General features: G+C 64.2%; 47 protein-coding genes and 4 tRNA genes (2 of these 51 only partly in view). 31 read left to right on the forward strand and 20 right to left on the reverse strand.

Annotated features, from left to right (window positions below; translation table 11 throughout):
• Nucleotides 1-404: the 5' portion of a hypothetical protein gene (locus HV796_RS02705; RefSeq protein WP_175224914.1), read on the reverse strand. 4 nt of this gene lie to the left of the window's left edge; 404 of the gene's 408 nt are visible here — the first part of the coding sequence; its start codon is at nucleotides 402-404; its stop codon lies off the left edge, out of view.
• Nucleotides 405-886: 482 nt separating this feature from the next.
• On the opposite strand from HV796_RS02705, the gene HV796_RS02710 reads away from it, so the two are divergent.
• From HV796_RS02710 to HV796_RS02730, 5 genes are all read left to right on the forward strand, one after another.
• Nucleotides 887-962: transfer RNA gene (locus HV796_RS02710), tRNA-Glu, on the forward strand.
• Nucleotides 963-1,064: 102 nt separating this feature from the next.
• Nucleotides 1,065-1,141, forward strand: a tRNA-Asp gene (locus tag HV796_RS02715).
• Between the two features lie 87 nt (nucleotides 1,142-1,228).
• Nucleotides 1,229-1,304, forward strand: a tRNA-Glu gene (locus HV796_RS02720).
• Nucleotides 1,305-1,354: 50 nt separating this feature from the next.
• Nucleotides 1,355-1,431: transfer RNA gene (locus tag HV796_RS02725), tRNA-Asp, on the forward strand.
• A gap of 171 nt (nucleotides 1,432-1,602) precedes the next feature.
• Nucleotides 1,603-2,067 carry a GNAT family N-acetyltransferase gene (locus HV796_RS02730; RefSeq protein WP_175224915.1) on the forward strand — a complete coding sequence of 155 codons (465 nt, stop codon included), beginning with the start codon at nucleotides 1,603-1,605 and terminating at the stop codon, nucleotides 2,065-2,067.
• A gap of 40 nt (nucleotides 2,068-2,107) precedes the next feature.
• Here the strand turns inward: HV796_RS02730 and HV796_RS02735 are convergent, their stop codons facing one another.
• Complete coding sequence (locus tag HV796_RS02735; protein WP_175224916.1) at nucleotides 2,108-3,001, reverse strand: AraC family transcriptional regulator; 894 nt, start codon at nucleotides 2,999-3,001, stop codon at nucleotides 2,108-2,110.
• A gap of 201 nt (nucleotides 3,002-3,202) precedes the next feature.
• Here HV796_RS02735 and HV796_RS02740 point away from each other — a divergent pair, with 201 nt between their 5' ends.
• The gene (locus HV796_RS02740) at nucleotides 3,203-3,607 is read left to right on the forward strand and encodes a gamma-glutamylcyclotransferase family protein (protein ID WP_175225018.1); all 405 of its coding nucleotides are present in this window, start codon (nucleotides 3,203-3,205) and stop codon (nucleotides 3,605-3,607) included.
• Between the two features lie 64 nt (nucleotides 3,608-3,671).
• On the opposite strand, the gene aceB is transcribed toward HV796_RS02740, so the two are convergent.
• Nucleotides 3,672-5,264 (reverse strand): malate synthase A, encoded by a 1,593-nt coding sequence (aceB, locus tag HV796_RS02745; RefSeq protein WP_175224917.1) that lies wholly within the window; start codon nucleotides 5,262-5,264, stop codon nucleotides 3,672-3,674.
• A gap of 250 nt (nucleotides 5,265-5,514) precedes the next feature.
• Between aceB and HV796_RS02750 the strand changes: the two genes are divergently transcribed.
• Nucleotides 5,515-6,423 (forward strand): LysR family transcriptional regulator, encoded by a 909-nt coding sequence (locus HV796_RS02750; protein ID WP_175224918.1) that lies wholly within the window; start codon nucleotides 5,515-5,517, stop codon nucleotides 6,421-6,423.
• Nucleotides 6,424-6,636: 213 nt separating this feature from the next.
• On the forward strand, nucleotides 6,637-7,071 hold the full coding sequence (locus HV796_RS02755) for a universal stress protein (RefSeq protein ID WP_175224919.1): 435 nt from the start codon (nucleotides 6,637-6,639) through the stop codon (nucleotides 7,069-7,071).
• 140 nt (nucleotides 7,072-7,211) lie between these two features.
• Here HV796_RS02755 and aceA read toward each other — a convergent pair whose 3' ends face one another.
• The 3 genes from aceA to HV796_RS02770 all read right to left on the reverse strand — a co-directional run bounded on the left by aceA (nucleotide 7,212) and on the right by HV796_RS02770 (nucleotide 11,295).
• Nucleotides 7,212-8,534, reverse strand: coding sequence for an isocitrate lyase (aceA, locus tag HV796_RS02760; RefSeq protein WP_175224920.1), 1,323 nt, complete (start codon nucleotides 8,532-8,534; stop codon nucleotides 7,212-7,214).
• A gap of 392 nt (nucleotides 8,535-8,926) precedes the next feature.
• Nucleotides 8,927-10,567 carry a DEAD/DEAH box helicase gene (locus tag HV796_RS02765; RefSeq protein ID WP_175224921.1) on the reverse strand — a complete coding sequence of 547 codons (1,641 nt, stop codon included), beginning with the start codon at nucleotides 10,565-10,567 and terminating at the stop codon, nucleotides 8,927-8,929.
• Between the two features lie 458 nt (nucleotides 10,568-11,025).
• Nucleotides 11,026-11,295, reverse strand: a complete 270-nt coding sequence (locus tag HV796_RS02770) for an acyl-CoA-binding protein (protein ID WP_175224922.1) — start codon at nucleotides 11,293-11,295, stop codon at nucleotides 11,026-11,028.
• A gap of 195 nt (nucleotides 11,296-11,490) precedes the next feature.
• On the opposite strand from HV796_RS02770, the gene tsaB reads away from it, so the two are divergent.
• From tsaB to HV796_RS02790, 4 genes are read left to right on the forward strand one after another with little or no spacing between them, the layout of a single operon-like run.
• A complete protein-coding gene (gene tsaB, locus HV796_RS02775; protein ID WP_175224923.1) occupies nucleotides 11,491-12,381 on the forward strand; it encodes a tRNA (adenosine(37)-N6)-threonylcarbamoyltransferase complex dimerization subunit type 1 TsaB in 891 nt (296 codons plus the stop codon).
• Nucleotides 12,378-12,872: a ribosomal protein S18-alanine N-acetyltransferase gene (gene rimI / locus HV796_RS02780; protein ID WP_175224924.1), complete on the forward strand. Its 495-nt coding sequence runs from the start codon at nucleotides 12,378-12,380 to the stop codon at nucleotides 12,870-12,872. Before tsaB ends, rimI begins: the two co-directional genes overlap by 4 nt.
• Complete coding sequence (locus tag HV796_RS02785) at nucleotides 12,859-13,884, forward strand: uracil-DNA glycosylase (RefSeq protein ID WP_175224925.1); 1,026 nt, start codon at nucleotides 12,859-12,861, stop codon at nucleotides 13,882-13,884. The genes rimI and HV796_RS02785 overlap by 14 nt, the downstream gene beginning before the upstream one ends.
• Nucleotides 13,884-14,855, forward strand: a complete 972-nt coding sequence (locus HV796_RS02790; protein WP_175224926.1) for a DUF1853 family protein — start codon at nucleotides 13,884-13,886, stop codon at nucleotides 14,853-14,855. Before HV796_RS02785 ends, HV796_RS02790 begins: the two co-directional genes overlap by 1 nt.
• Before the next feature lie 34 nt (nucleotides 14,856-14,889).
• On the opposite strand, the gene thiD is transcribed toward HV796_RS02790, so the two are convergent.
• Both thiD and lplT read right to left on the reverse strand, forming a co-directional pair.
• Nucleotides 14,890-15,696: a bifunctional hydroxymethylpyrimidine kinase/phosphomethylpyrimidine kinase gene (gene thiD, locus HV796_RS02795; RefSeq protein WP_175224927.1), complete on the reverse strand. Its 807-nt coding sequence runs from the start codon at nucleotides 15,694-15,696 to the stop codon at nucleotides 14,890-14,892.
• A 28-nt stretch (nucleotides 15,697-15,724) separates the two neighbouring features.
• Nucleotides 15,725-17,032, reverse strand: a complete 1,308-nt coding sequence (gene lplT / locus HV796_RS02800; protein WP_175224928.1) for a lysophospholipid transporter LplT — start codon at nucleotides 17,030-17,032, stop codon at nucleotides 15,725-15,727.
• Between the two features lie 218 nt (nucleotides 17,033-17,250).
• Here lplT and alr point away from each other — a divergent pair, with 218 nt between their 5' ends.
• The 3 genes from alr (at nucleotide 17,251) to HV796_RS02815 (ending at nucleotide 20,251) form a co-directional block, all read left to right on the forward strand.
• Complete coding sequence (gene alr, locus HV796_RS02805; RefSeq protein ID WP_175224929.1) at nucleotides 17,251-18,321, forward strand: alanine racemase; 1,071 nt, start codon at nucleotides 17,251-17,253, stop codon at nucleotides 18,319-18,321.
• Nucleotides 18,322-18,415: 94 nt separating this feature from the next.
• On the forward strand, nucleotides 18,416-19,792 hold the full coding sequence (radA, locus tag HV796_RS02810; protein WP_175224930.1) for a DNA repair protein RadA: 1,377 nt from the start codon (nucleotides 18,416-18,418) through the stop codon (nucleotides 19,790-19,792).
• Nucleotides 19,793-19,987: 195 nt separating this feature from the next.
• Nucleotides 19,988-20,251, forward strand: a complete 264-nt coding sequence (locus tag HV796_RS02815) for a DUF2866 domain-containing protein (RefSeq protein ID WP_175224931.1) — start codon at nucleotides 19,988-19,990, stop codon at nucleotides 20,249-20,251.
• 102 nt (nucleotides 20,252-20,353) lie between these two features.
• Here the strand turns inward: HV796_RS02815 and HV796_RS02820 are convergent, their stop codons facing one another.
• Nucleotides 20,354-21,466: a CaiB/BaiF CoA transferase family protein gene (locus HV796_RS02820; protein ID WP_377692447.1), complete on the reverse strand. Its 1,113-nt coding sequence runs from the start codon at nucleotides 21,464-21,466 to the stop codon at nucleotides 20,354-20,356.
• A gap of 52 nt (nucleotides 21,467-21,518) precedes the next feature.
• Nucleotides 21,519-23,486, reverse strand: a complete 1,968-nt coding sequence (locus HV796_RS02825) for an ATP-binding cassette domain-containing protein (protein WP_175224932.1) — start codon at nucleotides 23,484-23,486, stop codon at nucleotides 21,519-21,521.
• Between the two features lie 125 nt (nucleotides 23,487-23,611).
• On the opposite strand from HV796_RS02825, the gene HV796_RS02830 reads away from it, so the two are divergent.
• Nucleotides 23,612-24,106 (forward strand): glutathione peroxidase, encoded by a 495-nt coding sequence (locus HV796_RS02830; protein ID WP_175224933.1) that lies wholly within the window; start codon nucleotides 23,612-23,614, stop codon nucleotides 24,104-24,106.
• Between the two features lie 93 nt (nucleotides 24,107-24,199).
• Here HV796_RS02830 and HV796_RS02835 read toward each other — a convergent pair whose 3' ends face one another.
• From HV796_RS02835 to dapC, 6 genes are all read right to left on the reverse strand, one after another.
• On the reverse strand, nucleotides 24,200-25,861 hold the full coding sequence (locus tag HV796_RS02835) for a cardiolipin synthase (RefSeq protein ID WP_175224934.1): 1,662 nt from the start codon (nucleotides 25,859-25,861) through the stop codon (nucleotides 24,200-24,202).
• A gap of 419 nt (nucleotides 25,862-26,280) precedes the next feature.
• Nucleotides 26,281-27,186: a 50S ribosomal protein L3 N(5)-glutamine methyltransferase gene (gene prmB, locus HV796_RS02840; protein ID WP_175224935.1), complete on the reverse strand. Its 906-nt coding sequence runs from the start codon at nucleotides 27,184-27,186 to the stop codon at nucleotides 26,281-26,283.
• Nucleotides 27,187-27,202: 16 nt separating this feature from the next.
• Nucleotides 27,203-28,342 carry a succinyl-diaminopimelate desuccinylase gene (gene dapE / locus HV796_RS02845; protein ID WP_175224936.1) on the reverse strand — a complete coding sequence of 380 codons (1,140 nt, stop codon included), beginning with the start codon at nucleotides 28,340-28,342 and terminating at the stop codon, nucleotides 27,203-27,205.
• Between the two features lie 132 nt (nucleotides 28,343-28,474).
• The gene (locus HV796_RS02850) at nucleotides 28,475-28,849 is read right to left on the reverse strand and encodes an ArsC family reductase (protein ID WP_175224937.1); all 375 of its coding nucleotides are present in this window, start codon (nucleotides 28,847-28,849) and stop codon (nucleotides 28,475-28,477) included.
• Nucleotides 28,849-29,676 carry a 2,3,4,5-tetrahydropyridine-2,6-dicarboxylate N-succinyltransferase gene (dapD, locus tag HV796_RS02855; protein WP_175224938.1) on the reverse strand — a complete coding sequence of 276 codons (828 nt, stop codon included), beginning with the start codon at nucleotides 29,674-29,676 and terminating at the stop codon, nucleotides 28,849-28,851. Before dapD ends, HV796_RS02850 begins: the two co-directional genes overlap by 1 nt.
• Before the next feature lie 73 nt (nucleotides 29,677-29,749).
• Complete coding sequence (gene dapC / locus HV796_RS02860; RefSeq protein WP_175224939.1) at nucleotides 29,750-30,967, reverse strand: succinyldiaminopimelate transaminase; 1,218 nt, start codon at nucleotides 30,965-30,967, stop codon at nucleotides 29,750-29,752.
• Between the two features lie 290 nt (nucleotides 30,968-31,257).
• Here dapC and HV796_RS02865 point away from each other — a divergent pair, with 290 nt between their 5' ends.
• From HV796_RS02865 to HV796_RS02875, 3 genes are all read left to right on the forward strand, one after another.
• Complete coding sequence (locus HV796_RS02865; RefSeq protein ID WP_175224940.1) at nucleotides 31,258-32,256, forward strand: DMT family transporter; 999 nt, start codon at nucleotides 31,258-31,260, stop codon at nucleotides 32,254-32,256.
• Nucleotides 32,257-32,427: 171 nt separating this feature from the next.
• A complete protein-coding gene (gene smc, locus HV796_RS02870; protein ID WP_175224941.1) occupies nucleotides 32,428-35,946 on the forward strand; it encodes a chromosome segregation protein SMC in 3,519 nt (1,172 codons plus the stop codon).
• A 170-nt stretch (nucleotides 35,947-36,116) separates the two neighbouring features.
• The gene (locus tag HV796_RS02875; RefSeq protein WP_175224942.1) at nucleotides 36,117-37,382 is read left to right on the forward strand and encodes a cell division protein ZipA C-terminal FtsZ-binding domain-containing protein; all 1,266 of its coding nucleotides are present in this window, start codon (nucleotides 36,117-36,119) and stop codon (nucleotides 37,380-37,382) included.
• Nucleotides 37,383-37,448: 66 nt separating this feature from the next.
• On the opposite strand, the gene HV796_RS02880 is transcribed toward HV796_RS02875, so the two are convergent.
• Complete coding sequence (locus HV796_RS02880) at nucleotides 37,449-38,318, reverse strand: alpha/beta fold hydrolase (protein WP_246355651.1); 870 nt, start codon at nucleotides 38,316-38,318, stop codon at nucleotides 37,449-37,451.
• A gap of 290 nt (nucleotides 38,319-38,608) precedes the next feature.
• Between HV796_RS02880 and ligA the strand changes: the two genes are divergently transcribed.
• Together ligA and def are read left to right on the forward strand one after the other, a co-directional pair.
• Nucleotides 38,609-40,672: an NAD-dependent DNA ligase LigA gene (ligA, locus tag HV796_RS02885; RefSeq protein WP_175224943.1), complete on the forward strand. Its 2,064-nt coding sequence runs from the start codon at nucleotides 38,609-38,611 to the stop codon at nucleotides 40,670-40,672.
• Entirely contained in the window at nucleotides 40,669-41,202 is a 534-nt protein-coding gene (def, locus tag HV796_RS02890) for a peptide deformylase (RefSeq protein ID WP_175224944.1), read from the forward strand. Before ligA ends, def begins: the two co-directional genes overlap by 4 nt.
• A 149-nt stretch (nucleotides 41,203-41,351) precedes the next feature.
• On the opposite strand, the gene HV796_RS45630 is transcribed toward def, so the two are convergent.
• From HV796_RS45630 to map, 3 genes are all read right to left on the reverse strand, one after another.
• A complete protein-coding gene (locus HV796_RS45630; RefSeq protein ID WP_343052849.1) occupies nucleotides 41,352-42,335 on the reverse strand; it encodes a pseudouridine synthase in 984 nt (327 codons plus the stop codon).
• Between the two features lie 917 nt (nucleotides 42,336-43,252).
• Nucleotides 43,253-45,826 carry a [protein-PII] uridylyltransferase gene (locus HV796_RS02900; protein WP_175224946.1) on the reverse strand — a complete coding sequence of 858 codons (2,574 nt, stop codon included), beginning with the start codon at nucleotides 45,824-45,826 and terminating at the stop codon, nucleotides 43,253-43,255.
• A 28-nt stretch (nucleotides 45,827-45,854) separates the two neighbouring features.
• A complete protein-coding gene (map, locus tag HV796_RS02905; protein WP_175224947.1) occupies nucleotides 45,855-46,670 on the reverse strand; it encodes a type I methionyl aminopeptidase in 816 nt (271 codons plus the stop codon).
• A gap of 607 nt (nucleotides 46,671-47,277) precedes the next feature.
• Between map and rpsB the strand changes: the two genes are divergently transcribed.
• The 10 genes from rpsB to HV796_RS02955 all read left to right on the forward strand — a co-directional run.
• The gene (rpsB, locus tag HV796_RS02910) at nucleotides 47,278-48,033 is read left to right on the forward strand and encodes a 30S ribosomal protein S2 (protein ID WP_175224948.1); all 756 of its coding nucleotides are present in this window, start codon (nucleotides 47,278-47,280) and stop codon (nucleotides 48,031-48,033) included.
• Nucleotides 48,034-48,319: 286 nt separating this feature from the next.
• On the forward strand, nucleotides 48,320-49,201 hold the full coding sequence (tsf, locus tag HV796_RS02915; RefSeq protein ID WP_175225021.1) for a translation elongation factor Ts: 882 nt from the start codon (nucleotides 48,320-48,322) through the stop codon (nucleotides 49,199-49,201).
• 284 nt (nucleotides 49,202-49,485) lie between these two features.
• Nucleotides 49,486-50,199, forward strand: a complete 714-nt coding sequence (pyrH, locus tag HV796_RS02920; protein WP_175224949.1) for a UMP kinase — start codon at nucleotides 49,486-49,488, stop codon at nucleotides 50,197-50,199.
• A 98-nt stretch (nucleotides 50,200-50,297) separates the two neighbouring features.
• The gene (gene frr, locus HV796_RS02925) at nucleotides 50,298-50,858 is read left to right on the forward strand and encodes a ribosome recycling factor (protein ID WP_175224950.1); all 561 of its coding nucleotides are present in this window, start codon (nucleotides 50,298-50,300) and stop codon (nucleotides 50,856-50,858) included.
• 65 nt (nucleotides 50,859-50,923) lie between these two features.
• Nucleotides 50,924-51,715 carry a polyprenyl diphosphate synthase gene (uppS, locus tag HV796_RS02930; protein ID WP_175224951.1) on the forward strand — a complete coding sequence of 264 codons (792 nt, stop codon included), beginning with the start codon at nucleotides 50,924-50,926 and terminating at the stop codon, nucleotides 51,713-51,715.
• Nucleotides 51,709-52,530 (forward strand): phosphatidate cytidylyltransferase, encoded by an 822-nt coding sequence (locus tag HV796_RS02935; protein ID WP_175224952.1) that lies wholly within the window; start codon nucleotides 51,709-51,711, stop codon nucleotides 52,528-52,530. The genes uppS and HV796_RS02935 overlap by 7 nt, the downstream gene beginning before the upstream one ends.
• 10 nt (nucleotides 52,531-52,540) lie before the next feature.
• A complete protein-coding gene (locus HV796_RS02940; RefSeq protein WP_175224953.1) occupies nucleotides 52,541-53,722 on the forward strand; it encodes a 1-deoxy-D-xylulose-5-phosphate reductoisomerase in 1,182 nt (393 codons plus the stop codon).
• Nucleotides 53,723-53,753: 31 nt separating this feature from the next.
• Nucleotides 53,754-55,154, forward strand: a complete 1,401-nt coding sequence (gene rseP / locus HV796_RS02945; protein ID WP_175224954.1) for an RIP metalloprotease RseP — start codon at nucleotides 53,754-53,756, stop codon at nucleotides 55,152-55,154.
• A gap of 64 nt (nucleotides 55,155-55,218) precedes the next feature.
• Nucleotides 55,219-57,531, forward strand: a complete 2,313-nt coding sequence (bamA, locus tag HV796_RS02950; RefSeq protein WP_175224955.1) for an outer membrane protein assembly factor BamA — start codon at nucleotides 55,219-55,221, stop codon at nucleotides 57,529-57,531.
• A gap of 34 nt (nucleotides 57,532-57,565) precedes the next feature.
• Nucleotides 57,566-57,671: the beginning of an OmpH/Skp family outer membrane protein gene (locus HV796_RS02955; protein ID WP_175224956.1), read on the forward strand. 437 nt of this gene lie beyond the right edge of the window; only the first 106 of its 543 coding nucleotides appear in the window; its start codon is at nucleotides 57,566-57,568; its stop codon lies off the right edge, out of view.

Consider the following 57,671-nt stretch of genomic DNA (forward strand, 5'->3'; position numbering starts at 1 on the left):
GAGGGCCGGCCCAGCTCATTCGATATCAATTTGGCGAGGCGCGGGCTGTCGCCGACCGTTTCGCACTGTTCAGCGGAAAGTCCGAATGACACGTGGAATCCGTCTTCCGTCCGTAGCGTCAGGATAAAGGTCCGCTGGTCGCTGGCCAGTTCGACCGCGATCGAGTGTGCCGGGTAGACAATGCGCAGCGTGTCATCGTGGTGCTGCACGCGCATCGCTTTGAGCGCCAGGTTCGGCAGGGTAAGGATCAGGTGCTGCAGGCACGCGGTCGGCAGATGCAGCGACCACTCGGCATGGTTGCAGTCGACGCCTTGCAGCGCAAAGCACGATCCGTCCTGCGCGAGCTCGAGCCCGGTCAGGTGGCGCGCATCGATCCGGTTGATGATCGGAGCGGGGTCGGTCATAGCACTTCCGCGAAAGAGCAGCAGGAGTCGCGCTCCGGCAGCGTGACCGCTGGCGCGTATGCTGATCAGATCGAAGGGTAGCGAAGCGCGGCGGCCGGAGGTGTTTCAGGAGCACCAGATTGCTTGACTGACCGGAACAGGTTCGCTCGCGCTACGTTTGGCGCGACGGCGATGCGCTTTGATGCTTGGCGTCAAAAGGGCTTGCCTCGCGTCGAGGCGGCTGCGTATAATCGCAGGCTCTGTTGTCGCAGCAGAAGTTTGTGAAATTGCAGCGCCGCCATCTGAAGCAAGTCGAAACAATCCGCGGTAAAGATCGCTCAGGTATTGGGGGCGGGTAGTAAAAAGCACTTCACAAAGCGCTGTGAGCCAGTTAGAATGGCGTTCTTCGCTGATTTGCAGTCAGAAGTTAGCAACAGATAAGCGACGGAAGCCGGCGGTAGAAGTCAAGCCGCAGCAGTTTGCGACAGATCTGCAAAGATTTTGTCCCCTTCGTCTAGAGGCCTAGGACATCACCCTTTCACGGTGAGTACAGGGGTTCGAATCCCCTAGGGGACGCCAGGATATCAGCGTCGTTTGCGGTACGGGCGGTCAAATCGCCTATATTGCAGGCAGCGCAGCTTGTGAGACTTAACCGACGCTCGCAGGCAGGATACAAAGACTGGAGTGGTAGTTCAGTCGGTTAGAATACCGGCCTGTCACGCCGGGGGTCGCGGGTTCGAGTCCCGTCCACTCCGCCACGATTGAGCCCGTTCAGGTGCGCGTTGAAGGTGCGCCTCAACGGGCTTTTTCATTAAAGATGTAAGTGCAGTCATCAGTCGTAGCAGGTCCCCTTCGTCTAGAGGCCTAGGACATCACCCTTTCACGGTGAGTACAGGGGTTCGAATCCCCTAGGGGACGCCAGACAAAGGCTCGCGGAAGGTCCGACATCCGCGGGGCACATGAGCAGCATGGGAGCGGTAGTTCAGTTGGTTAGAATACCGGCCTGTCACGCCGGGGGTCGCGGGTTCGAGTCCCGTCCGCTCCGCCAATCAAGAGAAGCCCGCTGATTCGTCAGCGGGCTTTTTGCGTTCTGGCGTACTGTTTTGGGTCTCGGCGTATTTCGTGACGTATCGGCTGGGGCAATCAGCCATTGTCAGCGGCGGCAGCGTATCTTAACGTTGATCGCACCCTCCCGAATCCACTTTTGTTGCGCCGCGTGATGCTCGACCCGACCGAAGAACTGTCCCCATTCCAGTTGCGCGAGGCCAGTATGGACGACTTCCCGTTCGCGGAGGCGCTCACGCGTAACAACATGGGCGGCTACTACCGTCGTCACCACCTCGTCTGGCGCGGCGATCTGTTTCTCGCCAGCTGGCGAGAATCGGAAAACTTCATTCTCGAAGTCGATGGCGAGCGCATAGGCGTGCTGCGCATTACCGAAGAGGGCGACTCGCTGCATATCCGCGATGTGCAGATCGCCGAGGGGCATCGCCGGCGCGGCGCGGGGACTTATCTGCTGAATATGTCGCACCGCTGGGCCCGGGCGCGTGGGCTGCAGGAGCTGCAGCTGCGGGTGTTCGTCGACAACCCGGCGGCCCGGCTCTATCAGCGGATGGGCTATCGGCTTGCCGGGCCGCGTCTCGCGCAGCTCGGATCGATCCGGCACATGGCGCGCCGCGTCTGATCGACGCCGAAGTGGCGGCGCTTTTATTCCGGAATGGCTTTCAAGACCCCGATGAATCCGGCAACGCCGCGTCGGGGCGCTCGTCGTCGAGCAGGTCTTGCGGATCGTCGCCATCCGCGGTGCGGTGCTCGGCGCCGCGCACGATGAACGCGCGCGGGCTTTCGCCGAACTGTCGTCTGAACATCGCGGAGAAGGCGCTCTGACTCTGATAGCCGAGCACCTGCGCAACCTGCGCGAGCGGCCGTCCCTGGCTTAACAGCGGAATCGCGCGTGCCAGCACAGCCTGCTGGCGCCACTGCGAAAAGCTCACGCCGAGTTCCTGGCGGAACAGCCGCGCAATCGTGCGGGTGCTCGCCCCCACAGCCGACGCCGAACGCTCGAGCGAATCGGTCGCGGCCGGATCGGCGAGCACCGCCTCGCATAGCGCTCGCAGCCGCTTTTCGGTCGGCATCGGCACCGCGAGCGGCAACGGCTCCGAGCGAATGATTTCGTCGAGCGCGAGCGAGCCGAGCAGCCGTTCGCGCTCGGGCGCGAGATCCGGCGTGTCGAGCGCTGCGATCAGCTCACGCAGCAGCCCTGACACCTCAACCACGCGGCACGCGTCGAGCCCCGGCGGCACGGCGTCTTCGTACACGTACAGCGTGCGCAAGAACGCTTCTTCGACGATCGTCACCTCATGCAGCACGTGCGGCGGCACCCAGATCGCGCGCGACGGCGGCACCATCCAGGTCGTGCCGACGGTGGTCATGCGCAGCACGCCGCGCGACGCATACGCGACCTGCGCCCAGGCATGCGTGTGGCGCGCGATGCGCACGCCGGCCGGCATCGGCCGGGAACGCACGCGAATCGGATGCCGCGGCGTCGGCGCAAATTCGGGCGGAATATCGGCGAAGTCGACGCGGTCCGACAGAACAGGTTGGGTGGGCTCAGTCATCGTGAACGCGAGGGTCGCGGGCAGCCAACGGCGCTGTCGTTGTGTAGGGAGTGGCCCATTGTAGAGGGATGCCCGCGTCGCGGGTGCGCGTGCGCGGCCGGATGCATAATGGCACCCGGTTCGTTGCCCGCACGACCGGCGCCTTGCGCGCCGGCCGTCCTACCCTTCGGGCGACATCTGATGACGGAGGACATTCGCGCGATGCGATACGTGTTCGTGTACGGCACCTTGCGCGCCGGTGAAGTGAACGATATTGGCCAGGCAGCCGCGCGCAGCGCGCTCGCGATGCCGAAGCTGGTCGGTGAGGCGTCGGTGCGCGGTCGGCTATTCGACTTCGGCAACTATCCGGGCTTCGTGCCCGATGATGATGGCGTCCACGTGAAGGGCGACGTCTACGAGATCGACGAGCGCCTCGTGGCGGTGCTCGACCAGATCGAGCAAGTCTATCCGGGCGACGCGGGTCTTTTCATGCAGCACGAGGTGACCGTCGATATCGACGGCGCCGCGTTCGACTGTCTTTACTACCCGGTGCAGCGACATGCGGTGCAAGGGTTGCCGGAGATCGGTTCCGGCGACTGGGTCGCCTATCGGCGCGCACGCAAATAGCGGCGCGACACAAACGGCGTCGCGGGCGTGCGGACTCGCAGCTCGTGCTCGCGACGCTGTTCGATCAAAGTTCTTCGTAAAGCGGCAGCGTCAGAAACTCCGTGAAGTTCGCCGAGGTCGACATCTCGCCGAAAATCTGCGCCGCGCGATCGTAGGTCTTCGTCTCGCCGCCGACTACCTGTTTGACCTTCGCCAGTTCCTGCCCGGTCAATTCACGCACGAGTTCCGCGGTTACTTTGCGGCCATCGTCGAGCTTGCCTTTGGACGAGCGAATCCATTGCCACACCTGCGAGCGCGAAATTTCCGCGGTCGCCGCATCTTCCATCAGGTTGTGAATTGGCACGCAACCGTTTCCCGCGAGCCACGAACCGAGGTAGTGAATCCCGACATTGATGTTGTTGCGCAAGCCCGCTTCGGTGATCGGTGACTCGGGCCTGAAGTCGAGCAGGTCGGTCGCCGTCACGTTGACGTCCGGGCGCTGCTTGCCGATCTGGTTCGGCCGCTCACCGAGCACCTTGACGAACTCTTCCATCGCGATCGGCACCAGACCCGGGTGCGCGACCCAGCCACCGTCGTAGCCGTCGGTCGCATCGCGCGCCTTGTCCGAGCGTACGCCGGCCATCGCCTTGTCGTTCGCGGCCGGGTCGCCTTTGATCGGAATCAGCGCGCTCATGCCGCCGATCGCCGGCGCGTGACGGCGGTGACAGGTCTTCAGCAGTTCGAGCGCGTAAGCGCGCATGAACGGCACCGTCATCGTGATCTGCGCGCGGTCGGCAAGACAGAAGTCTTCGTCGTTCCTGAACTTCTTGATTGCCGAAAAGATGTAGTCCCAGCGGCCTGCGTTCAGCCCGGAGCTGTGCTCGCGCAGTTCGTACAGAATCTCGTCCATTTCGAACGCGGCAAGAATCGTTTCGACCAGCACGGTCGCGCGAATCGAACCGCGTGGAATGCCGACGGCTTGCTGCGCGGCGATAAAGATCTCGTTCCACAGCCGCGCTTCGAGATGACTTTCGAGCTTCGGCAGATAGAAGTACGGGCCACTGCCGCGCGCCAGCAATTCCTTCGCGTTATGAAACAGAAACAGCGCGAAGTCGAAAATGCCGCCGGACACGCGCTCGCCGTCGATCGTCACGTGCTTCTCATCGAGATGCCAGCCGCGCGGACGCACAATCAGCGTCGCGACCTTGTCGTTGAGCCTGTACGATTTGCCGTTCTGCTCGAGCGAGATCGTACGGCGCACCGCATCCTTCAGATTGAGATGGCCGGTGATCTGATTGTCCCAGCTCGGCGCGTTCGAATCTTCGAAGTCGGTCATATACGCGTCGGCGCCCGAGTTCAGCGCGTTGATCACCATCTTGCGATCGACCGGACCGGTGATTTCGACGCGGCGGCATTCGAGATCTTTCGGCAGCGGCGCGATCGTCCAGTCGCTGTCGCGGATGGACTTCGTTTGCGGCAGAAAGTCCGGGCGTTCGCCGGCGTCGAGGCGTGTCACCCGTTCGGCGCGCGCGTGGAGCAATTGCTTGCGCCGCGGTTCGAACGCGCGGTGCAGTTGCGCGACGAGTTCGAGCGCGTCACGCGTCAGAATGGTTTCGAAACCGGGCTTGATCTCGCCGGTGATCTTCATTCCCTGCGCAAGCGGCAGCGGGTTCGCCATGATGTTTCTCCTTGGTCGGTCAGGTTAATCGGCACAGGTGGCGGCGCGCTGCCGGGTCGGTCAGCCCGCCGGGGCAGCGGCGTGGGCGCAATGGCAGCGCGGCGCGCAACCCTGCCAGATTCAGAAGATAATTTTATTTATGACTATAGGTGCTTGAAAAGACCGGTTACGTCACTTGATCTTTTACTTTCATGCACATAATCTGTCGCGATTCACCAATTCCGGGCGCGCGTCGCCGGCGCATATCACGATGGACCGCTTCAAGCAGATCGAAACCTTCGCCACCGTCGCGGCCCGCGGCAGCCTGTCGGCGGCCGCGCAACTCGAGGGCGTCGCGCCTGCGATCATCGGACGCCGCATCGATGCGCTCGAGGAGCGGCTGGGCGTCAAGCTGTTCGTGCGCACCACGAGGCGCATTACGCTGACCTTTGAAGGCTCGGCGTTTCTCGAAGACTGCCAGCGCATCCTGAACGACATGCACAACGCGGAAGCGAGCGTGTCCGCAGGCGGGGTGAAGGCGAGCGGGCATCTGCGCGTGTCGGCGCCGGCGGGCTTTGGGCGGCTGCATGTCGCGCCACGGGTGGCAGCGTTCACGGCCGCGCATCCGGACGTGACGGTCACGCTCGATCTGTCCGACCGGCTCGTCGATCTGGTCAACGAAGGTTTCGACTGTGCGGTGCGTCTCGGCGAACTGCCCGATTCGTCGCTCGTGTCGCTGCGGCTTGGCGAGAATCGCCGCGTATGCGTCGCGGCGCCGCGCTATCTGATGCAACGCGGCACGCCGCGCACGCTCGCCGAACTCGCGCATCACAATTGTCTCGCGTTGGCGGCGAGCGCGAACCCGCAGCGCGGCTGGGTGTTCGAACAGGACGGCAAGATCGTCACGATCAAGGTGTCGGGCACGATGGAATGCTCGGATGGCGCGGTGCTGCACGAATGGTGTCTGGCCGGCTACGGGCTCGCCTGGCGCTCGTGGTGGGAAGTCGGCGCGGATATCGTGGCGGGGCGGCTTGCGACGGTGCTCGATGCATTCGCCGCGCCGCCGATCGGCATTCATGCGGTGTTCGCGCAGCGCCGTCACTTGCCGCTGCGTGTGCGGCTCTTTCTCGATTCCATCAAGGAGACCTACGCTGAGCCTGGCTATTGGGATCGGGCGTGAGGTTCGCTGTCCTGCTGAATCTTGCATGACGCATCGCTGCGCGCGCCGCGCGGGTTTCCGATATGCGGACTCACCCTCAAGCGCCGCGTGCACGGAATTTCGGCGCACTACAATCGTTTGAGCAGGCCTGTCGCCACCACCCCGGAGCGCTCGCCGCCGGTGTTGATGTGCCGCAGACCAATCGTGCACCTGCAGTCGACGACGGAGAGCACCATGTTCAAGCATATCCTCGTGCCGACCGATGGTTCGGAACTGTCGAAGAAAGCGATCGATGGCGCGATCGATCTCGCGCAGGCGGTCGGTGCGCGCGTGACCGCTTATGCCTGTTTGCCGCAATATCCGTATTCGCCGTTCTCCGAAGTGGTCGTTGAACCACCGGTCGATTTCCAGGATCGCAGCGAACGCGAGGCGCGCGACCACCTGCGTGAAGTCGAAGAGGCCGCGCGCGGCGCGGGTGTTACGTGCACGAGCCAGACCAGCGTGCATCCGTCGCCGTACCTCGGCATCATCGAAGCGGCCGAGAAGAGCGGCTGCGACGTGATCTTCATGGCGTCGCACGGTCGGCGCGGGCTGGGCAGCCTGCTGATCGGCAGCGAGACGCAACGCGTGCTCACGCATACGAAGATTCCGGTGATCGTCTATCGATAGATGTGTAAATCGCTGGTGACGAACGCGTACGTGTCGCCGGCTTGCACCGGCGACACGTACTGCAGTCAATCCGCAGTCAACCCGCAGTCGGCCCGAAATTGATCCACAGTCGGCTATCCGTCAGCCGACCGTTGGCCACGTCACGCGACCTTCTTGTCGAGCGACACGTGCTGATCGAAGAACTGTTCGTCTTCGGTCGAGCCGGAGAGCGCGGTGGTCGACGCTTCGCGTTCGACGGTTTGCGTGACCGCATCGAAATAGCCGGTGCCGACTTCGCGCTGGTGCTTGACCGCCGTAAAGCCCTGTTCGGCGGCGGCGAATTCCGCTTGCTGCATCTCGACGAACGCGCTCATCTGCGTGCGCGCATAGCCGTGTGCGAGATGGAACATCGAGTAGTTCAGCGAATGGAAGCCCGCCAGCGTGATGAACTGGAACTTGTAGCCCATCGCGCCAAGCTCCTTCTGGAACTTCGCGATCGTCGCGTCGTCGAGATTCTTCTTCCAGTTGAACGACGGCGAGCAGTTGTACGACAGCATCTTGTCCGGGAACTGCTTGTGGATCGCTTCGGCAAACTTCTTCGCGTATTCGAGATCCGGCTTGCCGGTCTCGCACCAGATCAGGTCTGCATACGGCGCGTACGCGAGGCCGCGCGACACCGCTTGCGCCAGGCCCGGCTTCGTGCGGAAGAAACCTTCGACGGTGCGCTCGCCAGTGAGAAACGGCTTGTCGTTTTCATCGATATCGGACGTGACGAGATCGGCGGCCTCCGCGTCGGTGCGTGCGATCAGCACCGTCGGCGTGCCGCAGATGTCGGCGGCAAGACGCGCGGCGACCAGCTTCGCGACGTTTTCACGCGTCGGCACCAGCACCTTGCCGCCCATGTGACCGCATTTCTTGACCGACGCGAGCTGATCCTCGAAGTGCACGCCGGCCGCACCCGCTTCGATCATCGCCTTCATCAGTTCGAAGGCGTTCAGCACGCCGCCGAAGCCGGCTTCCGCATCGGCGACGATCGGCGCGAAGTAATCGATATAGCCTTCGTCGCCCGGGTTCTTGCCTTCTGACCATTGAATCTGATCGGCGCGCGTGAACGTGTTGTTGATCCGCTTCACAACGAGCGGCACCGAGTTCGCTGGATAGAGCGACTGGTCCGGATACATTTCGCCGGCGACGTTCGCGTCGCCCGCGACCTGCCAGCCCGACAGGTAGATGGCCTTCAACCCGGCCTTGACCTGCTGCATCGCCTGGTTGCCGGTGAGGGCGCCGAGCGCGTTGACGAATGGCTCGCTGTGCATCGCGGACCACAGCTTTTCGGCGCCTCGCTTCGCCAGCGTGTGCTCGACCGTCAGCGAGCCGCGCAGCCGCACGACATCGTCAGCGCTGTAGCCGCGCTTGATGCCTTTCCAGCGCGAGTCGGTGTTCCATTGCTGCTGCAGGTGTTGAATCTGCTGTTCGCGTGACATCGTGTGCTCCCTTTGTGTTGAAGATCGATCGGTGGAATGGTGGCTTTTAGCGAGCGGATGCGCGGTTGCGACGGGTCCGTCGTGAAGTCTTATATAAGAGTCTAGGCAACTGACCCGATCGGCAACAGGCGCTGGCGAACGTTTTTTTCGGAAATTTATTTTTTAATAATCAATGATTTGAATCATTTGTTTCGTATCGTGGAAGGCATTTTTCCATCCTGCAACACCATCAGTTGTGCCTTGCAGCAAGATTTTTTACAAGGCAAAGAATTTTTCCACATTGTGAAAAACGGATGCGGGCGAAAAAAAACCGACGCAGTGCGTCGGTTTTTGGGTTTGCCGGATGGGGAACCCGGCTTTTATGTGTTCGCTGTCGCGTGTAACGCGAGCGCTCAGCTGCCGCGGCGTGGATTACGCGGGCCGTCGCTACGGCGCGCGCCGTAGCCGCCGTCACGCGAGCCGCCAAAACCGTCACGCGAACCGCCATGGCTTTCACGCGATGCGCCGTGACCGTCGCGGCTGCCGCCCGACGACGACTTGCCGCTCCATCCGCGCCCGCCACTGTTACTGTTGCCGCCGCCGTAACCGCTACCCGCCGGTTTGCCGCCAAAGCGCCGGCCACCACTATTGCCGCCAGGACGGCCGCGGCCGCCGCCGAAACCACCGCGGCCGCCGGCCGGCGGCGCCTTGCGGGGTTCGAAGCCTTCGATCACGTTGACTGCCAGCGGCGCGCGCACGAAGCGCTCAATGCGCTTCAACGCGCCTTGCTCCGCATGATGCACGAGACTGACCGCGATACCCGAGCGCCCGGCGCGCCCCGTCCGGCCGATCCGGTGAACGTAGTCTTCGGCGAACTTCGGCAAGTCGTAGTTGAAGACGTGCGTGATGCCCGGGATATCGATGCCGCGCGCGGCGACGTCGGTGGCGACCAGCACGCGCACGCGGCGCTCGCGCAGCGCACGGATCGTGCGGTTGCGCGCGCCTTGCGGCAGGTCGCCGTGCAGCGCGGCGGACTGGAAGCCCGCGTCGGCGAGGCGCCCGGCCAACTGGTCCGCATCGCTCTTGGTGGCGGTGAAGACGATTGCCTGATCGAGGCCCGCGTCGCGCAGCAGATGGTCAAGCAGACGGTCCTTGTGCTCGCGGTCGTCGACGTAGTGCACGGTTTGCGCGATGTTGTCGCGCTGTTCGATGCGCTGCGCGATCTCGATGCGCTCCGGGTTCTTCAGCAGGCGGCCGGTGAGCGAACCGATCTTGCCGTCGAGCGTCGCTGAAAACAGCATGGTCTGGCGCGAAGCGGGCGTGGCCGCGACGATGGTTTCGATGTCGTCGATAAAGCCCATATCGAGCATGCGGTCGGCTTCGTCGAGCACGAGGATCTGCAGTTCCGACAGATCGATACGGCCGCGCTCCAGATGGTCGAGCAGACGGCCCGGCGTCGCGACCAGAATTTCCGGGTTCTTCGCGAGCAGCATCAACTGCTGGCCGTACGCGACGCCGCCGAGAATGCTGACCGTGCGCAGCTTGCGCAGGTGCTTGCCGTACGTCGATGCGGCCGTCGTGACCTGCATCGCGAGCTCGCGGGTCGGCGTGAGCACGAGCAGACCCGGACGCGCGACCGGCTGCGGCCGGCGCGTGCGGCGATCACCGCGCGGATCACGCGTATCGCGTGCATCGCGTGGTTGCTGTGCCTGGGTTTTTTGCAGCTGCGCGAAGCGTTCGATGGCCGGCAGCATGAAAGCGGCGGTTTTGCCCGAACCGGTCGGGCTCGACACCATAAGGTCGCGTCCGGCGATGGCGGCGGGAATCGCGCGCTGCTGGACCGGGGTCGGGGCCTTGTAGCCGGCCGCGACCAAAGCGGAAACGATCTCTTCGGAAAGTCCCAGCGAAGCGAACGTCGGGCCTTCGACGGCACCGGCTGCGTCGGCCGCATCGGGCATGGCGGCGGCACGCTCTTCGGCGGCGGCTTGCGGGTCGAGACCGAGGGCGGCGTCGGCGATGGCGTCCAACGGGCTGATGGTATTGCTCGAAGTCATGAAAATCCTTGAAGCATGGGAACGAACCCCTTGGACATTTCCAGGGGATGAAACGTCGGCGCCAATCGGCATACCCAAGTCGTCGGATTCAGCGAGCAAACATCAGCGAGCAAACCGTAAAACGGGGGCAGCTCGCAACAATCAAGGCGAGCTTTCGTTAGAAGCTGTATCGGATGCGGCGCGCCGGGAAGGCTTGCCGCCAGCCTTACATGGCGGCCCGTAGAAGAGGCTGGGCCCGTGGCAGGAGGGTGACAGGTTCTAAACTGGATTGGAGCAAAACGCTTTACTGCACCTGCATAACAAGTGCAGGTGCGGATTATAGCCACTTTTGCTGCACTGCGCCACTTCTTTGACATGAAATCGTCACGCGTCAGACAATTGGCGCAAGCGCCGCTTTCCTGAAAGATCTGCGCAACGGACCAGGACTGCGGACCAGAACCGCGGACGATGATCGCGCACTACGACGGTGTGTCGCCTTTGAGCAATTCGACCAGGTCGACGTACTCCTGTCTGGCCGTCTCGGGCGCGAGGCCCTTGAGCGTGGCCCATGCGTCGTGTTTGTACCTGCCGACCCTATCCAGCGGACCTGGCCGGTCGTCGGCTGCGTCGCCCACGGTGGCCTGCTTGTACAGCGCATAGAGGCGCAGCAGCGTGAGGTCGCCGGGACGCTCCGGCAATTCCTTCACGTCTTGCACAGCTTGGGCAAAGCGGGTATTGACGTCGTTCATCGCGTTCTCCGTGGCTTGTTCGGGTCGGCCGACGATCATAACAAGTGCGGCTTTATCGCGCGCTGAGCCGGGTGGAGCGATCGTTCAGGAACAGGTACGCTGGCGCGTCGCGGCGATGCGCGTCGCCAGTCTGGGTAGGTCGGGCGGGCTGGCCTTGCGTCCGACGCATCAGGGTCGCGCATTACAATATCGGACATGACTGAAACAGTGCTGCTTGCCCTCGATACCTCGACCGAATTCTGTTCGGTCGCGTTGCTTGCCGTTGCGAATCCGCCTGCAGGCGCATACGCGCCTTCATTCACTGGCGGCGCGTCCGCCGCTTGCGCAGGCGCTGCCACGGCGCCTGCCGCTTGGTCGTCCGGCGATGCGTCTGATGAACCGCGCGTCTGGGTCCGCCACGAAGCGACCGGCGCGGTGTCGAGCACGCGCCTGCTGCCCGCGATACGCGAACTGTTCGACGAAGCCGGTTTTCCGCTGCGCGCCTGCGATGCGATCGCATTCGGCGCGGGGCCCGGCTCGTTTACCGGCCTGCGCACGGCGACCGGCGTTGCACAAGGGCTGGCATTCGGCCTCGGCTGCCCGGTCGTGCCGATTGGCACACTCGTCGCATGCGCGGAAAGCGCGCGCCGGCGCGACCCGTCGGCCACGCGCGTGCTGGCCGCGCTCGATGCGCGGATGGACGAAGTCTATTGGGCCGAATACGCGTGGGACGACGCGCTGCAAGACTGGCGGACCGTGCGCGCGGCCACGCTCGATGCGCCGGAGCGCGTCGTGGCGCCCGATGTGCCGTACACGCTGGCCGGCAACGCGGCGAAGGTATTCGGCGAGCGGCTCGCGGTCGCTGCCGGCGCACGATCGATAGAGGCGGACGCGCTGCCGCATGCGCTGCCGATCGCGTTCGCCGGCCTGCGTGCATGGCGCGCGGGACGCGCGGTGCGGGCCGATCAGGCGGCGCCCGACTATGTGCGTGACAAGGTCGCGCTGACCACGGCCGAACGGCTCGCGGCGAAGACGGCGCAGCGCGCGCCGGCCGCGAACGGCGAGGCCGCGGCGGCAAGCGGCGATGCGGGCGGACGTGCGCAATGAGCGGCGTGCTGCTCGCGGACCGCTACATGTCGCCGATGACCGACGGCGACCTCGACGAAGTCGCCGCGGTCGAACGTCTCGCTTACGAGTTTCCATGGAGCCGCGGCAATTTCGAAGATTCGTTGCGCAATGGTTATTTCGGTATCTGCATGCGGCACGTGACGGGCACGCTGATCGGTTACTGCGTGCTGATGCCGGTTGTCGATGAGATGCATCTGCTGAATCTGTGCGTTGCGCCGCCGGCGCAGCATGCGGGCGCGGGACTCGCGCTGTTGCGCGAAGCCGTGCGCATTACCCACGCGGAAAAACTCGATGGGCTGCTGCTCGAGGTGCGGCCGTCGAATCACCGCGCGATCCGGCTCTATGAACGATTCGGCTTTGCGTCGATTGGCCGGCGCAAGAACTACTATCCGGCGCGGCATCGTGGTCGGGAGGACGCAATCGTGATGCGATTTACCTTTGTGAAGGAGGGTGCCCATGGCGCTGCATGAGTCCGCGCTGGAAGAACTCGGCCTCGCGCCGCAGTGGGTGAGACGCGGCAGCGCGACGGGGTCGGCGATGCTGCAGGACGAGCAGCATGGCGTCACCGCGCAGGGGCCGGTCACCGGGGACGGTGTGACGCACGCGCATGCGTCGTCCGATGCCGTACGTGCTGAAGCGTCGCCGGCTGCGGCGGCGGGCGCGCAACCTGCCGCTCCAGCGGCGCCGCCCGAAGACGACTTTACCTGGTTCGACGATCTGCCCGCGCAGCCATCGTCGCGCGTCCCGGCGCGTGCAGCCGAAGAAAGCGCGCCCCACGAAGTGAGCGACGCCGCCGCGCCGCCGGTCGCGGCCCTCGATTGGGATGCACTGGTCGCGCGGGTCGCTGGCTGCGAACGCTGCCGGCTATGCGAGAAGCGCACGCAGACCGTGTTCGGTGTCGGCGACCGCAACGCGGACTGGATGCTGATCGGCGAGGCGCCAGGCGAAAACGAAGATCGCCAGGGGGAGCCGTTCGTCGGCCAGGCCGGCAAGCTGCTCGACAACATGCTGAGTTCGCTGTCGCTTGCGCGCGGCACGAACGTTTATATCGCAAACGTGCTGAAATGCCGGCCGCCCGGCAACCGCAATCCGGAGCCCGACGAAGTCGCGCGCTGCGAGCCGTATCTGCAGCGCCAGGTCGCGCTCGTCAAGCCGAAGCTGATCGTCGCGCTCGGCCGCTTTGCCGCGCAGAGCCTGCTGAAGACCGAGGCAAGCATCTCGTCGTTGCGCGGGCGCGTGCACGCGTACGAAGGCGTGCCGGTCATCGTCACCTATCACCCGGCGTATTTGCTGCGCAGTTTGCACGACAAGGCGAAAGCCTGGCAGGACCTTTGCCTTGCGCGCGATACGTGGCGCAACGCGGCCGCGAGCGCGGCGGACGGCGCCGGTCCGGCAAGTTCATCGGCTAACCCGGCAACCGATGCGGCAACTGCGGCGGCGACCGAGGCAGCCGCCGGTGCCGCGGATTCCGCGACCGCCTGATGGCTGCCGACGGCCCGACAGCCGGTTTGCCGCCACGCGTCGCCGCGCGGCTTGAACAGCTGACCGACCCGGCGGTGCGCGATCTGGCGTGGCTGCTGTTCAGCCCCGATCTGTTGCGCGCGCAACCGCCGGCCGGTGTGCGCGCGGAGCCGTTCGAATCGGCGGACGAGGCAGTCGCAATGGTCGACTGGCTGGTTGCGCAAGACGCGCATCCGGTTGCGCTGCATCAGCACATCGCGGCCGCTCAGGTGACGCGCCTTGGCCGCTACGCGGAATGCCTGCTTGCATGGTGTCTGCGATACGGTCCTGGCGCGCGGCTCGTGGCCGCGAACGTCGCGTTGCGGCGCGGTGGCCTGACGCTCGGTGAATGCGACTTCCTTGTGCACACGCAAACCCGCCGCCGGCTGCATTGGGAACTGGCCGTCAAATGCTATCTGCATGCGGGCGATGGCCGTGCGCAACTGGCGGACTATGTCGCTCCGAATCTGCAGGACCGCTTCGACGTGAAGCTGCACCGGTTGCTCGATCACCAGTTGCCGTTGAGTGCGCGCGCCGAGTTCGCGGCGCTCGGACACAGCGGACCCTGGGAGGCGCAAATGTTCGTCAAAGGGTGGCTCTTCTATCGCGACGGCGGCAGACCGCCGGAACCGCCCGCGCTCGACCCTGCTCATGCGCGCGGCTGGTGGACGACGCGTGCGGAGTGGCCGGCGTTCGCTGCCGCGCAAGGCCACGCGTGGGCGGTGCTGCCGCGTTTGCAATGGCTGTCGCGCCGGCGCCGGAACGGCGATGCGGCCGCGGCGGGGCTGTTCGACATTCCGTCATTGAGTGCGCAACTCGCGCAGCATAGCGGGCCGACGATGGTCGCCGCGTTCGCTGCGGAGGGGGAAGCGGGCAACTGGCGCGAAACCTCGCGCGGTTTTGTCGTGCCCGACGGATGGCCCGTGCAGGCGCTAGCGTTCGCTCGCCGCTGATACGCGCGCAAAGCGGGATGCGCCGCCGGTCAACTTACCACCAGCGATGAAAGTGATGCACGGGCCCGATGCCAGCGCCGACGTCGAGCCGCTCGCTCTGTTTGAGCGCATCGGTCAGATAACGCTTCGCGTCGACCACGGCGCTCGCGATGTCGCGCCGTTGCGGAAGCAGCGCCGCGATTGCCGATGACAGCGTGCACCCGGTGCCGTGCGTGTTCTTCACCGGTACGCGCGGCCCGCCGACGCGCAGCGTGCCGCCGGGTTCGATCAGCCAGTCAGGGCTGTCGATGGCCGCGAGATGGCCGCCTTTCATCAGCACCGCGCGCGCACCGAGCGCACGCAGCGCTTCACCGTGGGTGATCATCGTGGTTTCGTCGACGGCGGCCTCGCAGCCGAGCAGCGCGGCCGCTTCCGGCAGATTCGGCGTCAGCAGATCGGCGAGCGGCAGCAGTTCGTCGCGCAGCGCGGCGACCGCGTCGGCCGCCAGCAGCGCATGCTTGCTCTTCGAGATCATCACGGTGTCGAGCACCACGTGCGACGGACGGTGGCGGCGCAGCGCATCGGCCACCACGCGGACGATCTGCGCATTCGCGAGCATGCCGATCTTCACGGCATCGATGCGGATATCGTCGAACACCGCATCGAGCTGCGCGGTGACGAAGCCGGCGTCGGGCGTGTGGATCGCGATCACGCCACGCGTGTTCTGCGCGGTCAATGCAGTAATGACGCTCGCGCCATAGGCGCCGAGCGCGGAGAACGTCTTCAGGTCGGCCTGGATGCCCGCGCCACCACCGGAATCGGAGCCGGCGATGGTGAGCACGTTAGGAATCGGTTGGGTCATGAAAGGAAAAAAACAGGACGGCGGGCGGTCAGTGTCGCGCTTCGCCGATCAGCGCGACCGAATCGAACGCGCGCTGGTTCGCCTGGTGGCGCCGCATCACGAGCCACATCATCACGCAGACGAAGGTGCCGAACAGGACGATCACAACCGTCACCGGCACGTCGAGCCAGACCAGCACCGCATACAGGCAGAGCATCACGAGCACGGACAGGTTTTCATTGAAGTTCTGCACCGCGATCGAGTGTCCGGCGGACAGCAGCACGTGGCCGCGATGCTGCAGCAGCGCGTTCATCGGCACGACAAAAAAGCCGGACAGCGCGCCGACCACCATCAGGAACACATACGCGAAGACCAGATAACCCGAAATGTGCATGCGGCCGAAATAGAAGCCCCAGTGCGGCGGAAACAGATGCCGCGTGTAGAACGCCATCAGCATCACCGCGATGCCCATCATGATGCCGACCGGCAGCACGGACAGCGATTTTTTCAGCGGCACGCGCGCGGCGGCGATCATCGCGCCGGCCGCGACGCCGACCGCGACCACCGCCTGCAGGATCGCGCCCTCGGAGAGCGACATGCCAAGCGACACCTCGGCCCATTTCAGCACGATGAACTGCAGCGTCGCGCCCGCGCCCCAGAACAGCGTCGTGACCGCGAGCGAGATCTGACCGAGCTTGTCGCGCCATAGCGTGACGAAACAGTCGGCGAAATCGGTGATCAGCTTGAGCGGACCGTGCTGCTGCTTGGGATAACGGGCGCCGGTGTCGGGAATGCGCAAATTGAAGAGTGCCGCGACGATGTAGATCAGGATGATGATCAGCATCGCGGCTTCGGCGGGCGTGCTGATTGCGGCGGGCGTGTGCTTGATGATGTGCGATGCAATATGCGGGCTGATCAGCGCGCCGCCGAGCACCGTGCCGAGGATGATCGAGCCGACCGTCGTGCCTTCGATCCATCCGTTCGCGGCGACGAGCCGGTCAGGCGGCAGCAACTCGGTGAGTATCCCGTACTTGGCCGGCGAATACGCTGCGGCGCCGAAGCCGACGATGCCGTATGCAAAGAGCGGATGCGCGCCCACCAGCATCGTGATACAGCCGACCACCTTGATTGTGTTCGTGACGAACATCACGCGGCCCTTGGGCCGTGAGTCCGCGAACGCGCCGACAAACGCGGCCAGTACGACGTACGACAGCACAAAGAACAGCTTGAGCAGCGGTGTCATCCAATTGGGGGCATGAAGGTCTTTCAGCAGTGCGATAGCAGCGATCAGCAACGCATTGTCGGCCAGCGACGAGAAGAACTGCGCGGCCATGATCGTGTAAAAACCTTTTTTCATCTGATGCGATGCTGTCCTCGCGGCGGTCTCGCGGCCGAGACCGTGGATATGACGTTCCGGCTTATTCCGTTCGAAATGGGTTGTGCGCACGGCTTTATATCATGAAAATAGCTGAATACTGACTAGCAGAATCCTTATCGCCTAGCCGCAGCGGGCTTCGTAGCGCTGAAAACGCGCCGTAAGCCGCTGATTCAAAAGTGTCTTTACGTAAATTTCCCATGCCGCGCCCGCTCCTCGCCACGATCCACACCGCAGCTCTTGCCAACAATCTCGCCGTGGCTCGCCGTTACGCCCCCAAGTCCAAAATCTGGGCGATCGTCAAGGCGAATGCGTACGGTCATGGGCTGGCGCGCGCGTTTCCCGGATTGCGTGCAACGGACGGCTTCGGGTTGCTGGACCTCGAAGAAGCGGTGAAGTTGCGCGAATTGGGCTGGGCGGGCCCGATTTTGTTGCTGGAGGGTTTTTTTCGTCCGACCGATATCGATCTGGTCGATCGCTACAGCCTTACCAGCGCGCTGCATTCGGACGAGCAACTGCGGATGCTCGAAATGGCGCGGCTGTCCAAGCCGGTGAATATCCAGCTGAAGATGAATAGCGGGATGAACCGCCTCGGTTACACGCCGGACAAATTCCGCGCCGCGTGGGAACGGGCGCGCGCCTGCCAGGGCGTGGGCCAGATCACGCTGATGACGCACTTTTCGGACGCTGACAGCGAGCGCGGCATCGAGCATCAGATGGCGGCGTTCGAGCGCGGCGCGCACGGCATCGCGGGTGCGCGCAGCCTCGCGAACTCGGCGGCGACGCTGTGGCATCCGAAGTCGCACTTCGACTGGGTGCGGCCCGGCGTGATGCTGTATGGCGCATCGCCGTCGGGCGTGCACGCGGATATCCGCAGCAGCGGGCTGCAACCGGCGATGACGCTCGCGTCGGAATTGATCGCAGTGCAAACGCTGCCCGAAGGCGAGACGATCGGTTATGGGTCCATTTTCAAGGCGCGCGCGGGGATGCGCGTCGGAGTGGTGGCCTGCGGCTATGCGGACGGCTACTCGCGCGTCGCGCCCGAAGGCACACCGATCGTCGTCGACGGGATTCGCACGCGGGTCGTCGGGCGCGTGTCGATGGACATGATTACCGTTGATCTGACGCCCTGCCCGCAGGCAGGCATCGGCTCGCGCGTCGAGCTGTGGGGTAATGCGCTGCCGATCGACGATGTCGCGCAGGCGTGCGGCACGATCGGCTACGAGCTGATGTGCGCGGTGGCGATGCGCGTGCCGGTGCGCGCCGAGTAGCACACCAAATAGCGCATCGGAAAGTGCATAGGAAAAGCAGCAGGCCGCTTTTCCGCATCGATGACAATACGAATCAGACAAAGGCTTAAGCCGCGTGGCTAAACAGAAAACGTTGTACACCTGCACCGAATGCGGCGCGTCCGCGCCGAAATGGCAAGGCCAGTGCCCGTCCTGCAGCGCATGGAATACGCTGGTCGAGACGGTCGCCGAATCGGCATCCGCGCATCGCTTCCAGTCGCTCGCGAAGAGTGCGCCCGTGCAGCGGCTCGCCGACATTGAAGCATCCGACGTGCCACGCTTCTCCACCGGTGTCGGCGAATTCGATCGCGTGCTCGGCGGCGGCCTCGTCGCGGGCGGTGTGGTGCTGATCGGCGGTGATCCGGGCATCGGCAAATCGACGCTGCTGCTGCAGTCGCTGGCGCAGATCGCCAGCGAGCGGCGCGCGCTCTACGTGAGCGGCGAAGAATCGGCCGCGCAGATTGCGTTGCGTGCGCAACGATTGGCGCTGCTCGAGCCGGGCGCGCACGCGAGCGAACTGAAGCTGCTGGCCGAAATCCAGCTCGAAAAAATCCAGGCGACGCTTATCGAGGAGCGGCCCGATGTGGCCGTGATCGATTCGATCCAGACCATCTATTCCGAAGCGCTGACGTCGGCGCCCGGATCGGTCGCGCAGGTGCGCGAATGTGCGGCGCAGTTGACGCGTATCGCGAAGCAGTCGGGCACCGCGATCATCATGGTCGGGCACGTGACGAAGGAGGGCAATCTCGCGGGCCCGCGCGTGCTCGAACATATCGTCGACACGGTGCTGTACTTCGAAGGCGATACGCATTCTTCGTTTCGCCTCGTGCGCGCGTTCAAGAACCGCTTCGGCGCGGTCAACGAACTTGGTGTGTTTGCGATGACCGAGCGAGGCCTGCGTGGCGTCGCGAATCCGTCCGCGCTCTTTCTGTCGCAGCACGAACAGATCGTGCCGGGCTCGTGTGTGCTCGTCACGCAGGAAGGCACGCGGCCACTGCTGGTCGAGGTGCAGGCGCTGGTGGACACCGCTAATGTGCCGAATCCGCGGCGCCTCGCGGTCGGCCTCGAGCAGAACCGGCTTGCCATGCTGCTTGCGGTGTTGCACCGGCACGCGGGCATCGCGTGTTTCGATCAGGACGTCTTTCTGAATGCGGTGGGCGGTGTGAAGATCACCGAGCCGGCTGCGGACCTCGCGGTGCTGCTGGCAATCCACTCGTCGATGCGCAACAAACCGCTGCCGAAAGGCTTGATCGTATTCGGCGAAGTCGGACTCGCGGGTGAGATCCGGCCGTCGCCGCGTGGCCAGGAGCGGCTGAAGGAAGCCGCGAAGCTCGGCTTTTCAATCGCGCTGATTCCGAAGGCGAACGCACCCAAGCAGGCGATCGACGGCTTGCAGGTGATCGCGGTCGAACGCATCGAGCAGGCGATCGACCGCGTGCGCACGCTCGAATAACGTATTAAGCACGCGTTGTATTGATGTGGCGTGACGTGGCATGATGCATCGGGGCTTGGGCATAGGCGCGCACGCGCATGGTGCGTGGCGTAATCCGCTGTAAATTTCCTGCGGGCGGCTGTAACCCAGAATCCACACGATTTCCCTATTCTTTGGCGCATAGGCAATCCGTCGAGAACGGAAAAAGGATGCGTCTTGAAACAGACTCGTGAAACCGAAGCGGATCGGCTCGCGAACCTGCGTGGCTGCCGCGTATCGCCGCCGATCGCCCAGCCGTGGGGCTACAGCTGCCGGATCGTCGAATGGATCGACCCGGGCGGACAGATCTCGCGCCGCGTCGTTGCGGAGGATGTCACGCCGGACGAAGTGCGCGCAACGATCCGTGCGCACGTGCAAGGCCGCAAGCATGTGCTGGTCGATGACGAGCGGCAGCCGAGGCAGACGTTGCCGCGGCGTTAGCAGAGTGACAGGGCGGCCATGGCCGCTTTTTGCTTTTGGACCCCCGTAGTAAGCCGGTTACGGACACGCTTCGAGCGCCAATGCACTGCGCGCGTCATGCGCTCAGGCTATCGAGCCGCCCCATTGCGTGTTGATGTCGCTGCCGCCGCCGCTGGCCGCAGCGTCCGCGTTGTCCTGTTCTGCCGCGGCATAGGCATCGGGATTAAATAGCGGGTGTTGCGCCGCCTCGGCGGGCGTCAGCACCGGCGAAACACAGCAGTTCATCGGTTCAAGCAGTTCGATCCATTCGGCGAGCGTGCGCGTCGCGAATAGCGTCATCAGTTCCTGCGTCAGCGCAATCGCGTCGTTTCCGCCTGTCGATTGCCCGAGGCTCCAATGGCGTTTGGCCCAATCGGGCCGGTTAAGCGCCGCGCAAAGCGTTTCCCAGAATTTGAGTTCCAGCGCCGCAACCGCGAGCCAGCGGTCGTCGCGTGTCCGGTACAGGTTGTAGCACGGCGCGCCGCCGTTCATCAGTCCGACGCCCGGCGCGGGCGCGCTACCATCGTTCACCAGCCCGACATGCGCGACGACATTGTGCGCATGCGTTGCGTGCGTCATCGACACATCGACGAAGCGGCCCTCGCCGCCGCGCGCGACGTGCCACAGCGAAGCGAGAATCTGTGTGACGGCGCTCAACGCGCCGCCGAGCAGGTCCGCGATCTGGAAGTTCGGCAGGATTGGCGCGCCATCGCGCGACGCGAGTTGATCGAGCACGCCGGCATAGCTGATGTAGTTCAGATCGTGCCCGGCCAGCGCCGCGTACGGCCCGCTGGAGCCGTAACCGGTGATCGCGCAGTACACGAGCTTAGGGTTCAGTTCGCGCAACGCGTCATAGCCGAGCCCCAGCCGTTCCATCACACCTGGCCGGAAGCTTTCGACGACCACGTCCGCCTCACGCGCGAGCGCGCAGAGCACCGTGTGGCCCGCTTCGGTTTTCAGATCGAGCCGCGTCACGCGCTTGCCGCGATTGACGATCTGATAGAAGACGCTGGGTCGGCCCTCAAGCTGGTCCGTCTCGCTTTGCATCATCACGCGCGATGCATCGCCGGCGCCGGGCGCTTCGATCTTCAGCACGTCGGCACCTAGTTCGGCAAGCCGCAGCGTGGCGACCGGGCCCGGCAGAAGGCGCGTCAGGTCGATCACGCGCAAGCCTTTCAATGCATCAGCAGAAGACAATGTCACCCTCCCGGCGTTGGCGACGCGGTTAGCCGCGCCGTTAGCTGATCGGTCAGCCGATCTGTTCGAGTTCCTCGTGCGCTTCGAGCCATTGTGCTTCGAGCGTGTCGAGCTGCGCGGCGACTTCCGCCTGCCGACGCAGCGCGTCGGTCAGTTTCGTCTTGAGTTCGGCGCTGTAGCTCGCCGGGTCCGCGACGAATGCATCGAGCGCAGCCTTCTCGGCGTTCAGCGCGTCCATGTCCTTTTCGATCTTGGCAATGCGTGTTTGCAGCGGCTTTTTCAGGTGCGCAAGCTTCTGGCGCGTTTCGGCTTCCTGGCGGCGCTGTTCCTTGCGGTTCAAGCTGGCGTCGCCGTTCGCGCTGCCTGCGCCGTTGCCGGCTCCGCTATCGCCGCTTTGTGCCGCATCGCCCGCCTTTAGCGCCGCGCGTTGTTCGGCCGCGTGCTGCAGCAGCCAGTCGCGGTAGTCGTCGAGGTCGCCGTCGAACGGCTGCAGCCGATGTTTCGCGACGAGCATGAACTGATCCGTCGTCGCGCGCAACAGATGCCGGTCATGCGATACGAGGATCAGGGTGCCTTCGAACTGCGCAAGCGCCATCGTCAATGCATGGCGTGTTTCGAGATCGAGGTGGTTGGTCGGTTCGTCGAGCAGCAGCAGGTTCGGCTTTTGCCAGATGATCAGCGCGAGCGCAAGGCGCGCCTTCTCGCCACCCGAAAACGGTGCGATCGCGGCAGTCGCCATATCGCCGTTGAAGTTGAAGCCGCCGAGGAAGTCCCGCAGTTCCTGCTCGCGGGTATCGGGCGCGAGGCGCGCGAGGTGCTGCAAAGGGGAGTCGTGCACGCGGAGCGTTTCGAGCTGATGCTGGGCGAAATAGCCGATACGCAGCCCCTTGCCTTGATGCAGATGGCCGCCCAGTGCATCGAGCGTACCGGCGAGCGTTTTGATCAGCGTCGACTTGCCCTGGCCGTTCGCACCCAGCAAGCCGATGCGCTGGCCGTTCTGGATAGATAGCGCGACGTGTTCGACGATCGGAATTTCGACACCGTCGTCGGACCGATAGCCGCAGCGCACGCCGTCCATCACGATCATCGGGTTCGGCGCGGCATCCGGCGTGCGGAACTCGAACGTGAACGGCGACGCGACATGCGCGGGCGCGATCAGCTCCATCTTCTCGAGCGCCTTCATCCGGCTTTGCGCCTGACGCGCCTTGGTCGCTTTCGCCTTGAAACGGTCGATGAAGCTTTGCAGATGCTGGACAGTCTTCTGCTGCTTCTCGTAGGCGCTTTGCTGCAGCGCGAACTGCTGGGCGCGCAGGATTTCGAACTGCGAGTAGTTGCCGCCGTAGCGCTTGACCTGCCGGTTCTCCAGATGGAGCGTAACATTGCACACCGAATCGAGGAACTCGCGGTCGTGCGAGATGACGATCAGCGTGCCTGGATAGCGGTGCAGCCAGTCTTCGAGCCAGACGATCGCATCGAGGTCGAGGTGGTTCGTCGGTTCGTCGAGCAGCAGCAAGTCGGAGCGGCACATCAGCGCCTGCGCGAGATTGAGCCGCATGCGCCAGCCGCCCGAGAAGCTGCCGACGCTCGTGCGCGTTTGTTCGAGCGTGAAGCCGAGGCCGAGCAGCAAGGCTTCGGCCCGCGCGGGTGCGGTGTAGCCGTCCGCGTCGGCGAACGCCACATGCGCTTCGGCTTCGGCGGCGCCGTGATGCGCGGCCGAAGCGGCGGCGATGCGCGCTTCGATCGCGCGTAATGCGGCATCGCCATCGAGCGTATAGTCGAGCGCGCTTTTCTCGACGGCGGGCGTCTCCTGCGCGACATGCGCGATCTGCCAGGACGGCGGCCACGAAAAATCGCCCGCGTCCGCGTGCAGTTCGCCGCGCAGCACGGAAAAGAGCGTCGACTTACCCGCGCCGTTCGCGCCGACAAGCCCGGCTTTTTCGCCTGGGTTTAGCGTAAACGACGTCTGTTCGAAAAGCGGTTTGGTGCCGCGAGCGAGACTGAACTGGTTGAAGCGGATCACGACAGGGCCGGGCTTGAGAAAAACGCTATTTTAGACTGTGCCGCCCGTTGTCATGCATCGTCCGTTCGGCCGACTGGCGCGAAAGCCCCGCGTACGTAAACTGATAACTTTCATCGGGAGCGCATATGGCAAAACCGGCAAACACATCGATCTATTCCTTCTCGGCTCGCACGCTGACGGGCGAGCCTGTCAGCTTCGAACGCTATCGTGGCAGGCCATTGCTGATCGTCAATACCGCAAGCGAATGCGGATTCACGCCGCAGTACGCGGGCCTGCAACAGCTCCATGAGCAATACGCGGCGCGCGGGCTCGAGGTGCTGGGCTTTCCGTGCAACCAGTTCGGCAAGCAGGAACCGGGTGACGCGCAGCAGATCGGCAGCTTCTGCGACCGCAATTTCGGTGTGTCATTCCAACTGTTCGAGAAAATCGATGTGAAGGGCCCGCAAGCGCATCCGCTCTACAAGTATCTGACGAAGGTCGCACCGGGGCTGCTTGGTTTCGAGAGAATCAAATGGAACTTCACGAAGTTTCTGGTCGACCGTGACGGCAATGTCGTGAAGCGGTATGCGCCGGTGACGAAACCCGAAGCGATCGTCGAGGATATCGAGCATCTGCTGTAGCGCTCGCTACGGGTTCGGTGCCAAAGGCCGTGCAGCGACAGAATGGGCGCCAACAGCGGCGCGGTTACAGGATTGGCGCCAACAACCGCGCGCTTACAAAATGGGCGCAAACAGCCGCGCCACATGCATCGCCATGCGCCGCCACGCGGGCGACTCGCGATATTCGCTACGGTCGATTTCGAACGATTCGGCGAAATCGCGCAATAGCATCGCTTCGACTTCGGCGGCGAAGCCGTGGTCGATTGTCAGCACCATGATTTCGAAGTTCAGCCGGAACGACCGGTTATCGAGATTCGCGCTGCCCACCGCGGCCGCCACGTCATCGATAAGCACCACCTTCTGGTGCAGGAAGCCCGGCCGGTAGCGAAACACACGCACGCCGGCCCGGATCGAGTCGTACGCATAGAGCCGCGACGCTTCGAATACGACGATGTGGTCGCGCCGGCTCGGTATCAGGATGCGCACGTCCACGCCGCGCATCGCGGCGAGCCGCAGCGCCGAGAACACTGCCTCGTCGGGCACGAGGTACGGCGTCGTGATCCAGATACGCTTGCGCGCGGCGCTGATCGCCTCGACGAAGAACAGCGAACAGGTTTCCTGCTTGTCGGCGGGGCCGGACGGTATTACGAGGCAGTGCATGTCGCCGGCGCCATCGTCCGGTGTCGACGGGCGCGCCGATGTCGCCGCACTGTGTGCGGGTGTCGATAGCGGCACGCTTCCAGACGGATAGGGCGAAAGCGCCGCGGCGGCCGGCAGCGCGTCGGTTGCGGCGACGGGCTCGTCCTGCAGCGGCGCAGCCGACGCGGACAGCGCAACGCGCACGGAGGCCGGCACGGCGGCGCTCCGGGCGGGGGCCGGTGCTGCCGCCGCAACGCGCGCGCGCGGCGGCGCGTCGAGCGGCGGCAACTGCTGCGTCGCCCAGTACCAGTCTTCGGTGAACACGAACTGGATGCTCGCGACCGCCGGCCCGCGCACTTCGATATGCGTGTCGCGCCACGGCGAGAGCGGCGGCTTGCCGCCCAGATACTCGACGCCGATATTGTGGCCGCCGACGAACGCGCGCTCGCCGTCGACGACCACGATCTTGCGATGATTGCGGAAGTTGAGCTGGAAGCGGTTGACAAAGCGCCGGTTGGTCGCGAACGGATGCATCTCGACGCCGCCCGCCCGCATCGCGGCGACATAGCGATGCGGCAGGTCGAAGCTGCCGATGCTGTCGTACAGCACGTACGCGCGCACGCCTTGCGCAACTTTGGCGATCAGCGCGTCCTTGATCAGTTCGCCGAGCGCGTCCGCGCGCACGATGAAGAACTGCACGATCACATAGCTGCGCGCGCTTTCGATCGCTTCAAGGATGGCGGAGAACGTTGCCTCGCCGTTGACGAGCGTGCGCACCGAGTTGCCGGACACGAACGGCATGCCGGACAGGTGCGTGAGCGAGCGCACCAGGTGTTCGCCGAGTGCTTGCGTGGGGCGTTCCTGCGACGATGAGTCGATGTGCCACTCAGGCGGCTGCGCGCGTGTGCGCAGCAGTTCATTGCCGAAGCGGCGCGCGTCGACGTAGCCGGCGAATTTGCTGCGGCCGAGAAACAGATACGGAATCAGCGTCAGATAGGGCATCGCGACAAGCGACACCGCCCATGCGATCGCGCCTTGCGAGGTACGGGTATGCAGGACTGCATGGCACGCGGCGATGACACCTAGCAGGTGACAGAAGAACACGAGCGTGCCGATGTGAAGCAGATCGAATTGCATAAGCGCGCAAAGGAGCGTTCGAAGCGCTGCCGGCCCAGTGATACCGCATGCGGCGGCGACTTGCCCCGGGGTTGCATGAGCGGATGCATCGGCGACGGAGCGCACGGAGGGGCCGGACAGCCTCGTACCGCGCCCATCTTACCGAACCGTGCGACGGCTTTGCGAGTTAGCCCGATCTTGCGTGTGGACAAGCGCATCGTCCGGCCGGACCGATTGCCCTACGCAGCCGTCGTGCGGCGCTGGCCGCCGTGTTCATTGCTGCGGGGCTTGCGGTGATCTTTACTCACCTTAGCCTGAACTTGCTGCACCACAGCAACACAACCTGCTGGCGCGGCGCGACAACCTGAATTCTCAAGTACGGCTGTCAAACACACCTGATTCAGCGTGCCCGATCGACCTCGCCCGCCACGCCCATCACATCAACCCGGCAAATCGCACTGCTGCAGCAGGAAAACATTATCGTCGCCCGCGCTGGTCGACAGCCATACCAGGTTGAGCCCGCCGAACGCCGCTTCGACGTTCGCACGCTCGTTGCCGATCTCGACCACGAGCACGCCTTCTTCAGTCAGCCAGTTGCGTGCGTTGCTGAGGATACGCCGGACGATGTCCATCCCGTCCGCGCCGCCCGCGAGCGCGATGTTGGGCTCGTGCAGGTACTCGGCGGGCAGCGTTTGCATCGATGCCGCGTTCACGTACGGCGGATTGGCGATGATCACGTCGTAGCGGCGCTCCGGCAGCGGTGTGAACAGATCGCCTTCAAACAGCGCGATGCGTTCATCGAGCTCGTAGTCGTTCACGTTGAGTGTCGCCACTTCGAGCGCGCCCGGCGACAGATCGACTGCGTCGATGTCCGCATTCGGAAACGCGTGCGCGGCGAGAATCGCGAGGCAGCCGGAGCCGGTACACAGCTCGAGCACCGCCGACACCTCTTCAGGGTCTTCGACGTACGGCTGCAAGCCGTCCTGCAGCAGCTCGCCGATAAACGAGCGCGGCACGATCACGCGCTCGTCGACATGAAACCGGTAGCCATGCATCCACGCTTCCTGCGTGATGTACGCAGCCGGCACACGCTCGGTTGAGCGCCGCTCGATCACGTTCAGTACCGTGTCGATTTCATCGGCGGTCAGCCGTGCATCGAGAAACGGGTCGAGCAGATCAAGCGGCAGATGCAGCGTATGCAGCACCAGATAGGCCGCTTCGTCATACGCATTGGCCGTGCCGTGGCCGAACGACAGCTGGGCCTGATTGAAGCGCGACACCGCATGGCGCAGCACGTCGCGCACGGTCGAAAAGGGATGGGAAGCCGGGTAGGACGGGGAGGTCATCGAAACGGTTCCTCGGTCAGACGATCAGTTGTTCGAGCACACGCCGGTACACGTTCTTCAGCGGCTCGATGCAGGCAAGTTCGATGTGTTCGTCGATCTTGTGGATGCTCGCGTTCGGCGGACCGAATTCGATCACCTGTTTGCAGATCCGCGCGATAAACCGGCCGTCGGACGTGCCGCCAGTGGTCGACAGTTCGGGGGTGATGCCGGTTTCGGCGCGAATGGCTTCGGTGAGCGCGTCGGACAGCGCGCCGCGCGGCGTGAGGAACGGCAACCCGCTCACCGTCCACGTGAGCGTGTAGTCGAGACCGTGTTTGTCGAGGATCGCGTGCACGCGGCTTTGCAGCCCGTCGACCGTGCTCGCGGTCGAAAAGCGGAAATTGAACATCAGTTCCGCGTGGCCCGGAATGACATTGGTGGCGCCGGTGCCGCTGTGCAGGTTCGATACTTGCCAGGTGGTCGGCGGAAAATACTCGTTGCCTTCGTCCCAATGCTCGGCGACCAGTTCGGCGAGCGCCGGCGCGAGCAGATGGATCGGGTTCTTCGCAAGGTGCGGATACGCAATATGCCCTTGCACGCCCTTGACGGTCAGCTTGCCGGACATCGAACCGCGCCGGCCGTTTTTCACCATATCGCCGAACCGCGCGTTCGACGTCGGCTCGCCGACCACGCAGTAGTCGAGGCGCACACCGCGCGCCGCGAGCGCTTCGACCACCTTGACGGTGCCATCGGTGGCGACACCTTCCTCGTCGCTCGTGATCAGAAAGCCGATCGAGCCCCGATGCCGCGGGTGGGCGGCGACCAGTTCCTCGCTCGCGACGACGAAGCCGGCCAGCGAGGTCTTCATGTCCGCCGCGCCGCGGCCGTACAGCTTGCCGTCGCGATGGGTCGGCTCGAACGGCGGCGATGACCATTGTTCGAGCGGGCCGGTCGGCACAACGTCGGTATGGCCCGCGAACACGAGCAACTTGCCGTCGGTGCCGGCGGTGCCTGGCCGCAGCGCCCACAGGTTCGTCACGCCGTTTGATTCGATCGTTTCGCAGGTGAAGCCGAGCGCGGTCAGGCGCTCGGTGATCAGACGCTGGCAATGCTGGTCGTCGGGTGTGATGGATGCGCGCGCAATCAGCGCTTCGGTAAGGGCAAGGGTGCCGGACATGATGTCGAAACTGCTTGGGTGGGTTCGAATGAAAAAATGCCGGCCCACGAGATCGGCGGGGCCGGCAACGGCTATCGTAAAGTAAAACGTACCGCGCTGACGTACTGCTGTGACGGACTGCTGTGACGTCACCTATGCAAACAGCGCCGCGTATTGATCCTCGGCAAAACCGAGCGCCTTCACCCGCCCGTTGACCACGACCACCGGCCGCTTGATCACCGAAGGCTTGTGGATCATCAGCGCGATGGCGCCGGCTTCGCTGTCGGCTGCGGCCTTCATGTCATCGGACAGGCCGCGCCATGTCGTGCCGCGCCGGTTCACGAGCGATTCGAGCGGCACATCCTTCATCCAGTCGCGCACCAGCGGCTCGGAAACACCGGCCTTTTTGAAGTCGTGAAACTCGAACTCGACGCGGTGTTCTTCGAGCCACACGCGGGCCTTCTTCACGGTGTCGCAGTTCGGAATGCCGTACACAACGATCGTATTCGCCGCTTTGCGCGTGGCCATCAATCGCCCCGCAACAGTTCGTTCAGGCCGACTTTCGCGCGTGTTTTCGCGTCGACCTTCTTGACGATCACCGCGCAGTAAAGGCTATGCGTGCCGTCCTTCGACGGCAGGTTGCCCGCGACCACGACCGAGCCGGCCGGAATGCGGCCGTAGCTGACTTCGCCGGTCTCGCGGTCGTAGATCTTCGTGCTCTGGCCGAGATAGACACCCATCGAAATGACCGAGTTTTCCTCGACAATCACGCCTTCGACGACTTCCGAGCGTGCGCCGATAAAGCAGTTGTCTTCGATGATGACCGGGTTCGCCTGCAGCGGCTCGAGCACGCCGCCGATGCCGACGCCGCCCGACAGGTGCACGTTCTTGCCGATCTGCGCGCATGAACCGACGGTGGCCCACGTGTCGACCATCGTGCCTTCGTCGACATAAGCGCCGATATTCACGTACGACGGCATCAGCACGACGTTCTTCGCGATGTACGAGCCACGGCGCGCGACGGCCGGCGGCACGACGCGAAAGCCGCCGGCGGCGAAGTCGTCGGCGGTGTAATTCGCGAACTTGCTCGGCACCTTGTCGTAGAACTGCGAGAACCCGCCTGCCGGCATCGGCGCGTTGTCCTCGAGGCGGAACGATAGCAGTACCGCCTTCTTCAGCCATTGATTGACGACCCACGTGCCGTCCTGCTTCGCGGCGACGCGCATCTGCCCTTTATCGAGCTGCTCGAGCGCGTGCGCAACCGCTTCGCGCACTTCGGCGGGCGCGGCTTTCGGCGAAAGGTCCGCGCGATTTTCCCACGCGTTGTCGATGATTTGCTGAAGTTGTTGCGACATAGGTTCGTGACCGGTTGGATAAAAAGAGGGAATAGGGAAAAGGAGGGGGCAGCACCGGGTTCAGCCGCTGCATTTAGCCTCTGAGCTCGTGGCAAAAATCGACGATCCTTTGCGCGCCTTCGGTGCACTCGTCGACATCGGCGACGAGCGCGATGCGCACGAAGTCGCGGCCGGGGTTGATGCCGTGAGCGGTGCGCGCGAGATACGAGCCCGGCAGAACCGTCACATTATAGTCGGCGTACAGGCGCCGGGCGAACTCGGTGTCCGACAGGCCGGTGCGTGCCACATTCGTCCACAGATAGAACGCGGCGTCGGGCAGACGCACATCGAGCACGCTCGCGAGCATCGGCGTGACGGTCGCGAATTTCTGTGCGTACTTCGCGCGGTTCTCGTGCACGTGCGTCTCGTCGTTCCACGCGGCGATGCTCGCCGTCTGATAGACGGTTGACAGCGCGGTGCCGTGATACGTGCGGTAAAGCAGGAACTGCCTGAGAAGCGCGGCGTCGCCGGCGACAAAGCCCGAGCGCATGCCCGGCACGTTCGAGCGCTTGGACAGACTCGACAACAGGACAAGCCGTTCGAAGCCGCGGCCTAACCGATGCGCGGCTTCGAGGCAGCCAAGCGGCGGCTTCGCTTCGTCGAAGTAGATTTCCGAATAGCACTCGTCGGATGCGATCACGAAACCGTAGCGGTCCGACAGCGTGAACAGTTCGCGCCAGTCGTCGAGCGTGAGCACGGCGCCGGTCGGGTTGCCGGGCGAGCACACATAGAGCAGTTGCGTGCGTGCCCACACGTCGGCCGGCACGGCCGCATAGTCGCATGCGAAATTGCGGGCCGGGTCGCTGTTCGCGAAGTACGGCTGCGCGCCCGCCAGCAACGCGGCGCCCTCATAGATTTGATAGAACGGGTTCGGACAGAGTACGATCGCAGGCTCGCCGGCGGCATTGCGGCGCGGATCGATCACCGTTTGTGCCAGCGCGAAGAGCGCTTCGCGCGAGCCTGCGACCGGCAGCACCTGCGTGGCCGGATCGAGCGGCGGCAGGTGATATCGCTGCGCAACCCAGTTTGCGATCGCCTCGCGCAGCGGCTGCGCGCCAAGGGTTGCCGGGTACGACGCGAGACCGCCCAACGACGCGATGACCGCGTCGCGGATGAGCGCCGGAGTCGGGTGTTTCGGCTCGCCGATGCCGAAGCTGATCGGCTTGATGCCGGCCGGCGGCGTGACGTCTTTGAACAGCAGACGCAGCTTTTCAAACGGATAAGGTTGCAGCGACTCGAGTAGCGGATTCACTTGACAGGCCGGGTCGGAATGAAAACGGGCGTGACGGCCGCCGCGACGCAACGGCGGGCTGGCGGCGGATAAGCCGGTAATTATAGCTTGGCGGCCCGGGCTCCAACTGTGTGAGCGTGGCGCACACCGGCGGTTTCCGTGGCTCTCGCGTGATGGTCGCGCGGGTGTGCGTCGCCGTCGTACGCCGCGCTGACGCGCACACGAATGTCTGTAGTGGGAGGAACAATGCGAGCAAGCATGGCTCGGGCGGAACAGCGGATCGACGCAACGCCGATCACGGAAGCGACACGATGAACACGCGGCCCAATGTGCGGCCTGATTTGCGTCCCGACCGGTGGCCCGGTAACGGACTCACCAGCGCGCCGACGCTCGCAATCCTGCTCGGTGCGTCCGTATGGGGCGTGATCTGGTATCCGCTGCGCGCGCTGGCGGCGCTCGGGGTATCCGGCACCGCGGCAAGCGCGCTGACGAGCGCCGCCGGGTGCCTGTTCGTGCTGCTGCTGAAGCGCCGCTCGATCGCGACGCTCCGCTGGCACTGGCTGTTGCCCGCGCTCGCGCTGGCTGCGGGCGTCACGAATCTCGGCTTCGTCTGGGGCGCGATTCATGGCGAAGTGATGCGCGTGCTGCTGCTGTTCTATCTGACACCCGCATGGACCGCGCTGTTCGCGCATTTTCTGCTGCGCGAACGGCTCACGTGGGCGGGCGTCGCGCTCGCCGCGTTGTCGCTGGCGGGCGCGATGCTGATGCTGTGGTCGCCGCGCCTGGGCCTGCCGGTGCCCGGCAGCCTCGCTGAATGGGCGGGCCTTGCCGGCGGCGTGGGCTTTGCGATGAGCAACGTGCTGACGTTGAAGACGGTACGCGAGTTGCCCGCGATGAAGGCGGAGATGCGAACCGCGACCATTTTTGGCGGAGCGGCGCTGTTTGGCGCGTGCGCCTCGCTGTTCGAAGCGATGCCCGCGCCTCCCGCCGGCGCGCATCTGGTGCTCGCGGCGTTGCTGGTCGTCGCGCTCGGCGTCGTGTTGGGCACAAACAACATGCTCGTCCAATATGGCCTCGCACGCGTGCCGGCTAACCGCGCATCGATCATCATGTTGTTCGAGATCGTGGTGACCGCGCTTTCCGCGTGGCTGCTGGCCGGCGAAACGCCGGGGCCGCGCGAATGGGCGGGCGGCGCGTGCATCGTGCTCGCATCGGCGCTGTCCAGCCGCGTGCATCGGCGCGGAAATGGGTCGCAGCCGGGCGACGACAACGATCCAGAGCGCCGGAATCGCTCACGCGCGATGGTATGATTGCCGCTGCTTTAGCGAGACATAAGCTTGCGCCCGAACGGACGCGTGAAGACGCGCATTGCGATGCGCCCTCGCTTACGCGGCCGATGCGCCGCAGGCGCCCGGGCGGTCACATGAGCGAATACCCGAACGGTCCGTTTCCTTTTTCTCTTTTCAATCAGCGATAACGCCGTGCGTCTGACCTCGATCAAACTCGCTGGCTTCAAATCTTTCGTCGATCCCACCCATTTCCAGGTTCCTGGCCAGCTGGTTGGCGTGGTCGGTCCTAATGGGTGCGGCAAATCCAACATCATCGATGCGGTGCGCTGGGTGCTCGGCGAATCGCGCGCGTCGGAGCTGCGCGGCGAATCGATGCAGGACGTGATTTTCAACGGCTCCACGGCGCGCAAGCCCGGCAGCCGCGCGAGCGTCGAACTGGTGTTCGACAATGCGGACGGGCGTGCCGCCGGCCAGTGGGGCCAGTATGCGGAGATTGCCGTCAAGCGGGTGCTGACCCGCGACGGCACGTCGAGCTATTACATCAACAACCTGCCAGCGCGCCGCCGCGACATTCAGGACATCTTCCTCGGCACGGGGCTCGGCCCGCGCGCCTACGCGATCATCGGGCAGGGCATGATCGCGCGGATCATCGAAGCGAAGCCCGAAGAACTGCGCGTGTTTCTCGAGGAAGCCGCGGGCGTGTCGAAGTACAAGGAGCGCCGCCGCGAAACCGAAAACCGCCTGCACGATACGCGCGAGAACCTGACGCGCGTCGAGGACATCGTCCGCGAGCTGTCCGCGAATCTTGAGAAGCTCGAAGGCCAGGCGGTCGTCGCGACGAAGTTCAACGAACTGCAGGCCGAAGGCGAAGAGAAGCAGCGCCTGCTGTGGCTGTTGCGCAAGAACGAGGCGGGCGGCGAGCGCGAGCGTCAGCAGCGCGCGATCGAGCAGGCACAGATCGATCTCGAAGCGCATACCGCGAAGCTGCGTGAAGTCGAAGCGCAACTGGAGACGCTGCGCGTCGCGCACTACTCGGCAAGCGACGCGATGCAGGGTGCGCAGGGCGCGCTCTATGAAGCGAACGCGGAGGTGAGCCGTCTCGAGGCGGAGATCAAGTTCATCGTCGAATCGCGCAACCGGGTGCAGGCGCAGATCGCCGCGCTGACCGCGCAGCGCGAGCAGTGGCAGTCACAGGCGCAGAAAGCGCGCGGCGATCTCGCGGACGCCGAAGAGCAACTGGCGGTCGGCGAGGAAAAGGCGGCGATTGCCGAAGAGGCGGCGGTGGCGAAGCATGACGCGCTGCCCGCGCTGGAGGGGCGCTGGCGCGATGCGCAGACGCAGCTGAACGACGAGCGCGCCGGCATCGCGCAGACCGAACAGGCGTTGAAGCTCGAAGCGGCGCACCAGCGCAACGCGGATCAGCAACTGCAGCAACTGCAGCAACGCCACGAGCGGCTCAAAACGGAAGCCGGCGGCCTCGACGCGCCGGACGAGGCGCAACTCGAAGAACTGCGGATCCAGTTTGCCGAGCACGAAGCGATCCTCGCGGACGCGCAGACGCGCCTCGCGGACGCCCAGCAGACGCTACCGCGCCTCGACGCGGAGCGTCGCGGCGCGCAGGAGCGGGTGCAGGCGGAGAGCGCGCAGATCCACCAGCTTGAAGCGCGCCTTGCCGCATTGAAGCAGTTGCAGGAGAGCGTGCAGACCGAAGGCAAGATCCAGCCGTGGCTCGACCGGCACGAGCTGGGCGCGCTGCCGCGTTTGTGGAAGAAGCTGCATGTCGAAGCCGGCTGGGAAACGGCGCTCGAATCGGTGTTGCGCGAGCGTCTGGCGGCCCTCGAAGTGTCGAATCTCGATTGGGTGAAGGCGTTCGCAACCGATGCGCCGCCCGCGAAGCTCGCGTTCTATTCGCCGCCGCTCGCCGGGCAGCCGGTTGCGGCGCCGGGGGCGCTGCGGCCGCTGCTATCGCTCGTGCGCATCGACGACGCCGGCTTGCGCGCGGTGCTGAACGACTGGCTCGGTCACGCGTTCGTTGCCGACGATCTCACGCAGGCGCTGCAGATGCGCGCCCAACTGCCTGAAGGCGGCGCGTTCGTCGTGAAGGCCGGACATGTGGTGACGCGCGTCGGCGTGCAGTTGTACGCGGCCGATTCCGAACAGGCCGGCATGCTTGCACGCCAGCAGGAAATCGAGAACCTGACGCGTCAGGTGCGCGCGCAGGGGTTGCTCGCCGAAGAGGCGAAGGCGGCCGCGATTCGCGCGGAGGCCGCTCACACGCAAGCATCGCAAACGTTGAACGACGTGCGCCAGCAGTCCGAGCGCGCCACGCAGCGCGTGCACGCACTCCAGCTGGACGTGCTGAAGCTGACCCAGGCGCATGAGCGCTACATGCAGCGCAGTACGCAGATTCGCGAGGAACTTGAAGAGATCACCGCGCAGATCGATGAGCAGCGCGCGCTGCGCACTGAATCGGAAGCCAGCTTCGAGCGGCACGACGGCGAGCTTGCCGAATTGCAGGCGCGCTTCGAAGATCATCAACTGGCCTTTGAATCGCTCGACGAGGAATTGACGAATGCGCGCGCGCAAGCACGCGACCTCGACCGTGCGGCGACCGACGCGCGCTTTGAGGCGCGCAACATGGCGAGCCGCATCGAAGAGTTAAAGCGCAGCATCCAGGTGGCGCACGAGCAGAGCGAACGGGTGGACGGCTCGCTCGAGGACGCGCGCGCCGAGCTCGAGACGATCAACGAGCAGACCGCGCACACCGGCCTGCAAGATGCGCTCGCGGTACGCGCGGTGAAGGAAGAGGCGCTGCACGCGGCGCGCCTCGAACTCGACGACCTGACCGCCAAGCTGCGTCAGGCCGACGAAACGCGGCTTACCGCGGAGCGTGCGTTGCAGCCGCTGCGTGACCGGATCACCGAACTGCAACTGAAGGAGCAGGCGGCGCGGCTGAACGCGGAGCAGTTCATCGAGCAACTGGCTGCCGCTGGGGTCGACGAGGCCGAACTTCAGGCCAAACTCACGCCGGATCTGAAGCCGTCGTATCTGCAAGGCGAGGTCACGCGCATCAATAACGCGATTGCCGCACTCGGTCCGGTGAACATGGCCGCGCTCGACGAGCTGAAAGCCGCAAGCGAGCGCAAGGCTTTCCTCGATGCGCAATCGGCGGACCTGACCCATGCGATCGAAACGCTCGAAGACGCGATTCGCAAGATCGACCAGGAAACCCGCACGCTATTGCAGGGCACGTTCGACGAGGTGAACCATCATTTCGGCGAGTTGTTCCCACGGCTGTTCGGCGGCGGCCAGGCGAAGCTGATCATGACCGGCGACGAAATTCTCGACGCCGGCGTACAGGTGATGGCGCAACCGCCAGGCAAGAAAAACTCGACCATTCACCTGCTGTCGGGCGGCGAGAAAGCGCTGACCGCGACGGCGCTCGTGTTTGCGATGTTCCAGCTGAACCCGGCGCCGTTCTGTCTGCTCGACGAAGTTGATGCCCCGCTCGACGACGCGAATACCGAACGGTTCGCGAACCTTGTGCGGGCGATGTCGGATAAAACGCAGTTCCTCTTCATTTCACACAACAAGATTGCGATGGAAATGGCGCAGCAGCTCATTGGCGTGACGATGCAGGAGCAGGGTGTTTCGCGAATCGTCGCGGTCGACATGGAAAGCGCTGCCGGTTTTGCCCAGAATATCGTTTAAACCTGTCGCGCGCGTCCTGCGCAACAGCTGCACGGCTCGGCGGTGGTATGACCGGGTAGGGTCGACGGCCCGCCGGGAACGCCCGCGGTGCGTGGCGGCCGCAGTGCGGGTTGGGGCGGGCCGCAGGGCGATGACGCGTCGCATAGAGAAGAATTGCTGATGGAGCATGCATGGACGAGTTGACACTCGGGTTAATCGGCGCGGGCGCCGTAGTGGTGGGGGGCGTGGTCGTCTATAACGCGTGGCAGAGCGCGAAAGTGCGTCGCCGGATGCCGCGGCCGATGCCAGGCGATGCCGTCGATCCGATGTCGCGCGACGACCACGAAGAGCAGAGCCCGTTCATTGCGCCGGCACGGTCGACAGCCCGCCGCGACGGCGCGCCGGGCGAGCCCGAGGACGCGTCGCAGCGCGTCGAGCCGACCTTCGGCGCGGCGGCGCCGCTCGATACGCCGGCGGATATCCAGGCTGAGCGGACCTCGCCGAACGGATTTCCGGAAGCGGAAGACGTCGGAACCGACTTTCGCGAGTCCGCGCCGGCACAACGCGGCCAACCCGCTGCGCCCGGCGAGCCTGTCGAACCGATCATGCCGGCCGCGACGACGATCTCGGCGGCGCCGCCCGCGGTCGTCGACCGGCGCATCGACTGCATCGTGCCGATTCGCCTCGGCGCGCCGGTGGCCGGCGACAGGGTGTTGCCGCTGGCGCAGCGTCTGCGCCGCGCGGGCAGCAAGCCCGTGCACATCGAAGGCAAGCCGGAAGGCGGCCGTGCGTGGGAACTGCTGCAAAACGGCGTGCGCTACGAAGAGCTGCGGGCGGCGGCACAACTGGCGAACCGCAATGGGCCGTTAAACGAACTGGAGTTTTCCGAGTTTGTGAGCGGCGTACAGCAGTTCGCCGATGCGTTCGACGGCGCGCCGGAATTTCCCGACATGATGGAAACCGTATCGATGGCGCGCGAGCTGGACGGCTTTGCCGCGCAGTGCGACGCGCAACTGTCGATCAATGTGTTGTCGGATGGCGCGCCGTGGTCCGCGAACTACGTGCAGGCGGTCGCGTCGCAGGACGGCCTGCTGCTGTCGCGCGACGGCACGCGCTTCGTGAAGCTCGACGCGAAGCAGAGCCCGGTTTTCATGCTGCAGTTCGGCGATACCAACTTTTTGCGCGACGACCTCACGTACAAGGGCGGCCAGACGATCACGCTGGTACTCGACGTGCCGGTGGCCGACGAGGACATCCTGCCGTTCCGCCTGATGTGCGACTACGCAAAATCGCTGTCGGAGCGCATTGGCGGGCGCGTCGTCGACGATCAGCGCCGCGCGCTGCCAGAGGCCGCGCTGCTTGCGATCGAAAAGCAGTTGATGACGCTGTACGCGAGGCTTGAGCAGGCGGGCATTCCTGCCGGGTCACCGGTTACGCGGCGGTTGTTCAGCCAGTAACCGGGCCAGCAGGCGGACCCGTGATCGGTTCCGCGCGGCCTCGCACCTGTGCCCGGGCCGCGCGCTTCATTCGATTTCCTTCGGCGATACGCCACCGCTGATCCACGCCTTGATGGCTGCGACGACGGCCTCGTCTTTTCCATAGAACCCGTGATGCGACAAGGCTTCGCACGGTCCGCTGAGCACCTCGCCGCCGTGCACGGCGATCAGCGCGTAGCCGCCGGTTTGCGCAATCCGCTCGGCGGCGGCGAACGAACAGAGAAAGCACGTGTCGTCCACGTGGTGGACGAATAGCTGCCGCGCGGAAATCGCACCGTAGTCGAAGCCGATCAACGGCGTCGCCTGGCCTCGCGCCGGGCTGGTGAGTGTCGATGTATGCACGACCGCATCCCATGTGTCGGGCAGCGCGCGGCCGACAAAAGCCGACGAGATCGTCCCTCGGCTCGTACCGATCAGCACGAGCTTTGCGGCCGGAATGCGCGTGTGCAAGTCGGCCGCTACCCGCGCGACGTCCTGCGCATGCCGCGCGGACGCGCGAAACGCATCCGAATAGCCGCCTGGCTGATCCGATGGCGCATCGACGAGTGCGGTCGCAAAGCGCTCGTCGGCGAAAAGCGTGCGCGTGCGCACGAGGAAGTTGTTTTTCTCGCGCATATACGGCGAGCCATCGTCATTCGTGCGCAGATCGAGCTTGCCCTCGCTACCCGCGAACATCACCAGTACCCACTGCGGCGTGCTGCCGTCTTTCTGTGTGAGCAGATAGCGGATTGACGCTCCGCCGTCGAGCGCGACCTGTACGATCTGCTCGCCCGCTCGTGCGCGGTTCGCAAGCATGAGCAGCAGCATGGCCATTGCCGCCCACGCGGCGATCCGGCGCATCGTCCGGTTTGTACCGACTGCGGGCAGCGGCAGGACGGCGGGTTCGAAAGGCTTCATCGAGGGTTCTCGCGATGCGCGTTGACCACGCGCGAAGCATGTTCAGGGTCGCCCAAGGTCGCATCGTCGACGCGCACTGTCAATCGCCGTGCGCGAGCGTTAGCCGAACGGCCAGCAAATTGGAAGATAAGTGCTGTGCGCCTTTGCCCGCGAGTCTATGGATGCAAGTCGGCGGATGCGGGTTTGCGGATGTCTGGGCGCGCACGGAACTGGCCATTCGGCCGATGTCACGCGTGACGCTTCCTGAGATAATCTGGCGTCTGAACCTTATCCGCGAAACCGCTGACAGCATGGCCCGAACTCCGTCATCCCGTCCCGCCAGCCCCTCCGCGCCGAGCGCTCCCGCCGAGCGTGCGTTGTGGCTGCGCGAGCAGCTCGAACGCGCAAACTACGCGTACTACGTGCTTGACCAGCCGGAGCTGCCCGACGCGGAGTACGACAAGCTGTTCAAGGAACTGGAGCAGATTGAAGCCGGGCACCCGGAGCTGATCACGCCTGATTCGCCGACGCAGCGCGTCGGCGGCGAAGTCGCGAGCGGCTTCGAGCCCGTCGTGCACGACATGCCGATGCTGTCGCTGAACAACGGCTTTGCCGATGACGACATCGTCGCGTTCGACAAGCGGGTGTCCGATGCGCTCGGCCATACACCGGTCGACTTTGCGTGCGAGCTGAAGTTTGACGGGCTTGCAATTTCGCTGCGCTACGTGGACGGCAGGTTCGTGCAGGCCGCGACGCGTGGCGACGGCGCGACCGGCGAGAACGTCACCGAAAATGTCCGCACGATCCGTTCGATTCCGCTGACGCTCAAAGGCAAACGCGTGCCGAAGGTGCTCGATGTGCGCGGCGAAGTGCTGATGTTCAAGCGCGACTTCGAACGGTTGAACGAACGGCAGCGCGAGGCTGCGCATCGCGAGTTCGCCAATCCGCGTAACGCGGCCGCGGGCAGCTTGCGGCAGTTGGACCCGAAGATCACCGCGCAGCGGCCGCTGTCGTTTTTCGCGTATGGGATCGGCGTGCTGGAAGGAGAACCGATGCCCGACACGCATAACGCGCTGCTCGACTGGTATCACGAGATGGGCTTGCCGGTGAACAGCCAGCGTGCGGTTGTGCAAGGGGCGGACGGGCTCCTCGGGTTCTTCCGCAAAGTCGGTGAGAAGCGCGATGCGCTGCCGTACGACATCGACGGTGTGGTGTACAAGGTCAACCGCCGCGACGAGCAGGATGCGCTCGGTTTCGTGTCGCGCGCGCCGCGCTTTGCGTTGGCGCACAAGTTCCCCGCGCAGGAAGCGCTGACGAGGCTCGTCGCGATCGACGTGCAGGTCGGCCGCACCGGCGCGATCACACCGGTTGCGCGGCTCGAACCGGTGTTTGTCGGCGGTGCGACGGTCACCAACGCGACGCTGCACAACGAGGATGAGGTGCGCCGCAAGGACATCCGCATCGGCGATACGGTGATCGTGCGCCGCGCGGGCGATGTCATTCCCGAAGTGGTCGGCGCGCTTGTCGAGCGGCGTCCGGCCGACGCAAAAGAGTTCGTGATGCCGGGCACGTGCCCGGTGTGCGGCTCGGCGATTGAGCGGCTCCCCGACGAAGCGATCGCGCGTTGCACCGGCGGCCTTTTCTGTCCCGCGCAGCGCAAGCAGGCGCTGTGGCACTTCGCGCAGCGCCGCGCGCTCGATATCGACGGGCTCGGTGAAAAGATCATCGACCAGCTGGTCGAGCAGAACCTTGTCCGCACGCCCGCGGACCTGTTCAATCTCGGCTTCGCGACGCTCGCCGCGCTGGACCGGTTCGCGGACAAGTCCGCGCAGAACCTGCTCGACTCACTGGAAAAAGCCAAGCATACGACGCTCGCGCGTTTCATCTATGCGCTTGGTATCCGGCATGTCGGCGAGTCCACCGCCAAAGATCTGGCCAAACATTTCGGTGCGCTCACTCCCATCATGGCGGCGAGCGTCGAAGAACTGCTCGAGGTGAACGACGTGGGTCCGGTTGTCGCCGAGGCGATCCGTCAGTTCTTCGCCGAGGAGCACAACTGTACGGTTATCGAGCAACTTCGCGCGCCGGGTCGGGTAACGTGGACCGAGGGGCCGCCCGCGCCGAAAGCACCGCACGGCGCGCTGGCCGGCAAGACGATCGTGCTGACCGGCACGCTGCCCAATCTGGCACGCGAAGAGGCAAAGGAAATGCTCGAGGCGGCCGGCGCGAAAGTGGCGGGCTCGGTGTCGAAGAAGACCGACTACGTGGTGGCCGGCGCGGAAGCGGGCAGCAAGCTCGCGAAAGCAGAGGAACTCGGCATCCCTATACTCGACGAAGACGGTATGCGCAAGCTTCTGGAGAGGCAGACAATATGATTCGCGAAATTCTGAAGATGGGCGATCCCCGCCTTTTGCGGATTGCTCATCCCGTTGACCATTTCGATACGCCCGAACTGCACGAGCTGATCAAGGACATGTTCGAGACGATGCACGACGCAAATGGCGCAGGGCTGGCCGCGCCACAGATCGGCGTCGATCTGCAGGTCGTGATTTTCGGTTTCGGGCACAACGAACGCTATCCGGATGCGCCGTCGGTGCCTGAAACAGTGCTGATCAATCCGACCATCACACCGGTGTCGCAGGACATGGAGGAGGGCTGGGAAGGCTGCCTGTCGGTACCGGGGCTGCGCGGTGTCGTGAACCGGTTCTCGATGATCCGATACCACGGCTTCGACCAGTTCGGCAAACCGATCGACCGCGTCGCGGAGGGTTTTCATGCGCGCGTCGTCCAGCACGAATGCGACCACCTGATCGGCAAACTGTACCCGATGCGAATTACCGACTTTTCGAAGTTCGGCTTTACGGAAATTCTTTTCCCGGATCTCGATCCGCGCAGCGACGATTGAACGTCGCGCGCGGGTGCGTGGTTCGCACGCGGCGTTGCAAAAGGCAAAAGCCCATGTCGCAGAAACGGCATGGGCTTTTAGTTAAAGCAACAAAACGATGTTGTTAGCAGCGGACGGCAGGCGTTTTGGCGCCAGCGGCCGCTGTGCGTTCAGAACGCCTCGTCGGCAGAAAGATACCGCCACTGGCCCTGCGGCAGCGCACCGAGTGCAACCCGGCCCATGCGCACCCGCTTTAACCCGACCACGTGCAGCCCAACCAGTTCGCACATCCGTCGGATCTGGCGTTTCTTTCCTTCACGCAACACGAAACGCAGTTGCTCGCCGTTCTGCCAGCTGACCTGCGCGGATTTGAGCGGGATACCGTCCAGCTCGAGGCCGTGCCGCAACTGCGCGAGACTCTCGGGCGGAAAGTGCTGTTCGACGTCGGTCTCCACGTCGCCGTACGTGACGCGCACCAGGTACTCCTTGTCGACTTCCGAATGGCCGCCGATGAGCTGCTTCGCAACGCGGCCATCCTGTGTCAGAACGAGCAGCCCGGTCGAATCGATATCGAGGCGCCCGGCGGGCGCGAGCTGGCGCAGATGCGCGACGGAAAAACGGATGTCGCTACGGTCGCCTTCCCAGCGGTTGTCCGGCGTGACCAGCGTGATGGCCGGCTGGTAGCCGTCCTCCGCCTGTCCCGACACGTAGCCCACCGGCTTGTGCAGCAGAATTGTCACCTGGCGCGCCTGCGCGGCTTCGGCGGCCGGGTCGATGTCGATGCGCACGTCGGGCCGCACGCGCGTGCCAAGCGTGTCGATCCGCTCGCCGTCGACGGACACCCAGCCCTTTTCAATCCATTCGTCCGCTTCGCGGCGTGAGCACAGGCCGAGCTCGGACATCAGCTTGGACAGGCGCAGCATACCGGGCGCGTCGATGCGCTCGCGGCGGGGAGCACGCTCGCCGGTGCTGGCTGGCGGCGGGTTTGCCTTGCGCGCGGGCTTTGCAGTCTTGCCGGCGTTGCCGCGCGGGTGGGCGCCCTGCGCCGCGCGTGGCGGGCGTTCGTCGCGCGTAAAGCGCTCCTGCCGCTCCGCATAGGACCCTTTGACTGGCTGTGCGTAAGTCCGCTCGCCGCGACTGGGCGATTCGGCCACTGACTTTGCAGGCCGGCCGCGCGTGGACGACAGGCCGTCGGCATCGCGCGGCGCGCGAGCACGGGGCGGCGTAGTCGGGTCTGCCGACGGGCGCGAGCGGTAAGGCGTGTCCGCAGCACGCGTCGATCGTTTCGTTTCGTCCGTGCCGCGGGAGTTGCGAGTGTCGCGAGTGTCGCGCGTATCGCGATAAGGACGGCGTGGCGGCGCGTCCTCCGCCAGACGGGACGGGCGTTCGCCGTCGCGGCCGCGGGGGTCGCGCTTGTCGCCGGTCGAGCTGCCTTCACCGCGTCGTGTCGCAGCTGTGCTTGTCGACGAACCGCGGGTCGCACGTTCGCCGCCGGGCCGGCGTTGCTGGCCGTCTTTGTCGGCTCGAGCGCGTACCGCTTGGCGCGCTGTGCTCCCCGATCCCGTCGAGCCGGAGCGGGGCGCGCGTTCGGCCGTTGGCCGGCGTTGCGTCCCTGCCGTGTCACCTCGGTCACCGCGATCAGCGCGATCAGTGCGATCAGCGCGATCAGTGCGATCAGTGCGATCAGTGCGATCAGTGCGATCACTGCGGCCGCGCGCAACGGGCCGGTCAGCGGCGCGTGGTGTCCGAGCGGCGCGTTCCGGGCCCGCGTCGCCGGTATCGCGGGCAAACGCGGGCGCGCGCCTTTCTCCGCTCGCGCTGCCACTGTTGCCGGGTTTCATGTCACCACTGCGTCGCGCTGCGCGCGGCGCTTCCTTCGCCCCGCCGGAGGGCGAGGCCGACCTCGCTTTGCCGCCCGTCGCGTCGACGGGTTTCCCCGCCGGCTTGACCGGGGCCTTGCGCACCGGCTTGCGCGCGACCGCGCTGCCGGAGCGTACCGGCGCGCGCTCGGCTGAAGCCGGCCGCGGATGCTTGGCTGTTAATTTGACTCGCATAAAGTTTGAAACTGGGCTCACACTGCGATCGCGCGCAGCAATTCGGTTTCGACCTGGATTTGACGCCGGTTGTCGGAGAGGCCGTGCCCGTCAAGCAGGAACACGTCCTCGACGCGTTCGCCAAGCGTATTGATCCGCGCCGCATGGACGCCGACCCGGTGCTCGGCCAGCACGCGCGCGATCGAATAAAGGAGGCCTGGCCGGTCGTTCGCGGACACGGACAGGATGTAGTACTGACCGCGTTCGTCGGCCCTGAGGTCGACGCGCGGCGTAATCGGGAAGGTGCGCGACAGGCGCGAGAGCCGTCCCTTCGACGGCTCGGGCAGCGTGCTGGCGGCGGCGAGGCGAATCGCCAGCTCCTGCTCGACAAGATTCGCGATGTCGCGATAGTGAACGTCATGCTCGGTATGCGCAACGATAAAGTTGTCGAGCGCGTAGCCGTGCTGCGTCGTGCTGACGCGCGCATCCAGCACCGACAGGCCGTTGCGGTCGAAATACGCGCAGATGCCGGCGAACAGGTCGGGGCGGTCCTTCACATAGACGAGCACCTGCAGCGCCTCGCCGATCGGCGACGGCCGCGCGCGCACGATCGGCGTGTCGGTCTCGACATGGCGATACAGCACACGCGTCTGCCATGCAATATCGGCCGCGTCGTGGCGCAGGAAATAGCCGACGTCGAGCTTGTCCCACAGCACCTTGTGCGCGTATTCAGGCACGGTTTCAAGTCGTAGCAGCGCGAGTGCTTCCTCCTTGCGCATCTTCATTTCTGAATGCGCATCGGGTTTCGCGCCGCCGAGCACCGACAGCGTCACGCGGTACAGGTCTTCGAGCAGCTTGCCTTTCCAGGTGTTCCAGACTTTCGGGCTGGTGCCGCGGATGTCGGCGACCGTCAGCAGATAGAGCGCGGTCAGCCGCCGCTCGTCGCCGACCAGCTCGGCAAATCGCTTGATGACTTCGAGGTCGCTCGTATCCTGCTTCTGCGCGACCTGGCTCATCGTCAAATGGTGTTCGACAAGCCACACGACGAGCGCGTTGTCCTCGGCGGGAATGCCGTGCTCGCGGCAGAAGCGTCGCGCGTCGGCCATGCCGAGCTTCGAATGGTCGCCGCCGCGGCCCTTCGCGATGTCGTGAAAGAGCGCCGCGACATACAGTACCCACGGCCGCTCGAAATTGGTGATGAGCTGACTGCAGAACGGATATTCGTGCGCATGCTCGGCGATCGCGAAGCGGCGCAGATTGCGCAGCACCATCAGGATGTGCTGATCGACCGTATACACGTGATACAGGTCGTGCTGCATCTGCCCGACGATGCGGCGGAAATTCAGCAGATAGCGGCCGAGCACACTCGTCTGGTTCATCAGACGGAACGCATGGGTGATGCCGGCCGGCTGCTTCAGGATGGCCATGAACAGACGCCGGTTCTCCGGGTCGCGCCGCCAGTGCTGATCCATCTTGTCGCGCGCGTTGTACAGCGCGCGCAGCGTGCGCGCCGACAGGCCCTTCACGCCGGGCGTCTCTTCGTACAGCAGGAACGCTTCGAGAATCGCGCTCGGATGGCGTTCGAAGACGTCGTCGGACGTGATTTCGAGCATGCCCTGCTTTTCGACGAAGCGCTCCGAAATGACTCGCGTAATGCCGCTCGTGCTCGGGAACAATTGCGCTTCGATGTTCTGGATCAGGATTGTCGCGAGCTGGGTGACCGCCTTCGCGGCCCAGTAGTAGCGGCGCATCAACTGCTCGCTTGCCCGTCGGGTCGCGCTCGCCTTGTAGCCGAAGCTCTCGGCAAGCGGATTCTGCAGGTCGAACACGAGGATGTCCTGACGGCGTCCCGCCAGAATGTGCAGACGGGCACGCAGCGTCTTCAGAAACGCCTCGTTGCGCCGCAACTCGCGCGCCTCGCGCGACGTAATCAGCCCGCGCGCCTCCAGTTCGCGCCAGCTGCTGCCAAAGCCCGCGGCGCGTGTGACCCACAGGATCAGCTGCAAGTCGCGCAGGCCGCCCGGACTTTCCTTCACGTTGGGCTCGAGCGCGTACGGCGTGTCCTGAAACTTCGCGTGCCGCTGGCGCATTTCCAGTACTTTCGCCTGGAAGAACGCGCGCGGATCGAGCGCATCCTGATACCGTAGCGCAAAGCTTTCAAAGACCGCCGTGTTGCCGCAAATGCGCCGAGCTTCCAGCAGCGATGTCCGTACGGTCACGTCGTTGGCGGCTTCCTCGATGCACTGCGACACGGTGCGCACACTGCTGCCAAGTTCGAGGCCCAGATCCCACGCCAGCCCGATGAATTTCTCGATGCATGCCTCGCTGTTCGGCAGCGGCGTGTCGGGCAGCAGCACCAGGATGTCGATGTCCGAATGCGGCGCAAGCTCGCCGCGCCCGTAGCCGCCCACCGCGACGAGCGCAAACGACGCGGACAGCTCGCACGCGGACCACGCGCTCTTCAGCGCGTCGTCGGTGATGCGGGCGAGCGCGCGCATCGGCGCGTCGACGTTGGCCGCCGTCTTGAAGCGCTCCAGCAACGGATTCTTGGCCATCTTGTAGTCCGCCTTCAGCGACGTGGCTTCGGAATGGGCGGCTAAAACGCTACTCATAGGCGGGCGAGTGGGTGGCGGTGTGCAATCAGGCGGTGGTGGCGGCGGCCACGATCTGCGGACGCTCGGGAGTACCGGCGGAAACGGTCAGCACTTCGTAGCCGGTCGCGGTGACGAGAATCGTATGTTCCCATTGCGCGGACAGGCTGCGGTCTTTCGTCTTGACGGTCCACTGGTCGGGCATCGTGCGGATGTCGCGACGGCCCGCGTTGATCATCGGCTCGATCGTGAAGATCATGCCGGGTTCGAGCTGGATGCCGGTGCCGGGACGGCCGTAGTGCAGCACCTGCGGCTCGTCGTGAAACACGGTGCCAATGCCGTGTCCGCAATACTCGCGCACGACGCTATAGCCTTGTGCCTCCGCGTGCTTCTGGATCGCATGGCCGATGTCGCCGAGGTGGCCGCCCGGGCGCACCTGCTCGATGCCGAGCCACATGCATTCGTAAGTGGTCTGCACGAGCCGTTTCGCGAGAATCGACCCTTCGCCGACGATGAACATCCGGCTCGTGTCGCCAAAAAAGCCGTGCTTGATCACGGTCACGTCGATATTCAGCGTATCGCCGTTTTTCAGCACCTTGTCGCCGGGGATGCCGTGGCAGATCACGTCGTTGACCGACGTGCAAACCGATTTCGGATACGGCGGGTAGCCCGGCGGCTGATAGTTGAGCGGAGCGGGCACCGTGCCTTGCACGTTCACCATATATTCGTGGCACAGACGGTCCAGTTCGCCCGTTGTGACGCCGGCCTGCACGAACGGCGTGATGTGGTCGAGCACTTCGCTTGCGAGCCGGCCGGCAACGCGCATCTGCTCGATGTCCTGTTCGTTTCTGAGCGTAATAGCCATGGATGGGGCCTTCGGGTGTGGCCTATGTTGGCCAGATGCGGATTTATCGCCGGATTATCTCACCATCTTCCTGCTGCCGCAGGCTTTTGCAAGGTGGGTGCGCCGCGTGGCGGCCGGTTGGCGGCCGCCTGGCGGGTTGCCTGGTGGTTGCCTGGTGGTCCGGCGCTCAGGTGGCGGCCCGTTTTCTTCTGCACAGTCATGGTCCGTGCGAGCCGTTGTTTTGCGTGATCCTGCACCTTTTTTGACTGGCGCGACCGCTTTCCCGGTATGGCTTCGCAACGTGTGACGCAGGTTGAGTCATGCAACAGTCGCGTGCTATAATCTTCGGCTAAGTCGCTCGCCAAGTTTTTGTTTTTGCCCTTAAGCAACGCTTAAGGCAGGGCAGTGGAGACAGGACAGTGGCAAGCGGCTAACTCGCAAGCCGGCGCACCCAGGGTGTTCGCGGCGTCAGGTCTTCCCCAGGTCGATATCATGCGGCCAATGTGCGGCTGATGTGCGGTGCGGTAAAACGCGCAGTATGTCGGCCGATCGGGTTCAACCCGGGGTGAAGTCCGCGCCAAGGATACGGCAGCCGGCTTAAGACCCAACCCTCGCGGAGATTTTGTTCATGGCAGTTACCATGCGTCAGATGCTGGAAGCCGGTGTCCACTTTGGTCACCAGACGCGCTTCTGGAACCCCAAGATGGCCCCGTTCATTTTCGGCCATCGCAACAAGATTCACATCATCAACCTCGAAAAAACGCTGCCGATGTATAACGACGCGCTGAAGTATGTGCGTCAGCTGGCGGCGAATCGCGGCACGATCCTGTTCGTCGGCACGAAGCGCCAATCGCGCGACACGATCGCGGAAGCCGCGCAGCGCGCGGGCATGCCGTTCGTGAACGCACGCTGGCTCGGCGGCATGCTGACCAACTTCAAGACGCTGAAGGTATCGATCAAGCGCCTGAAGGACATGGAAGCAGCGGTTGAGGCGGGTGAGCTCGAGAAAATGAGCAAGAAGGAAGCGCTGCTGTTCGAACGCGAAATCGCGAAGCTGCAAAAGTCGATCGGCGGCGTGAAAGATATGGGCGGTATTCCGGACGCAATCTTCGTGGTCGACGTCGGCTACCACAAGATCGCCGTGACCGAAGCGAACAAGCTGGGCGTGCCGGTGATCGCGGTGGTCGATACGAACCACTCGCCGGAAGGCGTCGATTACGTGATCCCGGGCAACGATGACGCGAGCAAGGCCGTGACGCTGTATGCGCAAGGCGTGGCCGACGCGATCCTCGAAGGTCGTGCGAACGCGGTCAACGAAGTGGTGCAGGCAGCCCGTGGCGGCGATGACGGCGACGAGTTCGTCGAGGTCAACGGGGAGGCGTAACGCGACCCGGGTCCGGCAAAAAAGGGGGCTTGCTAGAGGCCCCCTTTTTTTAGCCCGCGGCCGTTGCATGCCGCACGCCTCGCACCGCGCCGTGGTGCGATCGGCCAGCGAGCGGGTGAGCGAATGCAGGCGGGGCAACAGGCAGCAATCAGGGTGAAAGCGTGGCGTACCGGGTAACGGCGATAACGGTGTGCGTCGCGCCAAATGGTTCTTCGCCGACGGCGGTGTGGCTCGCAGTGCGAAGCACGGCCGGCGGCGCGACAAGTACAGACTCAAGGAGCGAATGATGGCGGCAATTACCGCAAGCATGGTTGCAGAACTGCGCGCGAAGACCGATGCGCCGATGATGGAGTGCAAGAAGGCGCTGACCGAAGCGGAAGGCGACATGGCGCGTGCGGAAGAACTGCTGCGCGTGAAGCTCGGCAACAAGGCCAGCAAGGCCGCGTCGCGCGTGACGGCCGAAGGTGTGATCGCGTCGTATATCGGCGGCAACGCGGGCGCGCTCGTCGAGCTGAACTGCGAGACGGATTTCGTCTCGAAGAACGACGATTTCAACGCGTTCGCGAGGCAGGTCGCAGAACTGATCGCAACGAAGAACCCGGCTGACGTAGCGGCGCTGTCGGCGCTGCCGCTCAACGGCGAAACGGTCGACGCCGTGCGTCTCGCACTGGTCGGCAAGATCGGCGAGAACCTGTCGATTCGCCGTTTCGCGCGTTTCGAAACGCCGAACAAGCTGACGTCCTACCTGCACGGTACGCGCATCGGCGTGCTGGTCGAGTACACGGGCGCGGACGAGCAGGTCGGCAAGGACGTCGCGATGCATATCGCCGCGATGAAGCCGGTCTCGCTGTCGTCGAACGACGTGCCGGCCGATCTGATCGCCAAGGAGCGCAGCATCGCGGAACAGAAGGCGGCCGAATCGGGCAAGCCGGCGGAAATCGTCGCGAAGATGGTCGAAGGCAGCGTCCAGAAGTACCTGAAGGAAGTGTCGCTGCTGAACCAGCCGTTCGTGAAGAACGATAAGCAGACGATTGAGCAGATGCTGAAAGCGGCCGGCACCAGCGTGCAGAAATTCGCGCTGTTCGTGGTCGGCGAGGGCATCGAGAAGCGTCAGGACGACTTCGCGGCCGAAGTGGCTGCGCAGGTCGCTGCTGCAAAGCAGCAATAGGCGCTAAGGTAGCAGGCAGGTAGCAGACGGTTTCATTTTTTACGTTTCACGCTGCTGCACCGTTGTACCCGCGGCGACGGAGTGTGCCGCCGCGGTCGGCAGCGCTGCCGGACGGCCCGGCGCAAGGCAATCCGCGGTAGCGGGCGGGGGTGCGGGTCAGTGTGCGCGCCACCCGCGCCGCGCGCCTTGTCCAGACGGCCAATGAATTTGGCAGCGCTTGCCCGAACCAGCATTTCACCCCTACAGTTCCACGTTGTTGTCTACTGCGCGATCTGGATATCTCTATGCCCACTGCCTATAAACGCGTCCTCCTGAAACTCTCTGGCGAAGCCCTGATGGGCGACGATGCTTTCGGCATCAATCGCGCGACGATCGAAAGAATGGTGGCGGACGTGGCCGAGGTGGTGCGGCTCGGTACGCAACTGGCCGTCGTGATCGGCGGCGGCAACATTTTCCGCGGTGTCGCGGGCGGCGCGGCCGGCATGGACCGCGCGACCGCCGACTACATGGGCATGCTCGCGACGATGATGAACGCGCTTGCGCTGCAGGACGCGATGCGCCACGCGGGCATCGAGGCGCGCGTCCAGTCCGCGCTGCGGATGGATCAGGTGGTCGAGCCTTACATCCGGCCGCGCGCGATCCGTCAGCTCGAAGAAGGCAAGGTCGTGATTTTCGCGGCCGGCACCGGCAACCCGTTTTTTACGACCGACACCGCCGCTGCGTTGCGCGGCTCGGAAGTCGGGGCGGAAGTGGTGCTGAAGGCCACCAAGGTGGACGGCGTCTACTCGGCCGACCCACGCAAGGACCCGTCGGCCACACGCTATACGACGATCAGCTTCGATGAGGCAATTGGCCGCAACCTGCAGGTGATGGACGCGACCGCGTTCGCGCTGTGTCGCGATCAGAAGCTGCCGATCCGGGTGTTTTCGATCGTCAAGCCGGGGGCGTTGAAGCGCATCGTGCAGGGCGAAGACGAAGGCACCCTCGTGCACGTGTAAACTCTTTGTCACATCAGCTGGGCTCGAGCGCGAGCCCAGGCCGCGGCTTTTCGTCTGCTGGCCGGCTCGCATCGTTTTGAAGGTTCGGAGGTTTAATCATGTCTGTGGCTGACATCAAGAAAGGCGCTGAACAGAAAATGCAGCGCTCGATCGACGCGTTCAAAAACGACCTGTCGAAGATCCGCACGGGCCGTGCGCACACGGGGCTGCTCGACCACATCCAGGTCGACTATTACGGTTCGCCCGTGCCGATTTCGCAGGTCGCGAACCTGACACTCGTCGACGCGCGCACGATCGGCGTGCAGCCGTGGGAGAAGAAGATGGTCACGGTGGTCGAAAAGGCCATTCGCGAATCGGACCTGGGTCTGAACCCGGCGGCGCAGGGCGACCTGATCCGCGTGCCGATGCCGGCGCTGACCGAAGAGCGCCGCCGCGAGCTCACCAAGGTCGTCAAGAGCGAAGGCGAAACGGCGAAGATTGCGGTGCGCAATCTGCGCCGCGACGCGAACGAGCAACTGAAAAAACTCGTAAAAGACAAAGAGATTTCCGAAGACGATGAGCGCCGCGCCGGTGACGACGTGCAGAAGCTGACGGACAAATACGTCGCGGAAATCGACAAACTCGTGCAGACGAAAGAAGCCGAGATCATGACGGTCTGATGCCGCGCGGCATTGGCGCCTTCAAGTCTTTACTTCTTTATTTGCAGAGTCACTTCCCGACGGCCATGACCTATACCAGTTCAACCGTTCTCGTACCTGATGTCTCGGCTGTGCCGCGTCACATCGCGATCATCATGGACGGCAACGGCCGTTGGGCGACACAGCGCCGGCTGCCACGCGTGGCCGGCCACTCGCGCGGCGTCGATGCGGTGCGCGCGACGGTCGAAGCGTGCGCGCGACGCGGCGTCGAATACCTGACGCTTTTTGCGTTCAGTTCCGAAAACTGGCGACGACCGGAAGATGAAGTCTCGTTCCTGATGCGCCTGTTTGTCACGGCGCTTGAGCGCGAGATCGGCAAGCTGCACGCGAACGGCATCAGGTTGCGTGTGGTCGGCGATCTGTCGGCGTTCGACCGGCGTATCCAGGACCTGATCCGGCGCGCCGAAACCAAGACTGCACGCAATACACGACTCACGCTGACGATCGCCGCGAACTACGGCGGCCGCTGGGACATCATGCAAGCCACCCGCAAGCTCGTCGAACAGGCGGCGCTGACGGGCCATCCGGTCGAGGTCAGTGAGGAAGCGTTCGGCGAGCATCTCGCGATGGGGTACGCGCCGGAGCCGGACCTCTTTATCCGCACCGGCGGCGAGCAGCGTATCAGCAACTTCCTGCTGTGGCAGCTCGCGTATACCGAGTTTTATTTCACCGATACGTTCTGGCCGGATTTCGACGCCGATTCGCTCGGTCACGCGATCGCGTCGTATGCCGAGCGGGAGCGCCGCTTTGGGCGCACCAGCGCTCAACTCGACACGCAGTCGCCGCAGTCGCAGAACGCCGATTCGCTTTCATGCTAAAGACCCGTGTCATCACGGCGATCGTTCTGCTGGCCGTGCTATTGCCGGTCACGCTGTTTGCGCCGATCGGCGCATTCGGCGCGCTGATCGCATTCGTTGTCGTATTTGCCGCGTGGGAGTGGGCGCGGCTGTTGAAGCTGAGTGGCACCGGGCCGGTTATCTACGCGATCGTCGCGGCGCTTGCGCTGGTCGCGAGCACGAAACTGGGCGTCGGGTATGTTGCGCCGCGGCCGCTTTTCGAGGCAGCCGCGATTTTCTGGGTGCTGGTCGGCCCGTTTGCGCTGATCCGCAAGCCGGTGCTGGCCGAAGGCGGCTGGCGCGTGTTCCTGCTCGCCGCGGGTATCGTCGCGTTTGCCGCCTGCTGGCACGCGTTGGTGGCCGCGCGTGCGACCGGTGTCGCCTTTGTGCTTTCCCTGCTGCTGGTGGTATGGCTGGCGGATATCGGCGCATACTTTGCCGGTAAGGCTTTCGGCAGGCACAAGCTGGCGCCGGCAATCAGCCCCGGCAAGACCTGGGAGGGCGCGATCGGCGGCTGGCTCGTGGTGATCGTCGTGGCTTTCATCGCGGCGCTGACCGGCGCGTTCAAGCCGACCCTGTTTTTTACGCTGCTGGAACGCCTCGGTTCCATGCGTGCGCTAATCGCGTTGACGCTGCTGGTCGTGTTCAGCGTGGTTGGCGATCTGTTCGAGTCGATGTTAAAACGCCAGGCCGGCGTCAAGGATTCGAGCGGCCTGCTGCCGGGCCACGGCGGCGTGCTCGACCGCATCGACGCGTTGTTGCCCGTGCTGCCGCTCGCCATGCTGCTGCTCGGCTAGAGAAAGAGAGATGAAAAAACGATTGACCTTGCTCGGTTCCACGGGCTCGATTGGAGACAGCACGCTCGATGTGATTGCGCGGCATCCGGAGCGCTTTTCCATCTATGCGCTGACTGCGCACCGCAACGGCGACAAGCTCGTCGATCAATGCCTGCGCTTCCAGCCCGAAGTGGCGGTGGTCGGCGATGCGGCGACCGCGCAGCAGGTCGCTGACAAACTCCGCGCGGCCGGTTGCAAGACCGAGGTGTTGTACGGACCGCAAGCGCTCGTCGACGTGTCGAAGAGCGACAGCTGCGATACGGTGGTCGCGGCGATCGTCGGTGCCGCCGGTCTCGCGCCAGGTCTTGCTGCCGCTCGTGCCGGCAAGCGCATTCTGCTCGCGAACAAGGAAGCGCTCGTGATGTCGGGCGCCATCTTCATGAACGCGGTGCGCGATAACGGCGCGATCCTGCTGCCGGTCGACAGTGAACATAATGCGATCTTCCAGTGTCTGCCACGCGAAGCGGCGCTGCATGGCGGGGTCTCGAAGATCATTCTGACGGCGTCGGGTGGCCCATTTCGCACGCGCGAACCCGCAAGCCTTGTCGATGTAACGCCGGAAGAGGCGTGTAAGCATCCGAACTGGGTGATGGGGCGCAAGATTTCAGTCGATTCGGCAACGATGATGAACAAGGGCCTTGAGGTCATCGAAGCGCACTGGCTCTTCGGCCTCGCAGGCGATCGCATCGATGTGCTGATTCATCCGCAAAGCGTGATCCATTCGCTCGTGTCGTACACGGACGGGTCGGTGCTTGCGCAACTGGGCAATCCCGACATGCGTACGCCGATTGCCCATGCGCTCGCGTTTCCGGAGCGCGTCGAATCCGGCGTTGCGCCGCTCGATCTCGCGCAGATTGCGATGCTCTCGTTCGAAAAGCCCGATTACGCGCGCTTCCCGTGTCTCGCGCTCGCGGTGAAGGCACTCGCCGCCGGCGGCGTCGCTAGTGCGGCGCTCAATGCGGCCAATGAAATCGCCGTCGACGCGTTCCTGTCGCGCCGGATTGGTTTCACGGCCATCGCGCAAGTCGTCGACGCGGTGTTGAACGCGCTGCCGAACCGCGACGCGGCAAGCCTTGACGATGTGCTCGAAGCGGATGCCGCAGCGCGGCGCGCGGCATCGTCGATGATCGACACGCTGCCGGCGCTCGCGTAGCGCACGCAGCACGCCATTCAGTGAGGCGTCTATGAACCTGCTGACCGAAGTGCTCGCCTTCGTGGTTGCGATCGGCGTGCTGGTGGTCGTACACGAGTACGGCCACTACAGCGTCGCGCGCATGTGCGGCGTGAAGGTACTGCGTTTTTCGATAGGCTTCGGCAAACCGCTCGTGCAGTGGGTCAGCAAGAAAACCGGCACGCAATGGACCATTGCGATGCTGCCGCTCGGCGGCTACGTGAAGATGCTCGACGAGCGCGAAGAGGGCGCGCGCATTCCTGACGACGAACTCCGCTATGCGTTCAACCGGCAGTCGGTGAGCAAGCGCTTCGCGATTGTCGCGGCCGGCCCGATTGCCAATTTTCTGCTGGCAATCGTGCTGTTTGCCGCAGTGTTCGCAACCGGCGTAACGGAGCCTGCCGCGGTGGTCGCCGCGCCGGCGATGAATACGGCCGCCGCGCACGCCGGTTTCGAAGGCGGCGAGACGGTTAAGGCGGTGCGCGATGCGAGCGGCGGCGAGGCCGAGCCGGTGCGTTCATGGTCGGATTTGCGCTGGAAGCTGCTCGGCGCGGCGTTCGATCATCGCAATGTCGTGCTGTCCGCCAAGGACAAAAATGGCACGTTCGATTTTCCGCTGAGTCTCGAAAGCCTGTCCGACAAGGAAGTCGATGACAATTTCATGTCGAGCCTCGGCTTCGAGCCAGGCAGTGGCACGCTTTCGGTCGCCGCCGTGCAGGCGGGCAGCGCCGCGCAACGCGCGGGCCTCATGGCGGGCGACCGGCTGCGCGCAGTCGACGGCCGTCCCGCCGATAACGCGACCACGTTTATCAACTACATCAAGGCGCACGCAGGCAAGCCGATCACGCTGCAGATCGAGCGCGGCGCGCGCGTGACGCAATCCGGCACGCAGCCGGGCACGTTGCACACCATCACACTCGTGCCGGTCGTGCAGCGCGATGACGTGACCGGCGAGAACGTCGGCCGCATCGGCGCGGAACTCGCGACCCAGGTGCCGTCGATCGACGTGCGTTACGGACCGCTCGAGAGCCTGCGTCTCGGTGCGAATCGCACGTGGGAGCTCGGCGTGTATTCGATCCGGATGTTCGGCCGGATGATTATCGGCGAAGCATCGTTGAAGAATCTTTCAGGCCCGGTAACGATCGCGGACTATGCGGGCAAGAGCGCAAGGCTCGGACCATCAGCATTCCTGTCGTTCCTCGCGCTTGTCAGTATTAGTCTCGGCGTTCTCAACCTTTTACCAATTCCGGTATTGGACGGGGGGCATCTGTTATATTATTTGGTTGAAGCGGTTACCGGCAAAGCCGTATCCGATCGCTGGCAGATGGTTCTCCAACGAGCGGGACTTGCCTGCATCGTCGCCCTGTCGGCGATTGCGCTTTTCAACGATCTTGCACGTTTAATCCATTTTTAAAGGTGTCAGGCGGCGTTCGCGACGACCGTCGGACCTGATGCAGCTATAACACTGGGGAAGCACGTTGTTCAAACCTCATCGCATTGTTCCTAAAACAGTTGTAGCCGCGGCATTTGCCGCGCATGGGCTGGTTGCCCACGCAACGACACCCTTTGTGGTGCAAGACATTCGGATCGAGGGTTTGCAACGGGTCGAACCGGGTACCGTTTTCTCGTATCTGCCGATCAAGCAGGGCGATACGTTCACCGACGATAAAGCGTCCGAAGCCATTCGCGCGCTGTACGCCACGGGCTTCTTCAACGACGTCAAGATCGCGACCGAAGGCAATGTCGTGATCGTCCAGGTGGCCGAGCGTCCGGCCATCGGCACGATCGATTTCGCCGGCATTCACGAATTCGAGAAAGACAACCTGGTCAAGGCGCTACGTTCGGTCGGCCTGTCGCAAGGCCGGTACTACGACAAGGCACTGGTCGATAAAGCCGAGCAGGAACTGAAGCGCCAGTACCTGACGCGCGGCTTCTATGCGGCGGAAGTGACCACCACGGTCACGCCGATCGACCGCAACCGCGTCGGTCTGCTGTTCTCGGTGGTCGAAGGGCCGAACGCGAAGATCCGCCAGATCAACTTCATCGGCAACAAGGCGTTCAGCACGAGCACGCTGCGTGACGAAATGCAGCTGTCGACGCCGAACTGGTTTTCCTGGTACACGAAGAACGACCTGTATTCGAAGGAAAAGCTCACTGGCGACCTCGAAAACGTGCGCTCGTACTACCTGAATCGCGGCTATCTCGAGTTCAACATCGAGTCGACGCAGGTGTCGATCACGCCCGACAAGAAGGACATGTACCTGACGATCACGCTGCACGAGGGCGAGCCGTACACGATCTCAGGCATCAAACTGACCGGTAATCTGCTCGATCGCGAAGCCGAGCTGCAGAAGCTGATCAAGATCAAGCCGGGCGATCGTTTTTCGGCGGAAAAGCTGCAGGCGACCACGAAGGCGATCGTCGACAAGCTCGGTGAATACGGCTATGCGTTTGCCACCGTCAATGCGCTGCCGCAGATCGATCAGGAGCATCACACGGTCGACCTCACGTTGCAGGTGGATCCGAGCCGCCGCGTCTACGTGCGCCGCATCAATGTGACCGGCAACACGCGCACGCGCGACGAAGTCGTGCGCCGCGAAATGCGCCAGCTCGAAAGCTCGTGGTTCGATTCGAACCGCCTCGCGCTGTCGAAAGACCGCGTCAACCGTCTCGGCTACTTTACCGACGTCGACGTGACGACCGTGCCGGTCGAAGGCACGCCCGACCAGGTCGACGTCGATGTGAAGGTGACCGAGAAGCCGACCGGCGCGATTACGCTCGGCGCCGGTTTCTCGTCGACGGACAAGGTGGTGCTGTCGGCCGGTGTGTCGCAGGATAACGTGTTCGGTTCCGGCACCAGCCTGTCGGTCAACGTGAACACGGCGAAGACCTACCGCACATTGACGGTCACACAGGTCGATCCGTACTTCACGGTGGACGGCATCAAGCGGATCACGGACCTCTACTACCGCACGTACGAGCCGCTCTTCTATTCGACCGATTCGAGCTTCCGGATCGTCACGCTCGGCGGCGACCTGAAGTTCGGTATCCCGTTCTCCGAGGTCGATACGGTCTATTTCGGCGCGGGCTTCGAACAGAATACGCTCGACGTCGACGCGAATACGCCGCAGACCTACAAGAACTACGTGAATGACTTCGGCCGCGTATCGAATAACGTGCCGCTGACGATCGGCTGGTCGCGTGACAATCGCGACAGCGCACTGGTGCCGAGCCGCGGGTACTTCACGCAGGCGAACGCCGAATACGGCACGCCGATCGGCGGCACGCAGTACTACAAGGCGGACTTGTCGGCGCAGTACTATTACTCGTTTTCGCGCGGCTTCGTGATTGGCTTTAACGTGCAGGGCGGCTACGGTAACGGTATCGGCAATCCGTTCCCGATCTTCAAGAACTACTACGCGGGTGGTATCGGTTCGGTGCGTGGCTATGAGCCGAGCTCGCTGGGTCCGCGCGATACGACGACCAACGATCCGGTCGGCGGTAACAAGATGTTCGTCAGCAATATCGAGTTGACGTTCCCGCTGCCGGGTACGGGCTACGACCGCACGCTGCGCGTGTTCACGTTCCTCGATGCCGGTAACGTGTGGGGTGACCCGCGCCAGGGCGGCAACACGACGGTCGGCTCGAATGGTCTGCGCTATGGTTACGGTGTCGGTCTCGCATGGATTTCGCCGATCGGGCCGCTCAAGCTGAGCCTTGGTTTCCCGGTACAGAAGCACACGGGCGACCAGTACCAGAAATTCCAGTTCCAGATCGGGACGGCATTCTGATCGGACGAACGGCGACCCTTACAGTATCGAGAGGATGACTTTGCTAACCGGTATGATTTCGAAACGTGTGGCGTGTGCACTGGCGCTGGCCGTGACGCTCGGGGCGGGCGTCGTGCAAGCCGCGCAGGCGCAGGAAGCGC

The organism is Paraburkholderia humisilvae, from assembly GCF_902859855.1.
Taxonomy (GTDB): domain Bacteria; phylum Pseudomonadota; class Gammaproteobacteria; order Burkholderiales; family Burkholderiaceae; genus Paraburkholderia; species Paraburkholderia humisilvae.

Excerpts from the sequence above, each read along its gene's own strand:
- HV796_RS02730 (WP_175224915.1), top strand. The coding sequence starts at position 1,603 with ATGCTCGACCCGACCGAAGAACTGTCCCCATTCCAGTTGCGCGAGGCC.
- HV796_RS02735 (WP_175224916.1), bottom strand. The coding sequence starts at position 3,001 with ATGACTGAGCCCACCCAACCTGTTCTGTCGGACCGCGTCGACTTCGCC.
- HV796_RS02740 (WP_175225018.1), top strand. The coding sequence starts at position 3,203 with ATGCGATACGTGTTCGTGTACGGCACCTTGCGCGCCGGTGAAGTGAAC.
- aceB (WP_175224917.1), bottom strand. The coding sequence starts at position 5,264 with ATGGCGAACCCGCTGCCGCTTGCGCAGGGAATGAAGATCACCGGCGAG.
- HV796_RS02750 (WP_175224918.1), top strand. The coding sequence starts at position 5,515 with ATGGACCGCTTCAAGCAGATCGAAACCTTCGCCACCGTCGCGGCCCGC.
- HV796_RS02755 (WP_175224919.1), top strand. The coding sequence starts at position 6,637 with ATGTTCAAGCATATCCTCGTGCCGACCGATGGTTCGGAACTGTCGAAG.
- aceA (WP_175224920.1), bottom strand. The coding sequence starts at position 8,534 with ATGTCACGCGAACAGCAGATTCAACACCTGCAGCAGCAATGGAACACC.
- HV796_RS02765 (WP_175224921.1), bottom strand. The coding sequence starts at position 10,567 with ATGACTTCGAGCAATACCATCAGCCCGTTGGACGCCATCGCCGACGCC.
- HV796_RS02770 (WP_175224922.1), bottom strand. The coding sequence starts at position 11,295 with ATGAACGACGTCAATACCCGCTTTGCCCAAGCTGTGCAAGACGTGAAG.
- tsaB (WP_175224923.1), top strand. The coding sequence starts at position 11,491 with ATGACTGAAACAGTGCTGCTTGCCCTCGATACCTCGACCGAATTCTGT.
- rimI (WP_175224924.1), top strand. The coding sequence starts at position 12,378 with ATGAGCGGCGTGCTGCTCGCGGACCGCTACATGTCGCCGATGACCGAC.
- HV796_RS02785 (WP_175224925.1), top strand. The coding sequence starts at position 12,859 with ATGGCGCTGCATGAGTCCGCGCTGGAAGAACTCGGCCTCGCGCCGCAG.
- HV796_RS02790 (WP_175224926.1), top strand. The coding sequence starts at position 13,884 with ATGGCTGCCGACGGCCCGACAGCCGGTTTGCCGCCACGCGTCGCCGCG.
- thiD (WP_175224927.1), bottom strand. The coding sequence starts at position 15,696 with ATGACCCAACCGATTCCTAACGTGCTCACCATCGCCGGCTCCGATTCC.
- lplT (WP_175224928.1), bottom strand. The coding sequence starts at position 17,032 with ATGAAAAAAGGTTTTTACACGATCATGGCCGCGCAGTTCTTCTCGTCG.
- alr (WP_175224929.1), top strand. The coding sequence starts at position 17,251 with ATGCCGCGCCCGCTCCTCGCCACGATCCACACCGCAGCTCTTGCCAAC.
- HV796_RS02830 (WP_175224933.1), top strand. The coding sequence starts at position 23,612 with ATGGCAAAACCGGCAAACACATCGATCTATTCCTTCTCGGCTCGCACG.
- HV796_RS02835 (WP_175224934.1), bottom strand. The coding sequence starts at position 25,861 with ATGCAATTCGATCTGCTTCACATCGGCACGCTCGTGTTCTTCTGTCAC.
- prmB (WP_175224935.1), bottom strand. The coding sequence starts at position 27,186 with ATGACCTCCCCGTCCTACCCGGCTTCCCATCCCTTTTCGACCGTGCGC.
- dapE (WP_175224936.1), bottom strand. The coding sequence starts at position 28,342 with ATGTCCGGCACCCTTGCCCTTACCGAAGCGCTGATTGCGCGCGCATCC.
- HV796_RS02850 (WP_175224937.1), bottom strand. The coding sequence starts at position 28,849 with ATGGCCACGCGCAAAGCGGCGAATACGATCGTTGTGTACGGCATTCCG.
- dapD (WP_175224938.1), bottom strand. The coding sequence starts at position 29,676 with ATGTCGCAACAACTTCAGCAAATCATCGACAACGCGTGGGAAAATCGC.
- HV796_RS02865 (WP_175224940.1), top strand. The coding sequence starts at position 31,258 with ATGAACACGCGGCCCAATGTGCGGCCTGATTTGCGTCCCGACCGGTGG.
- HV796_RS02875 (WP_175224942.1), top strand. The coding sequence starts at position 36,117 with ATGGACGAGTTGACACTCGGGTTAATCGGCGCGGGCGCCGTAGTGGTG.
- HV796_RS02880 (WP_246355651.1), bottom strand. The coding sequence starts at position 38,318 with ATGAAGCCTTTCGAACCCGCCGTCCTGCCGCTGCCCGCAGTCGGTACA.
- ligA (WP_175224943.1), top strand. The coding sequence starts at position 38,609 with ATGGCCCGAACTCCGTCATCCCGTCCCGCCAGCCCCTCCGCGCCGAGC.
- def (WP_175224944.1), top strand. The coding sequence starts at position 40,669 with ATGATTCGCGAAATTCTGAAGATGGGCGATCCCCGCCTTTTGCGGATT.
- HV796_RS02900 (WP_175224946.1), bottom strand. The coding sequence starts at position 45,826 with ATGAGTAGCGTTTTAGCCGCCCATTCCGAAGCCACGTCGCTGAAGGCG.
- map (WP_175224947.1), bottom strand. The coding sequence starts at position 46,670 with ATGGCTATTACGCTCAGAAACGAACAGGACATCGAGCAGATGCGCGTT.
- rpsB (WP_175224948.1), top strand. The coding sequence starts at position 47,278 with ATGGCAGTTACCATGCGTCAGATGCTGGAAGCCGGTGTCCACTTTGGT.
- tsf (WP_175225021.1), top strand. The coding sequence starts at position 48,320 with ATGGCGGCAATTACCGCAAGCATGGTTGCAGAACTGCGCGCGAAGACC.
- pyrH (WP_175224949.1), top strand. The coding sequence starts at position 49,486 with ATGCCCACTGCCTATAAACGCGTCCTCCTGAAACTCTCTGGCGAAGCC.
- frr (WP_175224950.1), top strand. The coding sequence starts at position 50,298 with ATGTCTGTGGCTGACATCAAGAAAGGCGCTGAACAGAAAATGCAGCGC.
- uppS (WP_175224951.1), top strand. The coding sequence starts at position 50,924 with ATGACCTATACCAGTTCAACCGTTCTCGTACCTGATGTCTCGGCTGTG.
- HV796_RS02935 (WP_175224952.1), top strand. The coding sequence starts at position 51,709 with ATGCTAAAGACCCGTGTCATCACGGCGATCGTTCTGCTGGCCGTGCTA.
- HV796_RS02940 (WP_175224953.1), top strand. The coding sequence starts at position 52,541 with ATGAAAAAACGATTGACCTTGCTCGGTTCCACGGGCTCGATTGGAGAC.
- rseP (WP_175224954.1), top strand. The coding sequence starts at position 53,754 with ATGAACCTGCTGACCGAAGTGCTCGCCTTCGTGGTTGCGATCGGCGTG.